Below are 57,671 nucleotides of genomic sequence, written 5' to 3'. Positions count from 1 at the left end.
AAATTTGACACAAATGGAGCAGGAAAGTTCCTTGCAAGTGATATGAAAAAGTACAGAGATCATCCAAGAGTTCTAGGCCTTGGGGAAGTCATGTGTTTTCGTGATGTAATAGAGAATAAGGTAGAGATAATGGATAAAATTGATCTGTTTGAAGACAAAATTATAGATGGACATGCACCTGGAATACTGGGAAAAGAAATACAGGCGTATCGTATGTCAGGAGTTGATAATGATCATGAATGTACCAACTTCAGTGAAGTAGTGGAGAAAATGAGAGCGGGATTTTACATTTTGATTAGAGAGGGCAGTGGAGCTAAAAATTTAGGGACCATTGTACAGGGGCTTATCCGTAATAATCTCCCTCTTGAACAATGCATGTTTTGTACCGATGACAAGCATCTGGATGATATTGCAAGAGAAGGGCATATCAGTTTTAATGTGAAAAAGGCCATAAGCCTTGGAGTTCCCCCTGTTAAAGCAGTTAAAATGGCAACTTATTATCCAGCAGGATTTTATGGGCTCAAAAATCATGGAGCTATTGCCGCAGGATATATGGCGGACATAGCAGTTTTAAAAGATCTGAATCAGGTAAACATTGATTTTGTTCTAAAATCCGGCAATATTGTAGATAATGATTATCTGTCTCTTTTCAAGTATAAAATAAAGGACAGGGAAATGCTGAACACTGTTGTTTTCAACCCTTTAAATGAAGACAGACTGATACTTAAAAAGAAAAAGAAAAACCACGTAATGGAAATTGTAAGAGAGCAATTGACAACGGAGCATCTTTTTGAAGAAATTCCAGGCAGTGGAGATGTTTTCGTACCCAATAGGGAATACAATAAACTCTGTGTGATAGAGAGATATGGAAAAACCGGCAATATTGGAGTAGCTCCATTAAAAGGATTTGGAATGGAAAATGGTGCACTTGCAACTACGGTATCCCATGATTCACACAACATAATAGCTGCCGGTGACAATGACATAGATATTATAACTGCTATGAATTATTTGAAAGAACTGCAGGGAGGATATGTAATTGCATCAGAAGGAAAAGTAATTGAAAGTCTTCCTCTTCCAATTGGGGGCCTTATCAGCAATTTATCAGCAGGTGAGGTACAGAAAAAAACTAAAATAATGATTGATATTGCCAAAAATATGGGGGTAGATGAAGGGATTGATCCATTTATAACACTTTCTTTTATGGCACTTCCCGTTATTCCAGAGATTCGTCTTACGGATAAGGGACTAGTTAATGTGAAAAAATTCAAGTTTATAGATTAAGGTAAATTTATTTATTTTTTGCCCATTGATGGCAGAACAATCAATAATACACCCCTTGTATAGTATATAAAAATGAGTCAAGCTATAGGCAATCTCCCGCAAGAACCTTACCAGTCTTGTTCATGTTTTGTTCTTACGGATCTGCCTTTTATCAGTTTTATAGATGCTTTCGGCTTGCAGAGCATTCCTATTTTAATATGTATTTTTCAATTCCTTTTGCAACACCGTCTTTGGTATTTGAGTCTGTAATAAAGTGAGCTGTTTTTCTGATCTTTTTATCGGCATTTTCCATGGCAAAAGACCATTTTGCCCATTTGAGCATCTCTATATCATTATCCGCATCCCCAAAAACCATTACTTCCTCATTGGAAATATCAAGATCAAGGCAGAGCCTTTTAAGAGCATATGCCTTGTTTACACCTTTTAAAGTGATTTCTATATTCCCAGGAAGAGAAGAAGTAATGTGTATATCCTCACTGATTTTCAAAGTATCATAAACTTGTCCACAATTCTCCTCTGGAGTAAACAATACATTGATTTTCTCAATGGGCTTATTTACAAGATAATTTTCCAAATTATCCACTGCTGTTAAATGGCTTTTTAATTCATTGGTAAAGTCTTCTTTTATATATGGACTTTTATAGCTGGATAATAAGTTCTGTTCCAGATAGCTTTTTCCGTTGTAGTATATTTCAGGAATACAGTTGTTTTGTTTTAAATAGATGTAAATGGGATGCCAAAGTTTAAAAGGCATTTCTCTCAACGGAATCAGTTTCCTGGAATTTATGTCATATGCTGATGCACCATTGGACAGAACAGCATAATTGGTTACAGGTACTTGCCCTGCTATGTTTGACATAACCCCCCAGGTTCTCCCGGTAGCTATTGCAAATAGCACTCCTTTTTCAGATGCATGGGTTATGGCATCAATATTTTGTTTGGATACGGTTAAGTGATCACCTTGCAGTAAGGTTCCATCAAGATCTGTTGCTATTAATTTTATGGACATAAAAATTTCCTCCTTAAAATACCGGAATTTATTGCTAGTGGGCTGTTGTTTAAATATTTGGCGTTGTCTATATATAATATACTATTCTCAAAGGGAATTGCCAAATATGGTATTTCCTAAATTTTTGAAAAACATTTTCATACAGGATAGTTTGTTTTTTGAATCTTCATATAATATTGACTTGATTAGCCATTTACTTTACGATATTTAATATAAATTACTTGAAAAGATATAGTTTGCAATTATTAGGTATACGGGAGGATAGATTATGCCAAGGCCAGTTAAATATAGGAAAATAGAAAGACTACCCCGATATACATATTTTGTACCAGTGGGTAGAAGAAAATGTGAAATTGAGGATATAATAATAAAAGTCGAGGAGCTTGAGGCAGTAAGACTCAAGGACATTGAAAAATTGAATCAAGAAGAATGTGCTAAAAAGATGCAAGTATCAAGGCAAACCTTTCAAAATATAATTGATAGTGCAAGGAAAAAGATTGCAACTGCTATTGTAGCAGGAAAAGCAATAAATATAAATGGTGGAAATTATACTAGAAATGTTTGTAATTTTAAGTGTATGGACTGTGGGAATGTATATGAAATAAAATATGAAGAAGATAGAAATATTTGTCCAGTATGCGGTTCCAGGCAAGTTTTATGCAATAAGAAAAGTGTTTTTTGTAATAAGATGTGTAATAAATCATTTAAAAATGGACATAAATAAGGTTTTATTATTGGCATTTGACAATAATAGAATATCCATTATATAATGTAATTGGCATATGCTAATAAAAACTTAATAAGTATTTCTTATTAAGTGAAATCAAGGAGAATGAATAATATGAAAATAGCAATACCTAATAATGAAGATATGGTGAATCAACATTTTGGAAAAAGTAAGAGCTTTATTATTGCCACAATAGAAGATAAAAAAATTACACAAATTGAAAAAATATCTTCCGAAGATCTTGCACATCAGCATCAGGGGCTGGCAGATTTACTTGTAAAGCATGGAACTGATGTAGTTATAACTGGAGGTATAGGAGGAGGGGCCCTTTTAGGTTTACAGAATAATGGGCTTAAGGTAATAAAAGGAGCATCAGGGGAATATATAAAGGTTATTGAAGAATACATCAATGGAAATTTAAAAGATAAAAATGTAGTTTGTAATCATCATCAAGAATAAGGCAAATAGTTATACTCAAATACTTTCAGGCTGTTGACAAAATATGTTTATCAACAGCCTTGTAATTTTCTATTGGCTTTTTACGGCTGATTTATATAAATAGATTTACATTGGAATCTTCAGCTTCACCTAAATAGTAGCCAACACCCCCTATTTTGACGCCGTCCATAAGTTCTTCCTTTTTAAGGCCCATAACGTCCATTGACATTTGACAAGCTACTATCTGTATACCATTGTCCAAAGCTGATTTGATCAGTTCCTCAAGAGATGTTATGTTTTTATCTTTCATAACCCTTCTTATCATTTTAGTACCAATACCCATCATGTTCATTTTGGACAGCTTTAATTTTTTACTTCCCCTTGGCATAATAAATCCGAACAGGGAATCCATAAAGCTCTTTTTTACAGGCACTTTTTCATTTTTCCTTAAAATATTCAATCCCCAGAATGTAAAGAACATAGTGACTTTTTTACCCATTGATACAGCTCCGTTTGCTATGATGAAGGAAGCTATAGCCTTGTCTAAATCTCCGCTGAATACTACCAGGGTTTTATTGTCCCCCATAGATGAAATGTTTTTTACAGGATTTTTTATTACATCTTTATTATTTTGTCTTTTTTTAATAAGAGCAGTGATATTGCTTTTATCTTTGTTTAAATCAATAAGTTCATTGCATGTTCTTCTGCACCATGCATTTATATCTTCGTAGAAACCTGGGTCGGAGGCAGTCACTTTTAGGATCTGCCCCTCTGCCAAATCATCCATACTTGCTTTAACCTGCATAAGCGGCCCGGGACAGCAAAGCCCGCAGGCATCAAGAGTTTTGTCGTAATTTAATTTATCTAAAGCTATTTCGGATTTTAAGGTTTGTGTATCATGAATTTCAGGGGTAAAGTTTAAAAGGGATAAACTTTTGTATCCACCGGTTATGTTTTTGACTCTATATCCGTGCTGGGAAAGTATTCTTGCTGCAATATATCCTCTTAGCCCAACTTGACAGTATGCAATGATCTCCTTGTTTTTATCCAATTCTTCAAGTCTTTCTCTTAAATTGTCTACAGGTATATTTACAGCTCCTTCAAGATGACCATTGTTAAATTCTATCTCTGAACGTACATCCAGTAGAGTAGTATTTTCTCTATTATAATCCAAAAATTCCATTGGAGTGATAACATCCACTTTACCTGAAAGAACATTTTCAGCTGCAAAACCCGCCATGTTCACAGGATCTTTTGCTGAGGAAAATGGGGGTGCGTAGCATAATTCCAGTTCCGTCAAATCTGATACCGAGCCACCAAGCCTCATTGTTGCAGCGATAACGTCAATCCTTTTATCAACACCGTCATATCCTATAGCCTGAGCACCCAGGATTTTACCGGATTCATTGAATATAAGCTTTATGGACATGGGAAGGGCAGCTGGATAATATGATGCATGGGAAGCCGGATGAATGTATATAACTTTATACGGTATATTAAGTCCCTTTAAAGTTCGTTCATTATTTCCCGTGCTTGCGGCAGTTAGACCGAAAACTTTGATTATTGCAGTGCCCTGGGTACCCTTATATGTTGAATTTAACTCTGCTATGTTGTCTGCAGCTATCCTTCCCTGCTTATTTGCCGGTCCAGCCAGTGGTACTGCAGTATTTTGCCCGTTGACCAGATCAACTACTTCAACAGCATCTCCCACGGCATAGATATTTTCAATATTTGTTTTCATTTTACCGTCAACTAATATATGACCTTTTGTTCCAAGTTTTATTCCACTGTTTTTTATGAAACCAGTATTTGGGGTTACCCCAATGGATAGTATAGCTAGGTCGGCGGTGATTTTTGCATTGCTGTTTAAGGTGATTTCGATACTATCATCACTATCTTTAAAGGATTTTACTCCGTCATTTAATATTAAATTTATGCCATTTTCTACAAGCTCTTTTTCAGCCATAACTGCCATGTCTGAATCAAAAGGTGCCAAAATGTGTGGTGCGGCATCGACTAAAGTAACCTGCAATCCTCTTTCTTTCAGATTTTCAGCCATTTCAACGCCTACGTATCCTGCGCCAATTACCACGGCACTGCTTACTCCTTTTTTATCAATGGATGATTTTATATTATCCGTGTCTGGTATATTTCTTAAAGTAAAAATTTTATTGCTGTTTATACCCTTAATTTTTGGCCTGATGGCTTTTGCACCAGGGGACAATAATAGATAATCATAATTTTCTTCATATGCCTTTCCAGTTTTGTTTTTTACTTTTACTATTTTTTTGTTTACATCAACATCCGTAATTTCACTGTTTACCCTTACATCTATATTGAACCTGTCGTGCATGCTTTCAGGTGTCTGAACCAGGAGCCTTTGCCTTTCTTTGATTGTTTCGCCTATATAATAGGGCAGGCCGCAGTTTGCGAAAGATATATACTCATCTTTTTCAAATATTATTATTTGGGCATTTTCATCCAGCCTTCTCAGCCTTGCAGCTGCAGATGCTCCTCCTGCAACTCCGCCTACCACCAATATTTTTTTACTCATAAGAACTCCTCCTATTTAAATAATTTTAAATTGAATTTCACAAAAGATTAAAATAAAACTTGGATCAGTCTGACTACCATGGGGTTGCAAACTTTATAATTGATTTCAAGCCCATTTCGGGTGCCTTTTATGATTCCAGCTGTCCTCAATTTCTGAATATGCTGTGACAGGGTGGATTGTGGTATCTCAAGACAATCCTGCATATAGCTTACATTACATTGCCCCTTTTCCAGCAGCCCCCTGACTATGCAGAGCCTGACAGGATGTGCCAGTACTTTTAGGATTTCAGCTTTTTCAGTATAGCCTTTAAAATTTTTATTCATAATTGTACCTCTTTCGAAAGATATTTTTATATCGATATATTTATATATTACGATATAAGGATATATTAGTCAATAATTTATTAAAAACTCTCCAAGTCGATATGTTATAATTAGTGAAACTGGTTGGAAAAACAATCATGTTGAAATTAGGAGGACATCATTATGGAAGAAAGAGCTATAATCAAAAAGCACTGAAAAAAGGAATTCTTCAAATATTCAGTGCCACTTTTTTTAATAAAATAATACAATTCGGCATAATGATGTTTTTAACGAGAGTACTGGAAAAAAGCCTGTATGGAAAACTTTCATATGCCCAGACTATATTGAACATATTTTTGGTCTTGGATGGACTTGGAATGGCATCAAGTTCCCTGCAATACGGCAGTATGCAAAAAATGGAGGACAAAAAACTTTCCTATTTCAAATATGCAGTTAAAATAGGAAGTATATTTAATGCCTTAATTGCCCTGGCTATAATAATATACACTAGATTTTTCGTGCTTCCAGTTAAAGGCAGTACGGAAATACTCTTTTATTTCGCCCTCATACCAATTATGACAATATTCTTCAATGAAATTCAAATGCTTTTAAGAGCCGAATTCAAGAATACGCAGTATTCAATTCTAACAGTTGTAAATACAGCCCTGTACTTTATAGGAAATGTGACACTGGGGAAATATTTCAGTATAAAGGGGATAGTTGCAGGGAGGTACATAGCCTACATTGTATCCATTGTCGTTGGTATATATATGATAAGAAACCAATTGAAGAAGTTTAGAATAATAAAATATCCTGAAATTGGTGAAAAAAAGGATTTTCTCAAGTATTCAATAGTAACCTGTTTTACAAATGCAACTTCCCAGCTGTTGATTATGCTGGACAGCTTTTTTGTAGGCCTGCTTATTCCAAACAGTTCCGTGGTAGCTTCTTACACTGTTTCAGCTGTGATCCCAACTAATTTGACATTTATTCCTATAGCCATAATGACTTTTGTGTACCCTTATTTCGCCAGGCATTGGAATGATAAAAAGTGGATTAAGAACCAATATAGTATTTTTATAAAATATTTATTTATCTTGAATATGGCAATAACACTTGTCCTTGTAATATTTGCTCCCTATATTGTAGAGACAGTATTCACTAAACAGTATTCGGACGCGGTTACAAATTTTAGAATACTTTCAATAGGTTATTTTATAGCAGGTACATTCAAAATACCTGCAGGCAATACACTGGCAAGCATGAAATTTGTAAAAGCCAATTTTTACAATTCAGCAATAACGGGAGTAATTTATATAATACTCAATGTTGTTTTGATAAGTAAATTCGGTTCCATAGGAGCCTCAATTTCTACAGTGTTGATTTATGGGTTGTCTTCTATAATGTTCAGTGTATATATTAGGAAGGTTTTAAAATAGTTTTTCAATTAAAACATGACATACAGTTGTCATGCTGTATAAAGTATAATAGAAACTGTAGATGAATAATTATTTATTAAAAATTATAAGGGGGATTTTTCATGGATGCCTGTTTATGGCCTGGAAAAAGTTTAATCATGCAGCAGTATCATGACAATGAGTGGTGCGTGCCAAGTCATGATGATTCATACATATTTGAAATGCTTACACTTGAAGGTGCTCAAGCTGGATTGTCCTGGAATATCGTACTTTCCAAAAGAGAAGAATACAAAAAAGCTTTCCATAATTTTGATATAACATATTGTTCAAAGTTAAGCGATGGTGAAATAGAAAATATCAGAGAAGAGTTCAATGTTATTAAAAATTTGTTGAAACTTAAATCTGTAAGAAACAATGCCATGGAGATTATTAAAATACGATTGGAATTTGGCAGCTTTTCCAATTTCTTATGGAATTACGTTGACTTCAAACCTGTGATAAACAACTGGAAATTGGATAGCTAAGCACCTGCAAAGACTGATTTGTCTGAAAAAATCAGCAGGGATTTAAAAAAGAAAAACTTTAAATTTGTGGGACCGGTTATTATCTATTCATTTATGCAGGCAATCGGAATGGTAGACGACCACATAATTACATGCCCTTGCCATTCAAAAAATATAAATGTGAGGTAATTTATGAAAATCCATATGTTGAATTCCATCCTTCATTAAGAATAAAGAGAATACAAGGAACTAATAATATTTTTGAGATGACAATTACAATGAGTATTAGGGTAACATGGCAGTATATAGATGACGGAATATTACTCAGAAATATAGGTAAACATGATAAAACATAATTAATTATCTAAGGTTTTGTTTCATTCTTTGTATTCTAATATATCACCAGGTTGACATTCCAATTCACGACAAATTGCTTCAAGCGTAGAAAATCGTATAGCCTTTGCCTTGTTATTTTTTAGTATAGATAAGTTTGCATTGGTAATTCCAACCCTTCTGGCCAATTCTGAAAGGGACATTTTCCTTTTCGCCATCATCACATCTAAATTTACTATAATTGCCATAGTATCCTCCGTCATATAGTTAAGTCATTCTCATTTTTAATTTTAACTGCTGTTTTAAATATGTTTGCAAGAATTAGAACAAATAATCCCAGTAAAATAAAGATCAAACATTCTGAATCTGTGATTAAGCCATCCTTATTAAAATTATAAGTAAAAATATGTGACTTGAACTTCAACCAATCTTTAGTAAAAACGTAAGCTGAAATTATAAACAGATATGCAGATATTTTCTGCATTCTTTTTATATTTTCTGTTGTAAAGGGGGTTTTGCAAATTAAAGTACTATTAATCTTAATTAGTTCATGGCATATTGCAAGGGCGCAGCAATAGGCAACAATAGAGAAGATTAATATTGGTATCAATGGTTTATCGGAGAAAATATTAGGAAATGTAAAATAACCGATTATTGATCCTATAAGCCCCGATATACCCATGTAATATATGATTTTTAAGAAAACATTTAATTTAGTATTCATGGTTTTACCTCCAATCTTTATTATAATTTTATATTTATATTACTATACTATATATTCTTTGTCAATATTTTTTTATCGTTTTTCGATAAAAATGTTATATTTTTACTGATAATTATGACTTCTGGAATTAGGCAATGAAAAAAAGCACTATTTATTATATAATTTAAATATAAATAAAATTGGATGTATGTGTTAAAACATAAACTAAGGGGTTGGGTGTATGTCGAATTTTTCATTCCTAAATAAAAAATGGCCCATATTGGCTAAGCTTGGGCAACAGTCGGAAAATTATCTAAATATAGACAGCAATGCTACAATGCTGAAAATGCGTATGTTTGGCGAAAATATAATTGATTACATATTGGCAATGTATAATGTACAATCAGATAGGTTTGATACACAAAATGATAAAATCAAACTTTTGAGAACTACGTGTATAAATAAGGCTATTCCAGATTTATTTGATATGGTAAGAAGATTTGGAAATAAAGCAAATCATGATGGATATGAAAATAAAAATGATGCATTGGAATGTCTGGTTTCTATGTATAAAATATCAGCATGGCTTTATATTAGAATTACAAAGGATACTTCAATTAAACCACTAACCTACAAAATACCAAAATATAAGTTAAGTGGTAATGAAGCATATGATATAGAAGCCTATACTAAAGAAAAAGAAAAAATTAAAGAAGAACATACTGAAGATATAAAAAGTATAAAGGAACAGACAGCTAAATTAGTTCAAACTGAAGAAGATAAAAGAGTACAAAAAGAGGTCGAAAGTACTTTAGAATTTAATGAAGCACAAACGAGGAAAAAACTTATAGACATAATGTTAAAAGATGCTGGTTGGGATGTAAATAATGAGGAATTAGTGAAACTTGAGCTCCCTTTAAATAATCACAGGGGAAAAGGTAAAACAGGCTATGCTGATTATGTACTTTTCAATAAGAAAAGCAATCCTGTGGCAGTGATTGAAGCTAAAAAGACATCAGTAGATCCTATAATTGGCAGGCAGCAGGTTGTAGAATATGCAAATAGTATTGAAAAAATATACAATATGCGTCCTGTAGTTTTCTATACCAATGGTTATGAAATATATGTGTGGGATGACAAGTATAGTGAACCCAGACAGATTTGGGGTTTTTATACTCTGGATGATTTGGAAAAGCTGTTTTTTAAACATAGATATAAAAGGGATTTAAACAAAATTCAACTAGACAGAAACATAGCTGGAAGACCATATCAAATAGAGGGGATTAAGAGAGTTTATGAAAGGTATCAGTATGGAAAAAGGAAAGCTTTATTGGTAATGGCAACAGGTACGGGAAAAACTAGAACGGTAATTGCCATGACTAAAGGATTGATGGAAGCAAACTTGGTTAAGAGAGTTTTATTCCTGGCAGATAGAGATGAACTTGTTAGACAGGCCAAGGAGGACAAGAATAGCTTTAAGATTTTTATGCCGGAGGAAATATCCTGCAGATTTACCGGCAAAAATTCTGACAATAGGGAAGCTACACTGTATTTTTCAACTTATCAAACTATGATAAATTATTATAGGGAATTCAGTGTTGGATTCTTTGACCTGATAATATGCGATGAATCTCATAGAAGTGTTTACAAGGTATATAGGGATATTCTTGAATACTTTGACTCATATATAATAGGATTGACAGCTACACCGATAGATTTTATTGAAAGAAATACTTTTAGTTTGTTTAGTTGTGATAATGGTGATCCAACATTTAATTTTCCCATTGAAGATGCGTGGAATCATGTACCTCCATATTTAATTGAACCCAGGGTTATAGATTCTACTACAGATTTTTTGAGAAAAGGTATTAAGTATAGTGAAATGACAGAAGAACAAAGACAGCAGTTGGATGAAGAAGGATATGATGGTGATGAAATAAATTATGACAAAAAAGAGCTGGAAAAGAAAGTTACAAACAAGGATACTAATAGATATATACTTAGGACCTTAATGGAAAATGGTATAAAAGTAGGAGATTATATTGGCAAAACTATAATATTTGCTAAAAACAAGAAACATGCCAATATTTTGGACTCACTATTTAATGAACTTTATCCTCAATACAAAGGAAAACTTACAGCAGTAATTTATTCTGATATAAAGGATAAATCCTCTTTAATAGACAAATTTAAAGATGAAGATTTTCCTAAAATAGCTATTTCGGTAGATCTTCTTGATACTGGTATAGATGTTCCTGAGATTGTCAACCTGGTTTTTGCAAAACCTGTTTATTCAAAGGTTAAGTTTTGGCAGATGATAGGCAGAGGAACTAGGACATGCGAAAATCTGTTTGGTGAAGGACAGGATAAAAGGGAATTTGCTATTTTTGACTGTTATAAAAACTTTGATTTCTTTGAAATGCATGTCAAGGGGTATGAACTCAATCCTCAGAAAACTTCCATTCAGATAAGATTTGAAATTGTATGCAGGCTTTTGGAAAAATTTAAAAATGAGAAAGAAATGGACATATGCAGGACCTTCGCAGACAAATTAAGGAAAGATATAGATGAATTGCCTGAGGAAAGTATAGAGATTAAAAAGAGTAGAAAAAAAATAGAACAGGCAAAGAAGAAAGAATACTGGAATAATTTAAGTAGTGATTTTGTTAAAAAGTTAAAACTGGAAATTGCACCATTGACACAGTGGATAGAGAATAATGATGATTCAGATGCAGTAAAATTTGACAATTCAATCTATAAGATTATGTTCAATAATATTTCTAATGATAAGAATAATTTGATAATGGAAATAAATGACGTGATAGAAAAACTTTCAAGATTAAAACTTAATTTGAATCAATTTGACAGCAGCAGGGAACTTGTAAAGTCATTATTGCAGCCTTCAGGCTGGCAGAATTTAAGTTATGAAAGACTGGAGAAAATCAGGTTAAATCTTAGAGAACTTATGAAATATAAAGGTCAAAAAGCTAATTCATTTGTAGTCCTTGATGTAAAAGATACGGGACAGGTGACTAAAGAAATTAGTGCCGGTTCAGTACTTTATGGAGATAATATGGAACCTTATGAAAGAAGAGTGAAACTTGCTATAGAGGACAAATTAAATGATCAAATTGTAGTCTATAAGATTAGAAAGGGTGAAAAATTGTCACAAGATGAGATGAAGAGCATATATTCCATATTTGGTGAAGACTTTGTATACAGCATTGATGAGCTTTCAGGCAAAACAGACATAGATAAAGAAGATATAGTTGGCATAATAAGAAAATTTGTTGGTGTAGATGAAGCAGAACTCAATAAAAGATTTGAAGAATTTATTCAGAAGCACCACAGTAAAATGAATTCAACGCAGATAAAAACTCTGGAAATAATAAAAAATGATATTGCCAAGAATCGTGGAATATCTTTTGCAGCATTATTTTCAGAACCATATACAAAATTTAATCAAAATGGCGTAGATGGCATATTTGGTAAAATGGCTGATGATGTATTTGAATTGATTAAGCCGTTTAGAGCATCTTATATTTCTTAATAAGGAAGGGAACAGGACAAAATGTTAAACAGCAAGATAAAAAGTAAGATTGATAAACTATGGAATAATTTCTGGTCGGGAGGAATATCAAATCCCTTGACTGTAATAGAGCAAATATCTTATCTTTTGTTTATCAAGAGATTAGATGATATTGACAATGCAAAGGAAAAAATGGCCAACAGGATTGGAAAACCATATACTTCAGTATTCCCAGAGGAACTAATGAAGTGGAGTGAATTTAAGCATTTGGATGTAAATAAAATGTTTGATATGGTATCGCAAAAGGTCTTTCCTTTTATAAAAAATATGGGCGGCAAGGACTCCAGTTTTACAGCGGAAATGAAGGATGCAGTATTTATGGTACCCAAACCATCGTTGCTTCAAGAATCAGTAAGGATTATTGATGGGATAAATATGGAGGATGCAGATACAAAGGGAGATCTTTATGAATATCTGCTATCCAAGCTTTCAGTATCGGGAGTAAATGGTCAGTTCAGGACACCAAGACATATTATAAGAATGATGGTAGAACTGGTGGACCCTACAGCAGAGGATAGAATATGTGATCCAGCTTGTGGAACAGCAGGATTTCTAATAAATTCACTGGAATACATATTGGAGAAGTATACGAAACCAGAAAGTGTATTTAAAGATGAAGGTGGTATTGTACACAGAAGAATTGGTGATATGATGAGCAGTGAAGAATGGGAACATTTCAGAACCTCTATGTTTTATGGATTTGATTTTGATCCTTCAATGGTTAGAATAGCTTCTATGAATCTTATGCTTCATAGTATAGATAATCCTAATATAGTACAAAGTGATAGTCTGTCTAAAGGATATGGGGAAGAAAACAAATATACACTGGTTTTGGCGAATCCTCCTTTTAAAGGAAGCATAGATAAGGAAGATATCAGTAAATCATTAGTTAAAGGTGCAAGTACTAAAAAAACAGAGCTTTTGTTTATAAGACTTATAAATAGAATACTGGATTTGGGAGGCAGATGTGCAGTAATAGTACCGGATGGTGTTCTATTTGGTTCAACCAAAGCACATAAAGAAATCAGAAAAAACCTGGTAGAAAATAATTCACTTGAGGCTGTTATATCAATGCCTTCAGGAGTATTCAAGCCTTATGCTGGAGTTTCAACAGCCGTACTTATGTTTACTAAGGGTGGAGAAACAAATAGGGTATGGTTCTATGATATGACAGCAGATGGATTTTCACTGGATGACAAGAGAAATCCAGTAGATGACAGTGATATACCAGATATAATAGAAAATTGGAAGAAAGTAAAATCAGATCGTACACTAGAACCCGGCAAAGAAGACAAATGGTTCTGGGTGGAGAAAAAAGAAATTGCAGACAACGATTATGACCTGTCCATAAATAAATACAAGGAAATAGAATATGAAGAAGTGGAATACGAAAAGCCAGAGGTAATATTAAATAAAATTGAAACCCTGGAAAAAGAAATATTAAGTGACATAGATGTGTTAAAGGGAATGGTGAAGTAGTATGAAGGAGATGAAATTGCCTGAGGGATGGAAAGTTGAGAAGTTAGAGAACGTGTTTATTCTAATTAGAAATGGGGCAAGTATAAAACAAGGAGAACAACACGGGGGATATCCTATTACCAGAATAGAAACTATAGCAAATTCATATGTGGATATAAATAAAGTTGGATATGCAGGAATATATGAATTAGGAAAATATAGTGATTATTTATTAAAATATGGGGATATATTGATGTCTCATATAAATAGTGAAAAACATTTAGGGAAAACAGCAATTTATGAAAATTGTCACCTAAAGATAATACATGGAATGAATTTATTATGTCTTAGAAGTAATAAAGATCTTCTTTTAGCGAAGTATGCATATTATTATTTAAATTCTATAGAATTTAAATTGCAGCTGCCTAAAATAATGAAAAAATCTGTTAATCAAGCAAGTTTTTCCATAAATGATTTAAAGTGTCTTAAGATAATAGTACCATCGCTAGAAATTCAAAAGAAAATAGTTAAGGCTTTGGAAAAGGCTGAAGAGATTTTAAAAAAGAGAAAAGAAGTTATTAATTTATTAGATGAATTAGTCAAATCGAGATTTATCGAGGTGTTTGGTGATCCTGTTACTAATCCTAGAGATTGGGAAGTTAAATTATTAGGTGAAGTTTGCGACATGAAGGCGGGAAAAAATATTAAAGCATGTGATATATCAGAAATAAATACAGGAACATTATATCCCTGCTATGGTGGTAATGGATTAAGAGGATATGTTGAGAAATATTCGCATGAAGGTAATATTCCACTTATTGGTCGTCAAGGTGCATTATGTGGAAATGTAAATTATGCACGAGGAAGATTTTATGCAACAGAGCATGCTGTAGTAACACAGCCTAAGGTAAAAATAAATAATTATTGGTTATATTATATATTAAATGAGTTAGATTTAAATAGATTTTCTATAGGGGCAGCTCAGCCAGGACTTACAATAGGTAAACTAAATCGTGTAAAGATACCGATAGCTCCACTTGATATGCAAAATCAGTTTGCAGACTTCGTAAAGCAGGTCGACAAATTGAAATTTGAAATGCAAAAGAGCCTAAAAAAAATGGAAAATAACTTCAATTCATTAATACAGAGAGCATTTAAAGGAGAATTATTTAAGTGATTTTAAATAGGTAGATTATGGGATATAATATAATAGAAATTAATAATGTACCTTATAGGTAATAAGGAGTGATACAATTGTGAGTATAGAAAGTATTGAATTGAGAAATTTTACTGTTTTTAAAGATTTAAAAGTTAATTTTTCAAAAGGCATAAATATAATAATTGGGGAAAATGGAACGGGAAAAACCCAATTACTCAAAGCAATTTACGCAGATATTCAAATTTCTAAAAGTAAGAATATAGATGATATTTCAAAATATTTTAAATCTGCTAATACTAATAGCGTTTTTTTTGTTAAGCAGCTTAAACCATTATTTTTAGAAGTAAAAGCTTCAAAGATTAGTAATAAGTCTGATAAACAATATTTAATGGGAAAATTAAATCTTAATATTAATGGAAATAATTCATTATTTGGAAGTGATGATGAGTGCTCATATGAAATATCATACCCATCACAAGAAATCAAATGTACATTTATTCCAGTAAAAGATATGCTTACACATTCCAAAGGACTTGTATCTATGGCTGATAAATTCAAGGATTTTCCATTTGATAAAACATTAATTGATATTATAAAAATAGCTGGACAGTGGCAATTAAAAGAACCACCCAAGATTGCATTAAAGATACTGCCAATTCTTGAAAATATGATGGATGGTAAAGTTGTAATTGAAAATGAAGAATTTTATATAAAGAAAAATAATGGTGAAATGGTTGATTTTGCGGTGGAAGCAGAAGGGTTAAAGAAAATAGGCTTGTTATGGCAGCTTTTAATGAATGAAAGTATAACAGAGGGTAGTGTTCTTTTGTGGGATGAGCCAGAAGCAAATATTAACCCTAAGTTTATTCCAAATTTAGTGGAAATATTGATTGAATTGCAGAAAAATGGTGTTCAAATTTTACTTACTACACATGACTATATTTTTGCAAAATATTTTGAAGTTAAACGTTCTGAAAGTGATGAAATTATGTATTACTCATTATATAAAAGCAATGATGGCATAAAATGTGAGAATAATGTTAGTTTTGGAGATTTAAAAAATAATACGATTATGGATACCTTTATTCAACTGTATAAAGACGAAGTTGAAAGGGCGATGAAATAATGGTAGAGATAAGAGAATCCAATATGATTTTTGGGGATTTTGAGGAAAACAAAATATTTAGAATTGAAAAATCCAAATTGCATAATAAAATAGGAGCTGGTATAAAAGTTGTAGAATTTGTTCTTTTAAGAAATGTGAATGAATTAAATTTTATTGAAGCAAAATCAAGCTCACCAAGACCTACAAAACAGAATGTCATACGTTTTAATGAGTTTATAGATGAGATTTTAGATAAATTTGTACACTCCTTCAATTTGTTTTATTCAGCTATTTTAAAAAGAAATAAGGATTATGGAGAAATAAATAGTAATTTTTTTGAATTGGATAATAGCAGAACAAAGTTAAAATTTATCCTTGTAATTAGAGGACATGAGATAGAATGGTTACTACCTATATCAGATGCGTTAAAAAAGAAATTATCATATCACAATACTATATGGAAAAGTGAAGTTATAGTAATGAATGATAAAATCGCCAATAAATATGATTTAGTTAAAGAAAATGTAGAATAGTATCCTCAAGTAAATTATTTCACAAAGAGTATAATAATACAATTAATGGCAATATATCATAATATACTAAGAATTAGGAGTGAAAAATTATGGTAGAAAAACTTATTGTTGAAATTGAGCAGGAAATGATAACTTTACTTAATAATATGCAAATGGAAGAGCTGCATAAGGTTTTATTAAAAAAGTTTCAAGGATTGATTTTTACAGATAAGGTTAATAACAAAAATTCAGACAATGAGGAAGTGGATTATTGTAATATATTTATTTGTGCAAAGCGGGTAGAAGGCTGTTCGGAAAAGTCTATTAAATATTATAAATCAACTATAGAAAATATGTTAAAAACGTTAAATAAGCCAGTTAAGCATATTACAACAGAAGATTTAAGAGAGTATTTATCGGAATATCACAATAGAAGTAATTGCAGTAAGGTTACTATTGATAATATCAGGAGAATCTTATCCACGTTTTTTTCGTGGCTCGAGGATGAAAATTATATTTTAAAGAGTCCGGTTAGGCGTATTCATAAAATAAAGACTGGAAAAATTGTAAAGGAAGTATACACAGATGAAAATTTAGAAATAATGCGGGATAATTGTAGGGAAGTTCGTGACCTTGCAATTATAGATTTATTAAACTCTACTGGAATACGTGTTGGAGAGTTAGTAAAACTAAATATTGAAGATATAGATTTTAATGAGAGAGAATGTATTGTTGAGGGTAAGGGTGACAAGCAAAGAAGAGTTTATTTTGATGCTAGGACTAAAATACATTTACAAAATTATATTAATAGTAGAGTTGATGATAATAAAGCATTATTTGTATCACTAATAGAACCTTATAACAGGTTAAATATTAGTGGAGTTGAAATTAGAATGAGAACTTTGGGAAAAAAGCTCAATATTAATAGGGTGCATCCCCATAAATTTAGAAGGACACTAGCAACAAGAGCTATTGATAAAGGAATGCCTATAGAACAGGTTCAGCATCTTTTAGGACATCAAAAGATAGATACAACCCTTCAGTATGCAATGGTAAGTCAAAATAATGTTAAGATTTCACATAGAAAATATATTGGATAATAATACAAAGCTTAAATAATATTGGAAACTAAATCGAGATTTATCGAGATGTTTGAAGAGCCAAAAAAAAACGATAGAGGTTGGGAAGTTGCTGAATTAGGTAAGTATTTAAATGTACTTACCGACTACCACTCAAATGGTAGTTATGAGACATTAAGAGATAATGTAACTCTTTTAGATACTCCAGATTATGCTTTGATGGTTAGAACAACTGATTTAGAGAATCATAACTTTGAAAAAGATGTTAAGTATATTGACGAACATGCATACAATCATCTTAAAAAATCAAAGGTATTTGGAGGAGAGATTATAATAAATAAGATAGGTAGCGCAGGCAAGATTTATTTAATGCCATTTCTAAATAGACCTGTTTCTTTAGCTATGAATCAATTTCTATTAAGATTTGATGAAAATAAGGTTAACCATGTTTTTATATATAATTTATTATTAACTCCTTATATGAAAGTCAAAATAAAAGAAAAGGTAAGAGGAGCTGTAACAAAGACAATAACTAAAGATGCTATTAGAGAAATAAAAATTATGGTACCGCCGATACAACTCCAAAACCAATTTGCAGACTTCGTAAAGCAGGTCGACAAATTGAAATTTAACTAACTAGTCTTATAATAATTTAAACTTATAGGACAGGTAATTATCTAAAGGGCTATATAATATTACCAATACATTCACTGCTATAATGAGGAATTGTAATTAGGATAGTGTAATCACATTTCAAAAATATGAAACATATTATAATTTTGTAGGAATATAAAAGAAAGGAACAATATGTATAGAAAATATCCGTATTATTATAATTTTTATCCATATCCATGTTTGCCTGTCATTCCAGTATATTATCCAAATTATTTAGGGCGCTCCAGTAATCAGCATACATCGTACAATAATGAAGCTGATTATGATTCAAAATTTGATTTTTCAAGATTATCAGATGATGATGCTCCAATACAGTTGATTGATTACGGACCGCAGCCTTTTGTAGTTGATATTGATAAAGCTACTAAGCAAAATAATAATTTTCGTACTGCTTTATGGACAGGCAGTCATTTGCAGCTTACTTTGATGAGCATAAATCCCGGCGATGACATTGGTTTGGAAATGCATCCAAATGTTGATCAGTTTATACGTGTTGAAGAGGGCAACGGAATTGTAAGGATGGGAAATTCAAGGAATAATCTTGATTTTGAAGAAAAGGTAGAAGATGATTTTGCAATAATTATACCTGCTGGTAAATGGCATAATGTTATCAATACAGGGAATAAACCACTTAAAGTATACTCTATTTATGCACCACCAAATCATCCACATAGTACAGTTCATGTGACTAAAGAGGATGCTGAGGCTGCTGAAGATGGGCATTAGTGATTAAAAATAAACTAATGGTGTTATAATGTATGTCAGCAAGAATACTAATGGCTCAGTTAATTGCAGGATGTTTACAGCATCCTGTTTTTATTTTCTGTATTCTTTATTTACATCATGACACAATTATAATTCAAAATAATATTTTTATAGATATAAATTTTTTTGAAAGATATATTAAGTATGGTATACTTTAAAAGTAAAAATTCCTTTTAATTTGCAATTAAAGCAATCATTAGACAATCCTTAAAAAATCATCCATAGATCCAGTCTGCACACCATTTTCCATCTATCTTTTTAAAACTCCAGGTTTCAGTTGACACCTCAGGTATTACTTTGGAACCTATAGTAACATGATTTGTTGTTTCATTTATCTCATAGTCAATCATCTTTGCAGTTATTTTAGCTAAAAAATAGGGAGGATCAGCATCGAGATTTACACTGTGGGCTTCTATAGAAATTACCTTCACATTTTTTACAATGTTTCTAAGATGTTTTTTCTTCAATAATTCATCTATAAAAATAGATCATGAAAAAGAAGATATATATAATAAGATTGAATCAATAATAGCTGTTGCTGAAGAAGTATCTGCATCTTCCCAGGAAATTGCAGCATCATCTGAAGAAATGGACAGATCTTCAAAGAGTGTTGAAGAAACTGCCAATACATTGGAGAATATGACAAATGATATGATAGCTCATATCAATAAATTTAAGTTGCAATAATAATCTAAATAAAGCAAAAAGGTCTGTCTAAATAGATTTTAAGGCAGACTTTTTTACTTTATTTCCAATCCTTATTTTGTTCATCTAGAATATAATTTCTATACTTTTGAATCAGTTCTCTTGTTTATTCCAAAAGCAAAATAACCGACGGTAATTATTACGCAGAACACAGCTCCAATCAATAATGGCATCTGAGTTTGTCTGTTGATACACATGCCTATTAAGACCATACAGAGATATCCCACTACAATATAGTTGGCATAGGGGAAAAGCTTGGATTTAAAAGGATGGTCTGCCATTTCCCCTGCATGTTCTTTTCGAAATTTTATTTGACTTATGCACAAAACAACCCAGGGAATCATACCTGGCAGAACACTGGCACTGTAGATATAAACAAATAATTTGGAATTTGGATAGATATAGTTTAGACCCACAGCAATTAGCAAACAAGCCAAAGTTATTTTAATACCGTTGGCAGGTACTCCTTCTTTGTTTAATCTGCCAAAAAATTTAGGTGCCTGACCATTTTCTGACAAGGTATAGAGCATACGGCCACAGCTGTAAATCCCGCTGTTACACCCGGACATTGCGGCTGTAAGCACTACAAAATTGATGATTCCAGCAGCAGCTGTAATACCAATCTTTGCAAATGTCAGCACAAAGGGACTGCCAAGAGCACTTATTTGATTCCATGGATAAATTGTTACTATTACAAATATGGCACCAATGTAGAAAATCAATATACGCCAAATAATATTTTCAGTTGCTTTTCTCAATGTGTTCTTGGGATCCTGTGCTTCACCGGCAGTGATGCCGATAAGTTCCACACCCTGATAAGATGCTGTTACCATACACAAGGCGAACAGCCAGCCCTTCCATCCACCGGCAAAGAAACCGCCGTGTGCCGTAAGGTTTTTTAAACCAATAGGTATACCATGATTCCCAAATCCGAAGAAAATCAATCCAAATCCCACTATGAGCATAACTATAATGGTGACAATCTTAATCAATGAAAACCAAAATTCAAATTCACCATAGAACTTGACTGATGCCATATTGACAGCAGCTAGAATAGCTACCCCGATTAAAGCTGGAATCCATGAGGGAAGTGCTGGAAACCAATAATTCATATAAATTCCAATGGCGGTAACCTCCGACATATCTATGGCAAGCCACATGAACCAATAACACCAGGCTGTCATATAGCCAGCCCAGGGGGATATGTATTTCTTGGCATAGTTTGCAAAGGAGCCTGTCAATGGTTCTAGATAAAGCATTTCCCCCATGACTCTCATAACTATGTACATGGCAATTCCAGCTACTGCATAAGCGCCAGCATTACCGATGGCCCCGCCAACTTGATGGTGTTGGCAGATCCCATGAACAGGCCTACGCCAATTGTACCGCCTAAAGCAATCAGTTCAATATGACGTGCTTTTAGGCCTCGTGTTAAACTTTTTTCTTCCACTTAAAAAAGCCCCTTTCAAAAATGTATATTAATGGATTAGTTTTTACTGTACAGACATTTGTCTGTTATTGTACAAACAATATGTTACCATAATTTTATGGATTTGTGATTTTTATCACAATTTTTTAATTTTTGAATTTTAATATATGCAGCTATATCATAAGTTTTGATCTGGCTGCTAATATACGTTGCAATATATACTTGCTATTGATATACTTTAATAAAAGTAAGAATTTACTGTAAATTACAATATTAACAATTATACTGCATAATTGTGTGAAGGGATTGAAAATTGAAAATGAAAGAAATAACTAAAGTTGCACCGCAATATCCTGTTTATAAAGTCATATTGGAGATTATTAGCGGAGTGGCAATAGTAGTAAGTATTGGTCTGTTATTGAAATATTATAGTATCCTTCCTGATATCATACCAATACATTTCAATGATTTAGGAACAGCTGATGGATATGGAAGCAAAAATTTTATATTTATACTTCCTGGTATGTCTTTGATAATATACTTTTTTCCGGATATTTTAATTAAATCTAATAATGTATACAAATATTTTAGGAATACAACCAAAGAAAATCCAAAATATAATCACAAATATGTAAATCAGTTGATAACTTTACTCAAGACGGAATTCATAATATGTATTGCGTATATTGAATGGATAAGTATAGGGATTGCTTTAAATAAGTCTGAGGGAATGGTACGATGGTTTCTTCCAGTATTTTTAGCAGTTGTATTCGGTACACTTGCAGTGTATATTAGAAAATTACTGAAAATAAATTAGAACGTGAAGGAAATGGCTGTTATTAATAGTGGTTTCGGTTGGACTATTGAAGTTAAAAAAGTAAACTCAATTACATTACGAATATTAAAAAATATAGAAGGGAAATATTCTTCGGTATATTCAATAGAAAAATCAATAAATTTAAAGTTGAAAATATTTGACAATTCATTTATAATTAAACTACTCTAGGAGGTCGGAAAAATGTTAGATAAAAATGATATTGAAGTTATAAATGAGTTATTGAAAGGTGCTTTGCAAACTGAATTACAGCCGATAAAAGACGATATAAAGGCACTTAAAGCCGGGCAAAATAGACATTCCTTACTACTTGAAAACATGGATAAAAAGCTTAATACAGTAATAGAGGGTCAACAATCACAAGCCGAACAAATTGACCGCCATTTTACAAGATTAGATGGCAATATAAAAGATGATAACAGTTTAATCAAATCAGTATTAAAGAATGTCTCCAGTGATGTAAAGGACATAAAAGAAACTACCGGCCGACTTGATGAAGAAAACAAGAAATTAGGTGTTGTTACTGGTCAAAACTGTGTTGAAATTGAGTACTTAAAGAAACTGAAATAAAGAGCTGTAAAAGGGTTCTTATTTTTTTGCTTAGTAGCTTGTTGAATAATTAAATATATAGTTTATGACTTAAAATTTTATGCGGTAGCATCAACGGCACAAATCCTTACGGATGGATCAATGAGTTCAATAAATATGGAATAGATAGCATAGTATATATGTTTCTCGAGGGATGCGCCCTTAAAGAAAAGGTGGAATAATTTAATGATATAATCATAATCAAGTCATCCTTTATTGATATTTTTTGGCTTTTTAGCGAGAACATTATATCATAAAGTGATGACTTATTTAAGTTTACAATTATTGTTATTCAACAAGCTAATAATATTAAAAACAAATAAATTACTCATAATGTGCTTCAAAATAATTTTGTAATGAATATAGAAAGTTTATATTGACAAAGCATTTTAAAAGTTATATTATATATGTAATTTAATATTATAATTCTTATCGAGAGAGATGGAGGGACTGGCCCTATGATGTCCGGCAACCTGAATTATTTATATTCAATGGTGCTAATTCCAGCAGAGGTAATCTGAAAGATGAGAAACACAAAGATATATCTTCCTTTGGTTTCTCTATAGGAAGTTTTTTATTGCACAAATTTAATATTTTAGTTGGCTAACTAGAAAAACTAGAGGTCAAGTTTCAATTGAGCTAGAAAATATTTTTGATGAATTTTCTGGATATATTGAAACTTGGCTTTTTTACTGCTTATTACCAAATTGGAAAAAAGTGATAAATTTATATAAAAAGGAGAAAATGCATATGCAGATTAATGCGGATAAAAACGATGCGGAAGTAACAAAACACAAAGGGAATAGATATATTAAATTTACAAAACAACTCATTAACTATCTATTATTTCCTATTTTAATTTTAGTTATATGGGAACTAATTAGTAGGTTACAGGTAGTTCCATCCATATTACTTCCGTCTATTGAAGATGTAGTAAAATCCTTTATTTTGCAGATAAAAAGTGGGCAATTAATAAATGATCTGGCTCAAAGTTTGATTAGAGTATTTAAAGGATATTTTATTGCAGTTATATTGGGTATAAGTACTGGGATAATTATGGGGATTTCCGAGAAAACAAATAAATTTTTTACTATAGTTTTCAATGGAATAAGGCAAATACCACCATTGGCATGGATACCACTATTCATACTTTGGTTTGGAATAGGAGAAACTTCAAAGGTCATTATGATAGCAATGGGAGCTTTCTTCTCTATATTATTAAACACTATAAATGGTATTAAAAACACTCCAAAACAGTATCTTGAAGTAGCAAAATTATATAAGATAAAAAAGATAGATTTATTTAAAAAGGTATATCTTCCATCTGCTGTTCCATCTATATTTGTTGGATTGCGGCTTGGGGCTGGGGCTTCATGGATGTCTGTAGTGGCAGCTGAGATGATAGCTTCAAGTTCAGGCATAGGCTATAGAATAAACGATGCAAGAAGCTTAATGCAGTCTGATGTCGTGATAGTTGGAATTATAGTAATAGGTGCAGTTGGAGTTTTAATGGATACTGTTCTTAGAAAAATAGCACATTTGGCATCCAGATGGGAAAGATTTTAAATTATAGGAGGTGTACACTTTGAAAGAAAATAACGAAGAACTTATTATAAAGGATTTAGGCAAGAGCTATACAGTGAACTATAAAGAAATAGAAATTCTTAAAAATATCAATATAAATATTAAAAGAGGAGAATTTATAAGTATTGTTGGACACAGCGGATGTGGAAAAAGTACATTACTGAAAATTATAGCAGGACTTGTGGAGCATAAAACTGGCTCTGTAACTTTAAACGGTAGGGAAATAAATGAACCCGGCACGAAAGTTGGAATGGTATTTCAGGATCACAGACTTTTGCCCTGGCTTACCATTAAACAGAATATATCTTTTGGATTATATGATATTTCTAATACTGAAAAAGAAAGGCTTATATCAGATCACATTAAACTAGTTGGATTGAAGGGATTTGAAAATGCATATCCTCATCAATTGTCAGGGGGAATGGCACAGAGAGCTGCTATTGCAAGGGCACTGGTCCATAAACCTGAAGTTTTACTTTTAGATGAACCATTTGGTGCATTGGATGCACTTACAAGGATACAAATGCAAAAGGAAATCTTAAAAATCTGGGAAAAAGAAAAAACAACAATGATATTGGTTACTCATGATATAGATGAATCCATATACCTAGGTGACAAGATTGTAATAATGTCTTCGAGACCTGGGACAATAAAGAAAGTTTTACCCGTTGAAATAGCCAGACCCAGGGATAGAAACAGTCCAGATTTTTCTTTACTTAGAAGACAAGTATTTGATGAATTTTTTGTAGAAAATAGTGTTGTATCGGATTATGTAATTTAGCATGGTTAAAATTTATATAAATTGGAGGACAAACAAATGAAAAAGAAGTTGTTAACAGTAGTTTTTTTGGGAATATTCGTGTTTGCACTTACAGCATGTTCAAGAGGGGGATCCAGTTCAAACAATTCAACAAATGGTAGTGAAAATAAGGTTGTTAGAATAGGGTATCCTGGAAGCCAGTATTCTTTGGGTGGGGCTGCTGCCATAGCCCAGCAAAAAAAATTTTTTGAAGGACAATTGAAAAAGATAGGTTATACAGTGGAATACAATCCATTTTCAGGACAAGGTCCTGCAGTAAATGAGGCACTTACCAGCAACAAAATAGATGTTGCAATATATGCAGATTTCCCTGGAGTTGTTTTAAAGTCAAAGGGAGTAAAGACAGATTTAATTGGAATAAGTCAAAATAAAATTTATTCTACTATAGTTGTGAAGAATGACTCCAAAATAAAGACATTAAAGGATCTTAAAGGCAAAAAAATAGGATTTGCAAAGGGAACATATGCCCAAAAGTTTTTATTGGAAATACTAAGCAAGAATGGAATTTCAGATAAAGACGTCCAGCTTGTAAATGTTACTACAGATGCAGAATCCTCACTTATTTCAGGAAATTTGGATGCACTTGTATTGACAGACGATTCAGCACTTCAGTTAACCGCTGTTAAAAAGGTTGCAAGGAATATTGTAAGTTCAAGACAGTATCTGGAGATGAGTGCTCAAAGTATTGTAGTTGTAAGAAGCGATTATGCCAAACAAAATTCTAAAGTACCTGTTGCTATAGATAAAGCGCTGATTGAAGCTGGAAATTATTTTAAATCAAATCCAGAGGACAGTTATAAATTGTTAACTAAGGCTGGTTTGAGTTTAGAGGCTGTAAAACAGCAATACAGTGGTGAAGCACCTGACTTCAATGTATTAAAAACAGAAATAAATCAGGATACGATAAAAAGGTTGGATAAGACACAAAAGTTCTTGTTAGACAACAATTTAATAACCAATAAGTTTGATACTGCTAGTTGGGCAGATAAATCATATTACCAAAAAGCTGTAAAATAATCATAAATTTGAATGGAGATGAAGAGCATGGGATATCCAAGTGTTTATCCAACAGGAGTCACAATATACAATCCTGAAAGATGTTGGAATGGTTATACTATTTTCCAAGCGAAGGATATAGGAGCATTATTGATAGGTATGAATGGTCAGGAAGTTCAGCTTTGGAAAAACCTTCACGGGTTTCCTAATAAAATATTGCCTGGAGGATATGTTATAGGAAGTACGGGGGAAAGAGATTCAAGGTATGGATTTCAGGATATGGCCGACCTTGTTCAAGTGGATTGGGATGGAAATATCGTTTGGAAATTTAATAAACATGAATATATAGAAGATCCAGGACAAAGACCAAAATGGATGGCAAGACAGCATCATGATTATCAAAGAGAGGGTAATCCAGTAGGATATTATGCACCTGGTATGGAGCCAAAAATTGAGGGAGGAAATACTCTCGTTTTGTGTCATCAAAATATAAAAAATGATAGAATATCCGACAAAATATTGTTGGATGACAAAATTATTGAAGTTAACTGGAAAGGAGATATAATATGGACTTGGAATGCCAGTGACCATTTTGATGAATTTGGTTTTGATGAAGCTGCCAAAAATGTATTATACCGCAATCCAAATTTAAGGAAAGCAAGTGGAGGTGTAGGGGATTGGCTTCACATAAACTCCATATCATTGATAGGGCCCAACAAATGGTTTGATGGTGGGGATAAAAGATTTAATCCCGATAATATTATTTTAGACAGCAGGGAAGCTAATATTTTGGCTGTCATAGACAAGAAAACGGGAAAAATTGTCTGGAAGATAGGCCCTCGTTACGATACAAGTAAAGAACTTATCAATTTAGGATGGATAATAGGACAGCATAATGTACATATGATACCTAAAGGACTTCCGGGGGAGGGAAATATACTTGTATTCGATAATGGTGGATGGGGAGGTTATGGAATTCCTAACCCAGGGTCCATAAGTGGAAATAGAAATGCTTTAAGAGATTATTCCAGAGTTATTGAATTTGATCCCGTAACTTTGAAAATAATATGGCAGTATACTCCTGAAGAAGCTGGTTTCATAATTCCACTGGATGCTGCAAGGTTCTATAGTCCTTTTATAAGTAATGCACAGCGTCTGCCCAATGGCAATACTCTTATAACAGAAGGTTCTGATGGACGTATCATAGAAGTTACCAAGGATCATGAAATAGTATGGGAATATATAAGTCCATATGATGGGAAAAGTTCTACTAAGATGAATATGGTTTATAGGTCATATAAAGTTCCGTATAATTGGATACCTCAACTTGAAAAACCTGAAGAAAAGGCTATAGGAAAACTTGACAAAAATCAATTCAGGGTACCTGGAGCTGCTGGTCCAGGGCGGCAGAAAGAAACAATTGTATCTGGAACTGAAGAATATGAAGAAAGTGATTCAAATTTTTGTGTTATAACCTATGATGAATTAAAAAAAGAAAATAAACTGGATTAGAATATAAGATGCTTATTGAGAAAACAGCCTTTCATGTCAAAATCATGGAAGGCTGTTTTTCACATTAATGAATCGGTTGTCACTTGACCAACACTATAAAAAAAGCTAGTATTTAAGCTGTAGAGATAAAAACACAGTCCCGGTTGGTAGTCCGGGCCTGCCAAAGTTAAGGCAGAAGTAACCTTCCCTCCTGGGGTCGTCCATTCTTTGATATTTGATTTTATTTTACAGGAGGAAGTTTGAAATGGAAGTAAGTATTAAATTTACAGTATTTTTTGAAGACATGTTCTGGGTAGGGATTTTTGAAAAAGTTAATGAAGGAAAATATTCAGTTTCAAAGGTTGTATTTGGTTCTGAGCCGAAAGACTATGAGTTGTATGATTTTATATTGAACAATTTTTATAGTTTGAACTTTAGCTGTAACCTGTCAATTGAGGAGCCTGAAGAAAAAAGGATAAATCCCAAAAGGCTTCAGAGAAAGATAAAAAAACAGACACAAAGCAGAGGTATAGGTACTAAAGCTCAAGAAGCCATGAAACTGCAGTATGAAGAAAACAAATTTGAGAGAAGAAAGAATTCAAGGGAAAGAAAAGATCGGGAAAAAAATATAAAATTTCAATTGCACAGACTTAGGAAAAAAGAAAAGCACAGGGGGCATTGAGTTATTGCTAAAAACAGGATTCCAATTTTATGTACGGGGGTCAGCCCCCTTAAACAAAACCAGCTGAATTCAGCTGGTTTTGTTTATTGCAAATTTGAGCTATTTGTTATATTATATATATAACAAATAACACAGGAGGTGATTCCCATGTTGATAGAAATTGATTTTGAATCTGACATTCCAATATATGAACAACTTAAGAGGCAATTAATAGAGGGAATAGCATCAGGGGACCTGAAAAGCGGGGATAATCTTCCTTCTGTAAGACATATGGCAGAAGACATAGGAATAAATCTCCATACGGTAAATAAAGCATATAACGAACTGAAATCAGAAGGATATCTGAATATAGACAGGAGGAAAGGTGCAGTAATAAACTCGGATATTCCTAAGAACAGTAAAGAATTAAATGAAAGACTTGAAGATGAATTAAAATATTTAATAGCGAGAGCTCATTTAAATGGAGCAGATGAGAGGGATTTTCGCAGATTATGCAGCGACATATTTAAAAAATACAATAAAAGTTTATAGAAAGGGGAGAGTTAACTATGAAGGAAAATTTGTTCCTGTCTTTGTATCTATTTTTCATATTTATAGTAGTTACTATTGTAAGCGTGCTTATGCCAAAACTTTCAAGAAAAGAAATTGTATTTGGAGTCAGGGTGCCGGAAAGTAAAATAAATATGCAGGAAATCAGGGATATAAAGAAAAGGTATGTAGTGAATAATCTACTGATAGAGATCCCTGCTGCAGTTTTGTTTACTTTCCTAAATTATATATTCTTTAGTGTAGGCATGATTCTTTTTACTGTCTTTGCATTTATATTTATAAATTATTTTGTGTATTTGATATCCAATAGACAGATGAAAGCTTTGAAGAACCAGCAAAACTGGTTCAACGGCAAGAAGCAGTCAGTAGTCGTAGATACTGATTTTTCAAGAGAGAGAATAAATACACTTGTATCCCCCTGGTTTTTTATAATTCCAGTAATTATAGTTGTTATAAATATAGCTTTAGGATATTCAAATTATAGTGGACTTCCATCCAGAGTTGCCACTCACTGGGACTTTTCAGGGAATATAACAGGTTATCAGAATAAATCACTTTTTCTGATATGGGAGATGCCAATAACTCAGATTTTTATTACAGCTGTATTTTTTATATGCTACAAGTCCATAGGCTGGTCGAAACAGCAGCTAAGTCCTCCAAATCCAAAATCTTCTGCACGAAAAAACAGAGTATTTAGAAGAGTATGGTCCATATACATGACAGTTTTTTGCATATTTATGAATAGTATATTTACTATGGCTAACTTTATGATATTTAGCATATTCAACATAAATCCTAAAATTTTTGGATTTATAATAATTGCTTTTATAGTTATAGTATTTTCAAGTATAATAGTTATATCATTGAAATTAGGCCAGGGAGGGGCCAATATAAAACTTCCCGGGGAAAAAATAGCAGATAGTACTTTACAAACAGACAAGGATGATGATTCCAACTGGAGATTTGGAAACACAATATACTATAATCCTGATGACCCGTCACTTTTCATAGAGAAAAGGTTCGGGATAGGATGGACCATAAATGCCGGAAGGCCTGCAGGAATGGCAATATATATAGGGCTTGTAGTTTTTGTTGTAGTAGTAATATTTATTTGCATAATAAGGGACTGACTCCTTACCATTTTATGTAACGGGGTCAGTCACCGGTGACTAGTGAGGTAATAAAACATGCTAAAAGTTCAACCTAGAGTAATTCAGCCGAGGATAAAGGGAATAATGCTTGTAGTTATAGGGGCCGGGTTGTGGGGAATATCAGGTACCGCAGCCCAGTACCTGTTTCAGAAGAAGGATTTTAGTCCGGATTGGCTTGCGGTAATCCGCATGCTGGTATCCGGAGTTATTTTATTGTTATACGCTTCTTTAAAATCCAGGCAGAATATATGGAGAGTATGGAGTACCAAGCGTAATGTTATGGGAATCATACTCTTTGGAATCATAGGAATGCTTGGAGTTCAATATTCCTATTTTGCCGCCATCAAATATGGAAATGCTGCAACGGCTACAATACTGCAATATTTATCTCCGGTAATAATTACATGCTGTATGTCTGCAAGTACAAAAAAAGCTCCAAAATCTCAGGAGCTTATAGGAGTTCTTCTGGCAATGCTTGGCACGTTTTTCATCATTACCAGGGGAGATGTTCATAACATATCAATCTCTACTCCGGCACTGTTTTGGGGAATAAGTTCTGCATTTGCAGCGGCCTTCAATACACTTCAGCCTCGCCGTCTTCTTTCAGAATACGGCTCCATGATTGTAGTGGGATGGGGGATGCTTATAGGTGGGGTATCTTTCAGTTTTATACATAAGCCATGGCAGTGCACAGGCCAGTGGTCCGCCGGGCCAATATTTGCAGTTATGTTTGTAATACTGTTTGGAACCCTCATTGCTTTCTGCTGCTATCTGGAAAGTTTAAAATATATAAAGGCAACAGAGGCAAGTATACTGTCTTCTGTGGAACCCCTGTCAGCAGCAGTTATATCCGTACTGTGGCTGCATGTAACTCTTGGTATATATCAATGTATCGGGACAGTATGCATTATAGCTGCAATTGGAGTATTATCAAGGGCAAAGGACAAAAATAAAAAATGTATGGATTAACCTAATTACTTTCTTTAACTTTATTTATAAGTTCTTTTATATTTTCATCTATGTCCGGATATTTTAAATTTAGATTATTAAGTACATCCACCGTAGTTTTTAACACAACATAGTCTCTAAACCATCTTTTATTGGAGGGAACAATATTCCATGGGGCTTCATCAGTGCTGCAATTACATAGCAGGTCTTCGTAATATTGCTGATACTTATCCCAAGATTTTCTTTCAGTAAGATCTGATGCTGAAAATTTCCAGTGCTTTTCTGGAATCTCTAGCCTATCTTCTAATTTTTTCTTCTGAAAGTCTTTTGATATGTGCAGAAAGAATTTTATTATTATAGTATTATTATTTACAAGAAATTTTTCAAACATATTTATTTCATTGAATCTATTAAAGGCTGTATTATCATCTATAAGTTCATGCACACGTGTAACTAGTACATCTTCATAATAGGATCTGTTAAAAACAGTTATGAATCCCTTTTGTGGAACTGATTTGTGTATTCTCCAAAGATAATCGTGTCCTAATTCTTCCTGAGTTGGTTCTTTGAAGCTTTCTACTCTGAAACCGTTGGGATTTATGTCATTAAGTAGCTTCCTGGTAGTCCCGTCCTTGCCACTGCAGTCTATTCCCTGCAGTACTATGAGCAGTGCAAATTTTTTGGAAGCATAGAAAATATCCTGAAGGTGTGCGAATTCCTTTTGTAAATTAGAGTATTCTTCTTTAATGGAATCTTTTGATAATCCGTTAGTATCATTTGGATCAAAAGTTTTCAAATCAATTTGCTTTTGTGAACCAATCATAAATTTATCCATAATTTAATCTCCTCTATTATCTTACTTAAAATAGTTTTACAATTACTTTAAAAATTATGCATGTCTTGTATTGTAATACTTTGTAGTATTATAATCATCAGCGAAATTCAAGTAAAAAACTATGCATTTATATGTCTTATCAATTTTGGATTACCTATTATTTTAGCAATATTATTGATAATTTTGGAAGAGAGCAACATTACAATGAGCAGCGAAAGCATTACTATCAATATTTTACTTAAGAGAGAATTTATGTGATCAAAAAAGTTGTATTTGATCAATAATTTTATAATAAAGCTGTGAAACACATATACAGTCATGGTCCTTGAACCTAATTTTGTGAAAAACAATTTTTTACCTGGAATTAAAGCTAGTACAAAGATGGACATACCTATTGCCAGAATATATGTGAACAGTCTTATCATGTATTGAGGACAAATTGCATTACTGCTCAGTTGTGAATAGGAATAACTTCCGTAAAACCATCTATAGTCAATTTTGGCATTCAACAAGTATAATATCATAGAAATAATTGACAACCCCTAAATTGCATATTTTTTAATAACATCTATATGGGATTTTTCACAAAAATAACCCATTAAAAAGTAGGGGAAAAAAGTTATAGTTCTCGACAGGCTCAAGTAGTATCCTATACTGTCATCGAATCCACACAGTATTGAAACAAAAATTGCTATTAAAATACAATATCTTACTTTAGAGAAATAGGGAATTATGAGATTCCATATAAAAAGTGAAAGAAGATACCAGGTGATCCAATATGGATACACCAAAGTAGTTTTAAAGTTTTCTGCTTTGAGTACATATATGTTGAATATACAATACAATAATTGAAAAACAATATATGGTATAAGAATATTGTTGATCTTGGAAAAGCTTTTTTTATCATTGGTAATATCTTTTGAAAAATAACCTGAAATAAAAACAAAAAGAGGCATGTGGAAAGAATATGTGAAGTTATATATTAATTTGACATTTGGGTATAAATTGATCAATGGTTCAATTGTGTGACCGATTACTACCAAAGTAATTAATAGAAATTTTAGATTGTCAAAATAATAATTTCTGTGTTTTTCAACATTTATATCTATTTCCATTTATAATTCAACTCCGTTTACATTTTTTGTATGGGGGTCAGACCCCTATCATTCACATTATATAGCGGAATTGTTACAGCATGGTGGTATATTCATTAACTAAATTTATATTTTTTAAAAAATTTAATGAATATTACCAAAACTGTAGTAAAATATGATTATAATATTATAGATAATGTTATTTTATTTGTTTAAGGATAAAGCAAGATATAATTTTTAAAACTGGAGGATATTATGCAAGACATAACTATAATTAAAAAGGCATTAAGAAAGGGTTTCATTCAAATATTCAGTTCGAGTTTTATAAATAAAGTAATACAATTCGGTATACTTATGTTTCTAACTCGAATAATAGGTAAAAATTTGTACGGCAAGTTGTCATATGCTCAAACCATATTGAATATATTTTTACTTCTGGAAGGACTGGGCATGGTATCAAGTTCACTGCAGTACTGTAGCATGCAAAAAATGGAAGAAAAGAAATTATCCTATTTCAAATATGCAGTAAAAATAGGAAGTTTGTTTAATGTGCTTATTGCTGTAGCCATAATAGTATATACAAGTTTTTTTACACTTCCGGTTAAAGGAAGTACAGAAATACTTTTTTATTTTTCTCTGATACCACTTATGACTATATTTTTCAATGAAATTCAAACACTGCTTAGGGTTGACTTTAGAAATACTGCATACTCTTCTCTTGCAATTATAAATACTTCCCTGTACTTTGCAGGAAACATTTTTCTTGGAAAGTATTTAAGTATAAAAGGTATAGTTATAGGAAGATATTTATCCTATATCATATCAATTGCCATTGGTGTATATTTGGTAAGAAACCAATTGAGAAAAATGAGAAAGATACAGTATCCTGAGAGAGGCGAAAGAAGAGAATTTTTAAAATATTCCATAGTAACTTGTCTTACTAATGCTACATCACTATTTTTGTTGATGATGGATACATTCTTCGTAGGACTTATAATAAAAGATAGTTCTGTAGTAGCTTCCTATACTGTTGCATCTTTGATACCTCTAAATCTCACTTTTATTCCAATGTCCGTAATCACCTTTATTTATCCTTATTTTGCAAAACACTGGAATGATAGAAAATGGATAAAGGACAAGTATACTATATTTGTTAAGTACATGTTTATTATAAATATAATTATAACTATCATACTTCTGGTATTTGCACCTTATATTTTAAAATTATTTCCTAAACAGTATGGGGATTCAATTACAAACTTCAGAATATTGTCTGTTGGTTACCTTATAGCAGGTACGTTTAGAATACCATCAGGTAATATAATGGCCAGTATGAAACTTGTAAAAGTAAATTTTTATAATTCTATAATAACAGGTCTGGCAAATATTGTTCTCAATATTGTTCTTATAATGAATTTTGGATCTGTAGGTGCATCGATTTCCACAGTGATGGCATATATTTTATCTGGGATAATATCAAATATATACATTATAAGATATTTAAGACAGCCTAATTTAGGGGAGGCATAGAGTAACACTTTCCATCTTGTATTCATAATATATAACTGGTAATTATTTAATCAGGAACAAGAATACAAGGAGGTTCCTTAATGTATAATGATGCATTTTTCGATTTTTCATATTATCCAGACCAGCCTGCCTGGCCGGATATGTATAGTCAGATGAGATATTATGGAGCATTTGCTCCAAGACAGATGATAATTCCACAGCTTCCAGCCTTGGGATGGAGCAGGTGGGAAGATCTCGGCGGGACTATAACTTCCGCACCGGCAGTTTCATCCTGGGCGCCAAACAGGCTGGACACATTTGCAAGGGGAACGGACAATGCCCTTTGGCACAAATGGTGGAATGGGTCAAGGTGGAGCAACTGGGAAAGCCTTGGAGGGACTATAACAACCGCACCTGCGGCAGTTTCATGGGGGCCGAACAGAATTGACGTATTTGCAAGAGGTACGGACAATGCAATGTGGCACATATGGTGGAACGGATCCAGGTGGAGCAACTGGGAGAGTCTTGGAGGGACTATAACCTCAGCACCGGCAGTTTCATCCTGGGCACCAAATAGGTTGGACACTTTTGCGAGGGGAACGGACAATGCCCTCTGGCACAAATGGTGGAACGGGTCAAGGTGGAGTGACTGGCAAAGCCTTGGTGGAAATTTGACCTCGGCACCTGCGGCAGTTTCCTGGGGACCGAACAGAATCGATGTATTTGCACGTGGACAGCGTAATAGGTTGAGCCATTTATGGTGGAACGGCTCAAGGTGGAGCAGCTGGCAGGATCTTGGAGGAAGGTTGACTTCAGGACCTGCAGTATCTTCAAGAAGGTCCAACAGGCTTGAAGTATTTGCGAGAGGTTCAAACAATCAATTGATTACAATGTCATGGAATGGATCCAGATGGAGCAACTGGTTCAATATAGCTGGAAATATAACAACTGCACCAGCAGCAGTTTCCTGGGGACCAAACAGGACAGATGTATTTGCAAGAAGAGGGAACAATTCACTCTGGCATATCTATAGAAACTAGATTCAAAAATATTTTAACAGGCCTTGATTACCTTTTAGGTAATCGGGGCCTTTGTAATTTTGTATAATAATAAGTAGGGGGGATTGATAATAATGAAGACTATTTTTTTCCTGATTGGAGTACTCAACATAATTGCTTCAGTGTATGACCTGATTGAAGGCAGGTATGGTTCAGGAGCGGCCATGTTGATTATAGGAATATTCTTGATTGTTATTGTAATGAGATATAGGGAATAATATAAAAGAGAGATACTAAAAAGCATCTCCCCAATTTCCAATCTTTTCATGGAGGTCAGACCCCACATAAACGGGGGTCTGACCCCCATGATTTCATTTAAAATTCTATTTTGATATTGTACTCTTTAAGCCATGTGTTTACCTGAATCAAATATGCAAGAAGCTGTGGCCCCCTCATAAGCTGTCCAAACCATGGAGCCTTGAAAGAAGAACCTCCGGTTTTTATAAGTGTATTTACAGCCTTTTTATCTATCAGGTCGAGAATAGGTGAAGTTTTATCATCCATTATGGCCTTCATTTTCTTTTGGACTGCCCTTGTGTATTCGGGGTTGTGGGTCTTTGGATAAGGGCTCTTTTTTCTTTCCACAACATCCTGAGGGAGTATTCCTTCCACTGCCTTTCTCAATAGCCCTTTTTCTCTTCCTTTATAGAATTTGATATTGGAAGGTATATTAAAAGCGTACTCAACAAGCCTGTAATCTGCAAAAGGAACTCTGGCTTCAAGGCTGTTTGCCATACTCATACGGTCTTTCCTTGTCAGAAGTGTAACCATGAACCACTTGATGTTCAGATAGAAAAGCTCTCTCATCCTTGCCTCTTCCCTTGACTCTCCATCAAGGTGTGGAACCTGTTTTAATGTATCTTCATACTGCTGATTCAAATATCCCTCAAGGTCAAGTGCTTTAAGTTCGTCGGAAAGTATTTCCTTCCTTGAATTTATGGATTTCGACCATGGGAAGGTGTTGGCGTTTATATCTTCAGGCCTTCTGTACCATGGATATCCTCCAAAAATTTCATCTGCACATTCACCAGAGAGAACTACTGTGTTTTTCTTCCTTATTTCCTTGAAGAAAAGATAGAAGGAAGAATCTATATCAGCCATTCCAGGAAGGTCTCCTGCCTTTACAGCATCGTATAGTGCATCTGCAAGTTCACTGTTGTCATTTATTATGCTGTGGTGATTGCTTCCTATATAGTCGGACATCTTTGCCGCCCATATTCTGTCTGGAGTAGGTTCAAAGGAATTTGCCTTGAAGAATTTATCATTTCCCTTGTAGTCAATGGAATAGGTGTTCAGTGTTTTACCCTGTTTTTTAAATTCCGATGCTGCTACAGCAGATATGGTACTTGAGTCCAGCCCCCCAGAGAGAAGTGTGCATACTGGAACATCTGCTACAAGCTGTCTCTTTATGGCATCCACGAGAAGGAATCTTACATGCTGGGCCGTAGTTTCAGTATCTTCAGTGTGAAGCTTGCACTCAGGTTTCCAGTATTCTTTCAATTTCAATCCATCTTTGTTGAATATGAGAAAATTTGCAGGTGGAACTTCCTTTATGCCTTTAAATACTCCGCTTCCAAGTGCTCTTGCAGGTCCAAGGGCAAATACTTCTGTCAATCCCTGCCTGTCTATTACAGGTTCAACATAAGGATGAGCAAGCAGTGTCTTGATTTCCGAACCGAATATGAGAGAATTGTTTTTTACAGTATAGAAAAGTGGCTTTACACCAAGAGGATCTCTTACCATGAAAAGTTCATCCTTGGCCTCGTCCCATACTGCAAATGCATATATTCCATTTATATGTTTTACACAATCTGCGCCCCACTGTATATAACTTGTCAGGAGTACTTCAGTATCGGAGTATGATTCAAAGGAGTATCCTTCCTTAAGTAGGGATTTCCTTACATCTTCAGTATTATAGAGTTCACCATTGTATACAATAATATATTTGCTGCCGTTTATACTTTTTGACATAGGCTGTGCACCGCCAGAAGGATCTACAACTACAAGTCTTCTGTGGCCTAAAAGAGCATTTTTGGAAAGATAATAACCCTCGTCATCAGGGCCTCTGTCCTTAAGTGTATTTGTCATTTTAATCAGTACGTCTCTATATTTAGAAACATCTTCTTTTAAATTAACCCATCCTGCAATTCCGCACATAGATGCTAACCTCCGTTTAAATATTAATGTGAGCTTAATTATATTTTATGAACAATCAGCATATCTGTGCATGAATTATATAATCACAAGCATTAATAAAGTATTGAAACCATTGAAGAACAAAGACTGGAAAACCTTCAAAAAACAACTGTAATATAGATAAATTCAAGATTAACAGCTATAAGGACAAGTGTTATATTATAAGCTATGTGATTTGAATGAAAAATACAAAAAGGATGGAAGATATTATATGAAGTTAGTTAGAAAGGATGTATACAAGCTGGCAATGCCAATACTTGCAGAACAGCTGTTTGTGGCAACCCTTGGAATGGTAAACACCATGATGGCAGGCCACATAAGCAAGGAAGCAGTTTCAGCCATTGGCATGATAGATTCCTTTAATTATATATTGATAGCTTTTTTTTCAGCCCTTGCAGTAGGTGGTACTGTAGTTGTAGCACAGTATATAGGAAGAAAAGACATAAAGATGGCTAACAATGCCATGAAACAGTCCCTGTACTCTGGTGTATTTATAGGACTTGTTATAACTGTGCTGATATTTATATTCAGGGAACAACTTGTACAGGTACTTTACGGACAGGCCGAGGCCAAGGTAATAAAATATGCCAATATGTATTTTAGAATAACTATAATAAGCTATCCCTTTATAGCACTTGACCTTATAGCAAACGGAGTATTAAGGGGCAGTGGAGATTCAAAGACGCCAATGAAGATAACAATGCTCATGAACGTCTTAAATATAATTCTTGGATATACATTTATATATGGAATAAATATAAATGTATTAAGTTTTCACATACATACTTCCGGTATGGGAGTGGAAGGTGCGGCTTTTGCCATTGCCATTGCCAGAACTGCAGGGGGATTCATAGCACTTGGAGTTCTGCTCAGGGGCACAAGACTTTTGAAACTCAAAAATCTATTTAAATTCAAGCCTGACAAGGACATACTGCACCCCATATTTGCAGTAGGAATTCCTGCCAGCATGGAATCACTCATATTCAACGGCGGAAAACTCATAACCCAGGTGTTTATTGTAGGAATGGGAACTGTATCCATAGCATCAAACACCATAGCAAACTCAATAGCCACCATGCTCAATATACCGGGAACTTCCATAAGTATTGTAGCTACAGCACTGGTAGGGCAGTATATGGGAAGAAGGGACAGCGATGAGGCACAAAGATGCCTTTCATATTTATTTAAAATGTCTACAATATGCCTTGTTGTGCTATGTGCAATTTCAATCCCTACAGCAGGATTGTGGACATCCCTCTACACCAAAGATCCGGCCATTATAAAACTGACAACAAATCTGCTTAGAACAAATGCAATGTGTATTCCTTTCTGGTCAATATCCTTTGTTCTTCCTGCAGGACTTCGGGGTGCGGGGGATGCCAAATATACACTTGTTACAACAGTTATAGGAATGTGGCTTTTCAGGATTTTTTCAGGATATGTACTTGGAGTAAGTCTTGGATTCGGGCTCATAGGTGTATGGGTTGGAATGTATATAGACTGGATTGTGCGTGGAATTTTATATTTTATAAGATTCAAAAAAGGAAAATGGAAAAATATTATATTAATAAAATGAATAATTAAGTTGATTACTAAACAAAATAAGAACAGCACGTTAAAAATTCTTAAATTGAGAAGGTGATCAACTTGAACTTGAAGAAGAACAGAGTCAGAATAGGAATATTTCTATTATTTTTTATTTTTCTATTGGGAGCGTCAAATGTAAATGTACTGGCACTTCAGAAAAATACAACTGACAATAAACTGGAGCTCACTGTAGATTCCCACAAGAAGGCTGAAATGCCAAAAAGGTTCAGGAAAACTTCAGACAAGATAAAAACTGAAGGCAAAATGCCTAATCTAACGGGGCTTGCAGAGCTTAACGCTTCAGGAAGCCAGCAGTTTACTCCTGGAAATATAAATCTTGTAAAAGATGCAATAGGCAAGGACAAAAAGATATCCGTAGTGGATCTCAGGCAGGAATCCCACGGTTTTATAAATCATCTTGCAGTAAGCTGGAAACTTCCAGACAGTAACAAGGCAAACAAGGGGCTTACAAGAGATCAGGTTATAAAAGAGGAAAAGAAACTTTTAAAGTCCATTAAATTAAACGAACCTGTCAAGATAAAGAAAAAGACTGTAATTCCAGTAAAGGTACAGAGTGAAAAGGAACTTGTAAAAGATGCAGGCATGGACTACATAAGGGTGACAGTAACGGACACTGAAAGACCTGAAGATGACATGGTAGATTATTTCGTAAAAAAGGTCAGAAAACTTCCAGAAGATACATGGCTTCACTTCCACTGTAAAGCTGGAATGGGAAGGACTACCACATTTATGGCAATGTACGACATGATGAAAAATTCCAAAAAGGTAAGTCTTGAAGATATTATGGAGAGACAGGAACTGCTTGGAGGAGTAAAACTTCTAAGACCTGTAGGTGAAAAGGAAAGTGAATCCCAGAAGAGATCCGACTTTCTAAGACAGTTCTATCAGTACACAAAGGAAAACAATGACAATTTCAAAACCAGCTGGAGCCAGTGGCTTAAGAGCAAATAAACAATAAGGAGGGACACTTAGTCCTTCCTTATTGTCTTTCCAGAAAGAACTCCTTTTATTATCTTTCCATTTGATACTGCAATGCTTCCATTTACAATTACATGGTCAATTCCTACAGGATCTGCATCTGGATGGTGGAAATTTGCCCTGTCGCTTATAGTCTCAGGATCAAATATTACAAGGTCTGCATCTGCACCTTCGGATACTCTTCCCTTGTTTTTAAAACCAAGTATTTCTGCAGGTATCAGAGTAGCTTTTTCTATGGCATCCATCAATGATAAATACTGTTTTTCAAATACCATCTTCCTGAAAAAGCGGGGAAAAGTCCCTGAATTCTGAGGATGTCCCTCGGATATATTACCGGAAGGACTTGGACCTGTATCAGAAGAAGGAATCACATATTTATTCAAAAGAGCGTCGTATATTTCATGTTCCACTCCTGTAAAGCATATTATAACCACATCTTCACTGCTTTTTCTCATCTTCCTGTACAGTGATTCCGTAAGATATTCGCCTTTGTGTTTTCCAGAAGCTACAAGCATGTTGCTGTATTTCCATCCGAATTTTCTAATGTGTTCTGTATCGTAGACACTTGTATTCATTCCTGTTGCAAAATTTGTGTACATTCCACTGTCCGCCCAGACATTTAGTCCATTCCGTCTTGCATCATCTATCATTTCAAGGGCGGCTTTCATTATTCCCGTACCATATTGATATACAAGGTGGGATATCTGTACCTGTGCACCTGTTATTCTTGAGATGTCTATTGCCTCTTTAAGGGAGTCAAGTTCATTGGGACCGCTGAGCCTTGTATGAATGGATACAAGCCTTCCATGCCTGGCAGCTATTTTGCTAAGTGCTATGACTTCCTCAAAGGAAGAACCGGGAGCGTATTCAAGTCCAAAGGACAGTCCTATTGCACCTTCGTCAAAACACTTTTCAAGAAGTTTTTCCATTTGGGCAATTTCATGAGAATTTGCAGGAGTATAGGGATCAGTTCGTCCAACTGCATCCCTCAGGACAAATGAATGCCCTATAAACTGTGCCTGATTTATGAAAAATCCCTTTCTGTCCTGAGATTGGAGGAAATCACCTATATCAAGCATTCCACCACCGCAGTTTCCACCTATAGTTGTAGTGACTCCCTGAATCAGGGATAGTCTGCCGCAGCCGGGATCTCCGTCTATGTGGGCGTGAATATCTATAAATCCCGGGCTTAATATCTTCTTGTTTGCATCGATTTCATGCTTGCCTGATATATCCTTTTTCGTAACTATACATATTTTATTGCGGCATATTCCTATATTTCCCCAAGTTATGGTCTTTTTCTCCGGATCTGCAATATACGCATTTTTTATTGTCAAATCATAGATATTCACTTTAACCCCTCCTTAAATACAGATAATATTCTTTGATTAATAATAATATAGCACATAGAACGGGTTTATGTAACTATATTTTTCTTTACAAGTTTCATAAAGTCATCAGGTGTTACTACCTTTACTTTGGAGTTCCTGCTTAGTTTATCTATTACCTTTTGAACATCTCCAAGATTCTTGCTCCATGCGTGTACATAGACTGTTGTATAGGCAGTTTCCCTGCTTGTATCTGTATAGCCTTTCTGTACATACCCATTTATAGTATCTACAAGAGAATTTTCATCTTCAATTCCAGACCAGAGCAGGTTTCTACATGAAACTATAGGCTTACCATTGCTCCAAATTATTTTTCCCTTGTAATTGTCCTGCCTTGAATAGTCAAGATAGAACAGGCCTTTTATATTTCTCTGTTTGGTGTATTTATCCCAAAGCTCTGTATTGTAAAAGGATTTATCATCTATTATTGCAGCATAATTCTGTCCAACTGACTGCATGTATTCATTTAATTTCTTTACCTGCATCTTCAGGGCGGATTTTTCAAATTTACTTGGATATATATATCCCATTCCAGAAGGGGACACTAGAAAATCATCTATATGATTTCCACTGCTGGCATTTCTGTAATACTGCCTGAATACTGTAGGGGCCAGATAATACAAAGAGGGACTTATGGTCCATCCCATGTTGAAACTGCCTCTTGAATTTGAGCCGTACCATTTTGGAGAGGAAAAATTGCTTCCAAGGTACCACTGCTGATTGTCGCCGTCAGACATTATAAAAGTAACATAGTGGGCAGGGAGGGAGGCATTCTTTTTTAACACATTGTTAAATTTTTTGCTTACGCCCTTTAGTATATCTTCACTGGATTTCTGAAGTATTGGATAGGATGGGAAAGCACTCAGTGTACTTAAATTGTATGACCAGTCTGCAGGTACTACATTTATTCCATATTTTGAAGCTGTGCTTATATTTCCGTATTCATCAGGTCCCCATCCAAGACATACTCCATTTTTTTTCATGGCTCCGAATACTTTTTTTCTGAGACTTGAATCATTTTTGTTATCTTCATAGAATATAAGGGATTTTGTCATAATGGCGTAGTCTCTTAGGGCACTGGATCTTGAAGGATTCAGTTGTATTACAGTAGAATGATTGAGTCCGGAATTCCAGAGATTATTATATGCCCAGTACTTGTCTGTATGCCTGCAGTCACCGAGAAGTTTGGTTATTCCATGTTCTTTTACTTTGTTTTCCACAGAGTTATCCACAACTAATGCACATTTTAAAGATGCCATGGAACAGGCATTGTTTATTGAGACATCCTTTGGATTTGAACTATCGTATAGGACATACCCTTTTGTATATTTTTTGAATTTGTCAATAAGGGTCCATGGGTTATCCACAATTTCATATTTAATACTATAATTGGATTTTAGGTCCTTTAACCATGTCATGTAGTCAGGGTGACTTTTATCCAAAGTATATATCTGTGACTTGGATTTGGAAGCAATAATCCCCTGAAGAGAAGCTATCATGGTATTTTCTGATTTTGTCATTTTTTGTTGATCTATTACATATAGAGAAACTGGCCTATTGCGATTTTTTATATAATAGTTATTGTTTTCACTGGCACTTACTTTTGGGAGAAAGCTCATAAATCCTACCAATAGTATTATAATAGTAAAAATTGTTAAAGTAGTGTTCCACCTATTCCATTTTTTGCCTTTATGCATTGAAATCACCTCTTTGCTTTAGTATGTGCATATTGGGGCTAATTATTATTGTTAAAAAATAAACATCGACAAATTTCGATAGAAATTACAAACAATGTATACAAAAATTGAATACTTAATAATTTCATTATATTAATATAGAATTTTTATATTTTTTTAATTGTTTATATAATCTAATATATATAACTAGTTAAAAAACTTTTGATATATAGTTAACGGATTATTTATTTTTAATATTATGGGTGATATAATTATAAAGGGCCATTGAAATGTTTTCCAATTGATTGTATGGTTTTTTATTCTTAAATATTAATTTTAATACAAATTAATATTACTTGTTATAAAATAGTCATGCAATTTATAAAAATATAACTATTATTTATATAAATTGGCATATTTTAGAAGCTAATAATACGTAACATGGGGGGTATATAAATGAATAATGTAATGGCAGTATCTAAGGGGAGAAAGGATATTCACAGTACTATTTTTATTGTAAAGGTTATTCTATTGTTTTTTTCGGTAGTTGGGTATTTTGAAAGTTATGCAATAAGGGGAAACACATTTATACAGAAATTTGGTATTATATTCTGCGGTCCATTGATACTTTACGGGCTGTGGAGAATTTTGCCTGCAGGATTTTCAAAATACAACAAGAACAATAATGCAAAAATGTTTCAGATGGTAGATAATATTATTTTTATGTATATTACTGCTTTCCTGATAATTACATCCAGCTATGAATTCAATGTCTATAAAGTACTTTTCCTTGTTATAATAGTAACATCTGTTATACAGTTTGGAATGAATTTTGGGATATCAATTGGCATAATAGCTTCAATTATAATATTGATAGTGGATATTTATAAAATACATTATAATCTGGAATTGTATATTGCAAACGATGTTATCCTGATTATTATATATTTTTTAATTTCATATATAATAGGATCTTACGTCAGAAATCAAACTGAAATAAGTTTGATTAACAAGAAAAAGCTGGAACAACTTCAAAATATAATTGAAAATGAGAATAAACACAAAGCCGAAATGCAGGACATGCTGGATAAATACAAGAAAAGTGTAGACAGTCATAAAAATGCTGAAGATAGAAATGTAGAATTTATATCAAATGTAATACATGATTTAAAGACGCCATTAAACGTTATTTTTTCTGCCCTTCAGGTTTTGAAGATGCCTGATCATTTAGGGGATAAGGAGCTTTTACATAAGAATAAAAAATACATTAAGGTTATGAAACAGAATTGCTACAGGCTTACGAAACTTATAAATAATCTGCTTGATGTTACAAAGCTCCAAACGGGGTATTTGAAATTGAACAACCATAACAGAAATATAGTCAGTGTAGTTGAGAATACAGTAACTTCAGTTGTGCCATATATAGAAAGCAAGGGAATAAGTATAACCTTTGATACCGATGTGGAAGAGAGAATAATGGCAATAGACTGTGATAAGATAGAGAGAATCATATTGAACATACTTTCAAATTCCATAAAGTTCACAAAGCAGAGTGGAAGTATATTTGTAAATATGAAAGACAAGAAGGATCACATTTGTATAACTATAGAGGACAATGGAATAGGAATTCCCGAGGACAAGTTGAATATGGTGTTTGGAAGGTTCAATCAGGTGGACTCCAAGTATAGAGGATGCTGCGAAGGAAGTGGAATAGGTCTATATCTTGTAAAATCCTTTGTAGAACTCCACAAGGGAAAAATATATGTTGAAAGTCAATATGGATTTGGAACCAAATTTACTATAGAACTTCCTGTTTTAAAACTTGATGAAAAAGTCTGTGAAGGCTCCGAAGATATCCACAACTGTGGATCAAATAAGGATAAGGTAAATATAGAATTTTCGGATATACCAATTGAAATGTGATATAATACTAAAATAAAGAACAAAGTTCAAAGAACAGAGAATAAATAATGAAGATTTTCGGCTGAGGCCGAAAATCCACCAACTTTAAACTAGGGGGTGATATTATGGGCGATATTGCAGGAAAAGGCTGTGATATACTTGTTCCATTTAATGAAAGAAAATCGCTGTCTGATATAGAGCACAGTATTACAAAGAGATATAGAAAGCGCATATGGTCAAAGTTTGTAAAGGCTGTAAGTGATTTTGAAATGATAAAAGAAGGTGACAGAATTGCTGTAGCTGTGTCCGGAGGAAAGGACAGTATGCTTATGGCAAAACTGTTTCAGGAACTCCAGCGCCACTGGAAAGTTAAGTTTGAACTGGAATTTATAGCTATGGACCCAGGATATCATCAGAGCATAAAGGATCTTTTAATAGACAACTGCAAATACTTGAATATTCCAATACACATTTTTGACTCTGGAATTTTTGAGGTGGTGAATAAAATAGCAAAGGACTATCCATGCTATATGTGTGCCAAGATGAGAAGGGGAGTGCTCTATAAAAAGGCTCAGGAACTGGGATGCAACAAACTTGCACTTGGACATCATTTTGACGATGTCATAGAGACCACACTTTTAAACATACTCTATTCTGGAAATTTCAAAACCATGATGCCGAAACTCAAATCAAGTAATTTCAAGGGCCTTGAACTTATAAGACCTCTTTATTTCGTGCATGAGGAAAATATACAGACTTTTATACAGAACAGCGGAATATGGCCTCTCAACTGTGCCTGTATGGTAGCCGCAGAAAAAATAGGAAACAAGCGATATGAGATAAAGGACATGATAAAGGAACTGAAGAAGTCCTTCAAAGATGTGGATAAGTCCATTTTCAATGCTGCCAGAAATGTAAACATGGATGCTATACTTGGATGGAGAAAAGACGGTGAAAAACACTCCTTTTTGGAAAACTATGATGAGGACTAAAGGAGAAATGTAATTTGAAAATATGGGGAAGAATTGTAGACAAGAACAAGATAATAAAGGACAAGGTTGTGGAAATTAAAGATCAGGAAGACTACCAGGACAGCCTGAAGAAATGCATATATGAAATATGCCGTGACTTTGACATGGAGAGACCTTACTGGCTGCCTTCAAATGTGGATGAATACAACACAAGAAGAAAAACAATCTTTACAAGTGACAATTTTATAGATGAGTTTGATTTTGACAAGTTTGTAATAGAGGAAATCAAGGAAGAGTAAATAAAAAGTGGGCAAGGAGTGGCCAGTTCCCGGATGGGAGTTGACCACTCCTTGTTTTACTGCCTTTATTTTAATTTTTAGCTGATTGTGAGTTCCAATTTGGTGCAGGTCCTCTCAAATATGATATGAAAGCTGCAATCAAACTGAATATGAAGGAAATAGTGAAAGCTACTCTAAGTCCACCTATAAACTGGGTTGAAGCAATGGAACCTGTTGATACATGTGAATGTACAAACAATGCCTGCATAGCCGCAGGGGATATGCTTGAAGATATTACAGCCATTGATATTGCAATACTGAGCACCATCCCGGCATTCATGAACATGGTCCTTACCCCTGCTGCAATTCCTCGCTTGTCTTCAGGTACGTTGGCCATTATGGAACTAGTATTTGGAGAGAAGAACATTCCAGAACCGACTCCTGTAAGAATCATACATATTACAAGTGAAAATGTAGAGGAATTAGTGCGTATCTCCATAAGTCCAAGAAGTCCTGCTGCGGATACTAAAAGTCCTACAGAACTTAGAACTCTTGCACCGTACTTGTCACAGAGAGATCCACTTATAGGTGATACCGCCATCATTGCAACTGCAAAAGGACAGAGGAGTATACCTGCTGTAACCGGATCAAATCCCCTTGCACCTTCAAAATAGAATATTAGAAGGAAAGTTACTGCTCCTCTTGCTATACCGTTTAAAAGTGTACTCAAATATGCAAAAGAGAGAATCCTTGTTTTTAAAAGAGTCATGTCCAGCATAGGATATTTTGCATGGGTTTCAGTATATACAAACAGACCCAGGAGAACAGCTGCTATTATGAATAATATTACAACCGGTCTTGAAGACCACTGTGTGAATCCTCCTATGGTAAGAGCTACAAGTAGTGCCAGCATTCCAATTGTAAAACTGAAAGTGCCTTTGAAGTCAAATGTTTCATTTCTTGCAGACTTATGTAATTCAACAAGGGATACACCTGCCCATATAGTTCCAAATACTCCTATTGGAATATTCATATAGAATATGGTTCTCCATCCGAAATTTATGAGAAAACCACCAAGAATAGGACCTATAACTGCCGCAACACTTACAATCATTGCATTTATTCCAAGTGCTTTTCCAAGCTCATTTTTTGGAAATGCATCTGTTATTATTGCAGTACTGTTTGCTATCATCAGTGATGCACCTACGGATTGAATTGTTCTGAATATTAGCAGTTCAACTCCAGTTTGTGACATTGCACAGAGCAGGGACGAGACGGTAAACAGGGCGAAACCTGAAACATACAGCTTTTTTCTTCCAAACATGTCGGCTATTCTCCCTATGGAGGGTACCAGAATAGTAAGGGCCAGCATATATCCCATGATTGTCCACATTATTACTCCCACTCCTGCATTTAGATCTTTCATTATTACAGGAAGTGCAATCATGAGGGTACTTCCACTTAGAACAGAAAAAAGAGCCCCTATGGTAGTACAGGAAAGGGCAGTCCATTTATAGTTATTTTCTTTCATTAATGTCATCTCCGTCTATTGATTTATTTCTTTTAAAGTCTTCTAATTCTTCGAGAACTTCACAGCACCGTTTCTTAACCCTTTCTAAAGATTTTTCCTTTTCATTTATAAAGTCTATCTGGACTTTTAGTCTGTCCATGTACATGTCTGCATTTGAAGCATTGTTGGTCTCAAACATGTCTATTATTGAAGTCCTTAAAAATAGAAATTCCTTTACCTGTTTCAGTGAAAATCCAAGGCTTTCTTTAAGATCTTTTATTTTTTTTAGATTTTCTATATCTGCAGCATTATATAATCTGTAGCTGCCGGATGTTCTTTTGGGTATAACAAGTCCTACATCCTCATAATATCTAAGGCATCTTTTCGTAAATCCTGTTTTTGTAGATACATCTTCAATTTTGTAGAAATTTTCTTCCATAGTAAAAGTTACCTCTTTTTATATTTAATCTTTTATACTTTATTCATTTGATTGGAACAAGTATAAATTTTACTACTCTATAACATTTACGTCAAGGTTAATGTTTGAAAAAACAGATGAAAAATAGGGGACAGTTAACAACTTTGATAAAGTTGTTAACTGTCCCTGAAATTTACTAAAAAATGTAAAAACAAGGATAGGGGAATTGTTCTCGTTTTCACAAGGTGATATTGGATGATATTTTGAAATAATCAAAGTTGAATAACATTAGCAGTATTTACAAAGTAACAACTTTGATATAAAATAAAGTTGTTACTTAAAATAAAATTATTATATATTATGAGATGAAAGTATATATAAATTGTATGGAGGAAGATATTATGGAAGATTACTCTCAAGAATATTTTCAAAATATTAAGAAAGAATCAAATTTAAAGAAAATATCCATTATATCCACCATGGGTGGGCTTCTATTTGGATATGATACTGGAGTAATCAATGGCGCACTGCCTTTTATGAGCAGGGCGGACCAATTGAATCTAACTCCGGCACTTGAAGGATTAGTTACAAGTTCAATACTGTTTGGATCAGCCTTTGGAGCTGTATTGGGAGGGCGATTATCCGACAAATACGGCAGAAAAAGTATAATAAAACTCATTGCACTTATCTTCTTTATTGCAACACTCGGGTGTACTTTTTCACCTAATGTAATGATCATGATTGTTTGCAGATTTATATTAGGACTGGCTGTAGGTGGAGCATCGGTTATAGTACCTACATTTTTAGCTGAAATGGCACCTACAAACAGGAGAGGAAGTGTTGTTTCTCAAAATGAGATGATGATTGTAACGGGACAGCTTATGGCATATACATTAAATGCTGCACTGGGAAATATATTCGTGAATAATTCACACATATGGAGATATATGATAGTAATTGCATCAGTTCCTGCAGTCTTTCTATGGTTTGGAATGCTTGTAGTTCCTGAGACACCTAGATGGTTGGCCGCCAATGGAAAAGCCGCCAAAGCCCTTGAAGTTTTAAGGGAAATCAGAAATGAAGCAGAGGCAAAAATAGAAATAAAGGAAATCTCAAAGAGCATTGAAGCTGAAAAGCATTTGGACAAGGCTACTTTTAAAGATTTGCGGGTTCCATGGATAAGGCATCTTGTGCTTATCGGCATAGGAATAGCCATTACCCAGCAAATCCCTGGAATTAATATAATTATGTATTATGGGACTACAATTCTTGAACAATCTGGATTTGGGACTCAAGTGGCCCTAATTGCAAATATAGCAAACGGAGTAGTAGCTGTTGCAGCTGCATTTATATTCATAAAATTCCTTGCAAACAGGTTTGATAGAAGACAGCTGCTTCTAACGGGGCTTACAGGGACTACACTTTCAATGTTAACAATGTCTGTTGTAACTTCAAAATTACAGGGCTCAGGCCTTCTGCCATTTGCCGTACTTGGCTTGACCGTAGTATTCCTGGCTTTCTTTCAGGGGTGTGTTGGCCCGGTATGCTGGCTTCTTTTATCAGAAATATTCCCACTTAGGCTTAGGGGAATCGGAATGGGTATTTCAGTATTCTTCCTATGGATGGCAAATTTCTTTATAGGGCTTATATTCCCTGTGATGCTTAAGTCGGTTGGATTGTCCTACTCATTTATTTCATTTGCAGTACTTGGGGTTCTGGGGATAGTTTTCATATATAAATATGCACCGGAAACACGAAATGTATCACTTGAAAAAATAGAGAAGCATTTTAAAAACTACAGGATAAAAACTGTAAAATAAAAACGCGGAAAACAGGGGACAGTTAACAACTTTTGAAAAGTTGTTAACTGTCCCCTTAACTTACCTAACTTATTGGTCTTAATCAAATATGGACACAAATTTTATGGAATATATATCTGCAAGTTCACGGGTGTTTGTCTCCTCATTTCTGATTATGATATAACTTATTCCTACATCTGTAAGTATTCCTGTACGGTCCTGAAGGGTTCCCGTACCAAGGAGAAAAGTTACTCTAACCCTTTTGCCTATCTGGGTTCTCAAATATCCCTGGGTGTAGTTTATATCCTGTTCTACAGGAGATCCTGGAGCCATCTCGAAAGGTGGGGGACCGGTAGGCCCGGTTGCAGCAGGTCCAGTTGCACCTGTTTGCTGTCTTGTAAGTCCTTTATCTATATTTATATCCATATTATCCTTGCTTTCTGAAATATCCTCCGGATTTTCATCTTGTTGTGTGTTGTCTGAATTTTTGCTTTCATTAATATTATTCTCTTCAGTATCTTCATTTTCAAAGTTGTCGCTTTTATAATCCGCCTGGTCCGAATCTTCATCCATACGGGTCAAGGGACTTTCTATATTGCCTATGGGATATCCCGGAATTGTAGGGATGCCTCTTGGCATCATAGGCATTGGTGCAAAATAATCAGGGTAACTTGAAATCATAAATTGATTACCTCCATTTAATTGTTGTTAAGTTTGTGCATATAGTTCTGTAGGATTGTAAAAGCAGTGCTGCGGTATAGTTACTTGAAACCTGCCAACTCCACTGGAAGGAAAAAAACTTGGACAAGGAGCATATGGATTGAAATACCACAGTGAATAACCTATGGTAAACAGCCTGTTCCCTGCAAGGGCCCAATCCGCAATATCATAATGTATCTGTTCAGGTCGGGCATTCCATATATTCTGTTGATTTGGAACTCCTCTTATCTCAGTACGCATGCAGTCGAACTGTCCCTGCTGATAGAGTACATTTCGTATACTTCCCTGGCCTATTCTCTGGTATTCTCCATAGGGTACCCTGACCCTATTCATAATAACAGTAGCAACGGCTTTCATTCCATTTTCACCTTCACCGCCGGCCTCGCACTGTATAATTCTCGCCAGCAGTTCTCTATCGGAAAAAGCCATACAATTTTCACCTCGTGAAATCTTTCTACACTAACCAGTTTATTTATAAGTTAGTAAAAAGTTACAACAAAAATTATGTAAATTTAGATAGGAAAATAAATTTTGTTGTTATATAATAGTAATTAAGAAATTTAAAGGAGGATTATATAAAGTAATGGTTAACATCAAAAAAATATTAGCTTTTTCATCTTTGGCACTTGTAATGACTCTAAGTCTTGGAGGAATAACTGCCAAAGCCAGTGATACAAATTTCAATGTTTCAAGAGTAGCTGGGGCAACCAGAATAGCTACAGCAGACAATCTTGCCGAGAAACAGTTTGCAAGCAGCAAAACAGACAATGTAGTGCTTGTAAATGGATATGGCTATGCAGATGCGGTAAGTGCCACACCACTTGCAAAGCTTCTAAAGGCACCTATACTTTTGACATCAGGAGGCAGCAGTCTTGAAAGTGAAGTATCAAAGACTATTTCTGATATTGGAGCAAAAAAAGTATACATAGTAGGTGGAACAGGAGTTGTATCCAGCAGTATTGAGACAAGCCTTGATTCAAATTATATTGTAGAGCGTATACAGGGTATTGAAGATACTACCAGAATGGGAACAAATGCAGCTGTCGCAGAGAAGGTTATCTCAATGGGAGGCCAGAAGACAGCAATGCTTGTAAATGGAAAAGACGGCTATGCGGATGCACTTTCAGTAGCAGCCATTGCAGCACAGAAGGGATATCCAGTATTACTTGCAAGCAGTACAGATGTAAGTGATGTAGTTAAAGATGTAATCAGTGAAAATTCCTTGACAGTAAAGGCAGTTGGAGGAGACGCAGTTCTTCCACAGTCAGTTGTAAGTTCTGTAAATGGAACCAAGGTAACGGGAAATACAGCAAATCGTTATGCTACCAACCTTGCAGTACTTGATTATTTCAACAATAACGGCGGAATTGATTTTAGTACAATATACATGGCAATGGGTGGAGTTACAAATACTCAATTTGCAGATGCACTTGTAGCATCAGCAGCTGCTGCAAACAACGGATCACCTCTTGTACTTACATCACAGGCAGCAGATTCTTACTCTACAAATGCAAGGAACTATATAATAGGTAAGAATGATGGAGCAAATATTATAATAGTCGGAGGGACAGGTGTAGTTACTCCTTCGGTAGAAAGTTTATACGACCCATTTTCAATAATAGATATAGAATAAAATAAAAAATATTTAAAAAGAAGGATTACCCAGTTTATTATAGAATAATATAAACTGGGTAAAATTTTATAATAATCCTAAATTGGTAGACATATCCTCTAGAAATGATATACACACTATGATATAATAGGAAAAGAATTTAGATTAATTATACAATTAGTATAAATTATATGAAAAACATACAACATTATATAAAATTACACTAAAATAGTAGAATGTGAAGGATATGTGTGATATAATATTATGTGCTTTTAGAATCACAGTATTATATTTAAGTACATTTTACTTTAACAATCAGTATATATTTAAAAATATATATATATTTATCTTTAAATTTAAAGAATTTCAATTAAAATTCACTTAATCGAGGAGGTTTTTTACAACATGAATAAAAAAGGAACAAAAGCACTTGCAAGTGCAACACTTATGTCATTAGTTTTGACTACAGCATTGGCAACTGGTAACGTTAAAGCTGCAGCTGGACAAGTTACAAGAGTAGGTGGAACTGACAGATATGAAACAGCATCAAAAGTTGCTACATCAAACTTTACAACTAGTGATAATGTTGTATTGGTTTCAGGAGAAGGTTATGCAGATTCAGTAAGTGCATCTGTATTAGCTAAGAAATTAGATGCTCCAATCGTACTTACAGGTTCACAAACACTTGATGCAAATGCAAAGTCAGCAATTGAGACTTTGAAAGCAAAGAACATATACATCATCGGTGGAACTGGATCAATATCAGCTTCAATTGAGGACGGATTAAAATCAGATTACACTGTAACCAGACTTGGTGGACAAGACAGATATGCTACTAACTTGGCTATAGCCAACAAATTAGTTGATTTGGGAGTAAGCAAATCAAACATAATTGCAGTAGCAGGAACTGGATTCGCAGATGCATTATCTGTAGCACCAGTAGCAGCAGCTGATAATGAAATATTATTACTTACAAACAACAATGCTGATACAATGAAGAATACAGCTGATTTTGCCAAGGATTCAAATGTTACAGTAGTAGGAACTACTAATGTAGTAAGTGATGCAACATACAATCAGTTGAATGCTGACAAGAGAATAGATGGTGGAACAGATAGATTTGATACTAACTTAAAAGTATTAAAAGAATTTGACAGTGACTTAAAAGCAGACAAGCTTTATGTAGCAAATGCTACTGGAAATGGTTATGCAGATGCATTGGTTGCTTCAGCAATAGCTGGAAAATATGCAGCACCATTAGTATTGACTGATACTGAAGGATCAGCTTCAACTACTAAGGCTATAGATTACATTGGAACTAAGGCTACAAAGACTACTGATTTACAGGTAGTTGGTGGAACTGGAGTAGTTTCAGATGCTACTATCCAAAAGATAAATGATGCTGTTAATACTGACCTGCAGGTTAAATCAGTAACTCCTACTAGTGCAACACAAGTTGAAGTAAAATTCAACAAAGCTGTTGATCCAGCTTCATTATTTGCAGATGGAGAAAGTGGAACATTTAAGTCTACTAGTGTTGTAGAATTCACTTCTATTGATTCAGTACCTGCAGGAAGTTTAAGTGGAGAGCTTAGTAAAGATGGACAAACTCTTACAGTAACTTCAGCTAATGCTCTTTCAAAACGTTATAATGTTGTTGTTGACGGTTTATCAGGAAAAGATGGAAGTGACTTTGATAAATACGATGAAATAGTTAATATCCCTGCAGATACAACAGCTCCAACAATTGTATCAACAACAAAGACATCAGCTTCTACTTTTAAAGTTGTTTTCTCAGAACCAATAAAAACATTACCAACTCCAAGTTATAAATTAGATGATGGTACAGATGTTACTGGCGTTACAAATGATTTTGCAGTAGGTAGTAAAGAAGTAACATTTACACTTCCTTCAACTATCGATGCTGGTAAAGCAGTTACTGCAACAATTATAGGTGCTCAAGATCAAGCTGGCAATTTATTGACTCCAAATCCAGCAACAATTACATTAGTTAAAGGTGACAAAGATGGAACTGCTCCTACAGTAAGTTCTGTTACTCAAACTGGTGCTAAAACTTTTGCTGTTAAATTTTCAGAACAGTTGATTTCAAATCCAGCTATCAGCTATGCAGGTACACCAGTAGCACCTACCAGTATTGTTCAGGATACTACTGATCCAACAGTTTATAATGTTACAGCTCCTTCTGTACTTGATGGTGCTACAGATGTAACAGTATCCAGTTTTACAGATTTAAGTGGTGAAGTTGGAACAACTACAAACAAGGTAGTTAATTTTGTAAAAGATACAGCAGCTCCAAAAGTAGTTTCTAGTGCTGTTTCTGTAGATAGTACTGATAGAAATGAATATCTTGAGATTACATTTGATAAAGATGTGGATTTAGCAGCTAGTCCTACTGTTGATGCTTCGGGTTCTTATATAAACAATTATGTAACTACACCTTTTACAGCTACAGGAGTACCAGTTAATTATAAATCTGTATCAGATAAAAAGGTAGTTCGTGTAGCTTTAAATACTTTATTAGCTAGTGATGATGTACAAAATGCAGCATATACTTTAAATCTTACCTTTGCAGGAATAACTAATGGAGCTGGTATTGCAGCTGATGATGCTACAGCAAGTTTCACTAGAGGAAAAGATGGAGTGGCTGCTAATACTGATGTTGCTAATGTGACAGATGTAGCTCAGGGCGCTGACAATAATAAGGTAAATGTTACATTTGATAGAGCAGTTGACGGTGCATCAGCAACTGATCCATCAAACTATAAGGTTGATGGCGCTACTATTGATTCAGTAACATTAAATCCAGTATCAGGTGGAACTCAAGTTGCAGTTCTTAATTTGAAGGCCGGATCAAACCAATTTACTGGAGTTCGTAATATTAATATTTCTAATGTTAAGGCTCTAGGATCTACTAAGGTAATGAATCCTTACTTTACTAATGCAGTTGAACTTAAGGAGAATGTAGCTCCAACTGTAGTTTCAGCTAAGTTGACTGCAACTGATAAGATTGAATTAACATTCTCTGAAGATGTATCAGATTCAACTGCTGATGATTTTGAAGTATTAGTTGGTGGAGCTTCATTGTCTACACCTGAAACTGTAGATACTGGAATAGTAACATCTAAAACTACAGTTTTAGTTACAATTCCAGCAGTTACAACTGATCAACTATCAAAAGGTATATCATTAAAGGCTTTGAATACTTTGGATATAAAGGATGCTGATGGAAATAAATTATCTGTACCATCTAACATTACAGTAACTCAGTAATAATTCCTACAGGTATAAATATATAAGAACGGAATAAGAGAGAATCGTCATTTCTGACGGTTCTCTCTTTTACTATATCCTTATTGTGGAAATTCATCACACCATATAGAATAAAATTACTCGTTATAGTATAATAATCTAGATAACATATTTATAAAATTATTATATTGTAGTAAAATCTGTATACTAATGATAGAAAATTCGGGGGTATAATATGGTTAAAAAGACAGAAGATAATCCAAAAAAAGATAATATAGAATATGTATCTACAAAGTTGTCACTTCTTGATAATGATAATGTTGTAATATCAGACGTACATAAGGAAATATTGGAAGATGAGATAAAGGAACTGCCTCCAATAAAAGAGGGACAGCTTAATGTATCAGGTGTATATATATATGATCAGGGAGATAAATATGAAGTTAAAATATATGTGCGAAACGGGATTTCCGATAATTTGAATTTGGAGGATATTCCTCTTGTAATAAAGAATTCAAAAGATGAAATACTGGCAAGCCAGCAATTTGACTTTAGAGGATTGGGACAACTTCCACCTCATTCAGTAAGACCTATAAAAGTGTATTTTGACAAGAAAAATGTAAAAGTGGACAGCATACCTGAAGATGACTGGGAAATAGCTTTAAATGGAACCTTTAAGGTAACTAAAAAGGTTAGACCAATTTATGAAGGATTGCCTGAAAATATAGAAGATAATGACAGAAAGGTTTTTGAAGATTTTTTATCAGGATTGCCTGAACTTGAGGAAGGTCAGTTTAGTATATCCACTTTCAGTATTGGCATAAATACAGATGGGAGTATACTTGCTACCTGTGTTATGAGAAATGCTGCTCAAAAGCCTATTGTAATCAAGAAAATTCCTATAACATTATTGAATGATAAAAATCAGGTGGTTATGTCCAATAAATTTGAACTTGCTGATTTTGAAATTAGTCCTTACAGGGCTAGATTATGTAATTTTTCATTTCAGACAGGAGTTAAGCCTGAAAAAGCTCAGGAGTTAAAGGGCTGGTCCATAGCATATAAATTGTATAAATAGAATTAGTAAGGCAGCTGTTACTTGGAATTGATTTCTAAGTAACAGCTGTTTATTTTAAGGGAGTTTTTTTATAACATGAATAAAAAAAGAAGAAAAAGTATTTGCAGGTGCTGTACTTATGTCATTGGTTTTAACTACAGCATTGGCAACTGGCAACGTTAGAGCCGCCACAAATGGACAAACTACGAGAGTAGGTGGAGCAAATAGATACGAGACAGCAGAAATGGTTGCCACATCAAACTTTACAACTAGTGATAATGTTGTATTGGTTTCAGGAGAGGGCTATGCAGATTCAGTGAGTAAGGGTCAGACCCTCAGGAAAATTTAGGAAATTGAGGGACCAAACCTCCTAAATTTTTGATATGGATTATTGCAGAATA

52 protein-coding genes, 2 pseudogenes and 1 riboswitch (1 of these 55 running past the window's edge) are annotated in these 57,671 nt (G+C 34.1%); of the genes and pseudogenes, 37 read left to right on the top strand and 17 right to left on the bottom strand.

Annotation, left to right across the window (positions count from 1 at the left end):
- On the top strand, positions 1-1,284 hold the 3' portion of the coding sequence (ade, locus tag KM800_RS10075; protein WP_217812948.1) for an adenine deaminase. The gene continues 417 nt to the left of window position 1, outside the view; 1,284 of the gene's 1,701 nt are visible here — the last part of the coding sequence; its start codon lies beyond the left edge, outside the window; the stop codon is at positions 1,282-1,284.
- A gap of 187 nt (positions 1,285-1,471) precedes the next feature.
- Here ade and KM800_RS10070 read toward each other — a convergent pair whose 3' ends face one another.
- Complete coding sequence (locus tag KM800_RS10070; RefSeq protein WP_017752074.1) at positions 1,472-2,293, bottom strand: HAD family hydrolase; 822 nt, start codon at positions 2,291-2,293, stop codon at positions 1,472-1,474.
- A 268-nt stretch (positions 2,294-2,561) separates the two neighbouring features.
- Between KM800_RS10070 and KM800_RS10065 the strand changes: the two genes are divergently transcribed.
- Together KM800_RS10065 and KM800_RS10060 are read left to right on the top strand one after the other, a co-directional pair.
- Entirely contained in the window at positions 2,562-3,017 is a 456-nt protein-coding gene (locus KM800_RS10065; RefSeq protein ID WP_217812947.1) for a DUF134 domain-containing protein, read from the top strand.
- A gap of 117 nt (positions 3,018-3,134) precedes the next feature.
- Entirely contained in the window at positions 3,135-3,479 is a 345-nt protein-coding gene (locus tag KM800_RS10060; RefSeq protein WP_017752072.1) for a NifB/NifX family molybdenum-iron cluster-binding protein, read from the top strand.
- A 91-nt stretch (positions 3,480-3,570) separates the two neighbouring features.
- Here KM800_RS10060 and KM800_RS10055 read toward each other — a convergent pair whose 3' ends face one another.
- Both KM800_RS10055 and KM800_RS10050 read right to left on the bottom strand, forming a co-directional pair.
- The gene (locus KM800_RS10055; RefSeq protein WP_196007971.1) at positions 3,571-6,012 is read right to left on the bottom strand and encodes a CoA-disulfide reductase; all 2,442 of its coding nucleotides are present in this window, start codon (positions 6,010-6,012) and stop codon (positions 3,571-3,573) included.
- Between the two features lie 47 nt (positions 6,013-6,059).
- Positions 6,060-6,335, bottom strand: a complete 276-nt coding sequence (locus tag KM800_RS10050) for an ArsR/SmtB family transcription factor (RefSeq protein WP_039653284.1) — start codon at positions 6,333-6,335, stop codon at positions 6,060-6,062.
- A 137-nt stretch (positions 6,336-6,472) separates the two neighbouring features.
- Here KM800_RS10050 and KM800_RS10045 point away from each other — a divergent pair, with 137 nt between their 5' ends.
- Both KM800_RS10045 and KM800_RS10040 read left to right on the top strand, forming a co-directional pair.
- Complete coding sequence (locus KM800_RS10045) at positions 6,473-7,753, top strand: oligosaccharide flippase family protein (RefSeq protein ID WP_217812946.1); 1,281 nt, start codon at positions 6,473-6,475, stop codon at positions 7,751-7,753.
- Between the two features lie 101 nt (positions 7,754-7,854).
- A pseudogene (locus tag KM800_RS10040) lies at positions 7,855-8,424 on the top strand (DNA-3-methyladenine glycosylase I).
- A gap of 188 nt (positions 8,425-8,612) precedes the next feature.
- Here the strand turns inward: KM800_RS10040 and KM800_RS10035 are convergent.
- Entirely contained in the window at positions 8,613-8,816 is a 204-nt protein-coding gene (locus tag KM800_RS10035; protein WP_017895036.1) for a helix-turn-helix domain-containing protein, read from the bottom strand.
- Between the two features lie 11 nt (positions 8,817-8,827).
- Positions 8,828-9,292: a DUF2975 domain-containing protein gene (locus KM800_RS10030; protein WP_147565736.1), complete on the bottom strand. Its 465-nt coding sequence runs from the start codon at positions 9,290-9,292 to the stop codon at positions 8,828-8,830.
- A gap of 220 nt (positions 9,293-9,512) precedes the next feature.
- Here KM800_RS10030 and KM800_RS10025 point away from each other — a divergent pair, with 220 nt between their 5' ends.
- From KM800_RS10025 to KM800_RS09990, 8 genes are all read left to right on the top strand, one after another.
- The gene (locus KM800_RS10025) at positions 9,513-12,821 is read left to right on the top strand and encodes a DEAD/DEAH box helicase family protein (protein WP_195510087.1); all 3,309 of its coding nucleotides are present in this window, start codon (positions 9,513-9,515) and stop codon (positions 12,819-12,821) included.
- A gap of 21 nt (positions 12,822-12,842) precedes the next feature.
- On the top strand, positions 12,843-14,339 hold the full coding sequence (locus tag KM800_RS10020; protein ID WP_217812945.1) for a type I restriction-modification system subunit M: 1,497 nt from the start codon (positions 12,843-12,845) through the stop codon (positions 14,337-14,339).
- Position 14,340: 1 nt separating this feature from the next.
- Positions 14,341-15,495 (top strand): restriction endonuclease subunit S, encoded by a 1,155-nt coding sequence (locus KM800_RS10015; protein ID WP_217812944.1) that lies wholly within the window; start codon positions 14,341-14,343, stop codon positions 15,493-15,495.
- 79 nt (positions 15,496-15,574) lie between these two features.
- Positions 15,575-16,603: an AAA family ATPase gene (locus tag KM800_RS10010; protein WP_058953322.1), complete on the top strand. Its 1,029-nt coding sequence runs from the start codon at positions 15,575-15,577 to the stop codon at positions 16,601-16,603.
- Positions 16,603-17,115, top strand: a complete 513-nt coding sequence (locus KM800_RS10005) for a hypothetical protein (RefSeq protein ID WP_187115156.1) — start codon at positions 16,603-16,605, stop codon at positions 17,113-17,115. Before KM800_RS10010 ends, KM800_RS10005 begins: the two co-directional genes overlap by 1 nt.
- Before the next feature lie 89 nt (positions 17,116-17,204).
- Positions 17,205-18,194, top strand: coding sequence for a site-specific tyrosine recombinase/integron integrase (xerA, locus tag KM800_RS10000; protein ID WP_195510083.1), 990 nt, complete (start codon positions 17,205-17,207; stop codon positions 18,192-18,194).
- 48 nt (positions 18,195-18,242) lie between these two features.
- Positions 18,243-18,809, top strand: coding sequence for a restriction endonuclease subunit S (locus tag KM800_RS09995; RefSeq protein WP_254906521.1), 567 nt, complete (start codon positions 18,243-18,245; stop codon positions 18,807-18,809).
- Positions 18,810-18,980: 171 nt separating this feature from the next.
- Positions 18,981-19,574 (top strand): cupin domain-containing protein, encoded by a 594-nt coding sequence (locus tag KM800_RS09990; protein ID WP_039656998.1) that lies wholly within the window; start codon positions 18,981-18,983, stop codon positions 19,572-19,574.
- A 254-nt stretch (positions 19,575-19,828) separates the two neighbouring features.
- On the opposite strand, the gene KM800_RS09985 is transcribed toward KM800_RS09990, so the two are convergent.
- Positions 19,829-20,080: a hypothetical protein gene (locus KM800_RS09985; protein WP_217812943.1), complete on the bottom strand. Its 252-nt coding sequence runs from the start codon at positions 20,078-20,080 to the stop codon at positions 19,829-19,831.
- Between KM800_RS09985 and KM800_RS09980 the strand changes: the two genes are divergently transcribed.
- Entirely contained in the window at positions 20,055-20,300 is a 246-nt protein-coding gene (locus KM800_RS09980; protein WP_217812942.1) for a methyl-accepting chemotaxis protein, read from the top strand. The two genes, KM800_RS09985 and KM800_RS09980, sit on opposite strands and share 26 nt — an antisense overlap.
- Positions 20,301-20,398: 98 nt before the next feature.
- On the opposite strand, the pseudogene KM800_RS09975 reads toward KM800_RS09980, so the two are convergent.
- Positions 20,399-21,768, bottom strand: a pseudogene (locus tag KM800_RS09975) (amino acid permease).
- A 298-nt stretch (positions 21,769-22,066) separates the two neighbouring features.
- On the opposite strand from KM800_RS09975, the gene KM800_RS09970 reads away from it, so the two are divergent.
- The 10 genes from KM800_RS09970 (at position 22,067) to KM800_RS09925 (ending at position 31,412) form a co-directional block, all read left to right on the top strand.
- Complete coding sequence (locus tag KM800_RS09970; RefSeq protein ID WP_039653388.1) at positions 22,067-22,564, top strand: DUF1648 domain-containing protein; 498 nt, start codon at positions 22,067-22,069, stop codon at positions 22,562-22,564.
- Positions 22,565-22,765: 201 nt separating this feature from the next.
- Complete coding sequence (locus KM800_RS09965; RefSeq protein WP_058953327.1) at positions 22,766-23,152, top strand: hypothetical protein; 387 nt, start codon at positions 22,766-22,768, stop codon at positions 23,150-23,152.
- Between the two features lie 444 nt (positions 23,153-23,596).
- A riboswitch (SAM riboswitch) is annotated at positions 23,597-23,701 on the top strand.
- 219 nt (positions 23,702-23,920) lie between these two features.
- On the top strand, positions 23,921-24,736 hold the full coding sequence (locus KM800_RS09960) for an ABC transporter permease (RefSeq protein ID WP_017752057.1): 816 nt from the start codon (positions 23,921-23,923) through the stop codon (positions 24,734-24,736).
- Positions 24,737-24,755: 19 nt separating this feature from the next.
- Complete coding sequence (locus KM800_RS09955; protein WP_217812941.1) at positions 24,756-25,535, top strand: ABC transporter ATP-binding protein; 780 nt, start codon at positions 24,756-24,758, stop codon at positions 25,533-25,535.
- Positions 25,536-25,571: 36 nt separating this feature from the next.
- Positions 25,572-26,591, top strand: a complete 1,020-nt coding sequence (locus tag KM800_RS09950) for an ABC transporter substrate-binding protein (protein WP_217812940.1) — start codon at positions 25,572-25,574, stop codon at positions 26,589-26,591.
- Positions 26,592-26,618: 27 nt separating this feature from the next.
- Positions 26,619-28,082 carry an aryl-sulfate sulfotransferase gene (locus KM800_RS09945; protein ID WP_217812939.1) on the top strand — a complete coding sequence of 488 codons (1,464 nt, stop codon included), beginning with the start codon at positions 26,619-26,621 and terminating at the stop codon, positions 28,080-28,082.
- A 244-nt stretch (positions 28,083-28,326) separates the two neighbouring features.
- Positions 28,327-28,743 (top strand): YjdF family protein, encoded by a 417-nt coding sequence (locus KM800_RS09940; RefSeq protein WP_017752053.1) that lies wholly within the window; start codon positions 28,327-28,329, stop codon positions 28,741-28,743.
- Positions 28,744-28,890: 147 nt separating this feature from the next.
- Entirely contained in the window at positions 28,891-29,274 is a 384-nt protein-coding gene (locus KM800_RS09935; RefSeq protein WP_039653275.1) for a GntR family transcriptional regulator, read from the top strand.
- A 17-nt stretch (positions 29,275-29,291) separates the two neighbouring features.
- Positions 29,292-30,422: a DUF1648 domain-containing protein gene (locus tag KM800_RS09930; RefSeq protein WP_058953331.1), complete on the top strand. Its 1,131-nt coding sequence runs from the start codon at positions 29,292-29,294 to the stop codon at positions 30,420-30,422.
- A gap of 57 nt (positions 30,423-30,479) precedes the next feature.
- Positions 30,480-31,412 carry a DMT family transporter gene (locus KM800_RS09925; RefSeq protein WP_017895046.1) on the top strand — a complete coding sequence of 311 codons (933 nt, stop codon included), beginning with the start codon at positions 30,480-30,482 and terminating at the stop codon, positions 31,410-31,412.
- Between the two features lies 1 nt (position 31,413).
- Here the strand turns inward: KM800_RS09925 and KM800_RS09920 are convergent, their stop codons facing one another.
- The 3 genes from KM800_RS09920 to KM800_RS15515 all read right to left on the bottom strand — a co-directional run bounded on the left by KM800_RS09920 (position 31,414) and on the right by KM800_RS15515 (position 33,341).
- On the bottom strand, positions 31,414-32,226 hold the full coding sequence (locus KM800_RS09920; RefSeq protein WP_136710586.1) for a PPK2 family polyphosphate kinase: 813 nt from the start codon (positions 32,224-32,226) through the stop codon (positions 31,414-31,416).
- Positions 32,227-32,345: 119 nt separating this feature from the next.
- Complete coding sequence (locus KM800_RS15520) at positions 32,346-32,750, bottom strand: hypothetical protein (protein WP_195604249.1); 405 nt, start codon at positions 32,748-32,750, stop codon at positions 32,346-32,348.
- A gap of 18 nt (positions 32,751-32,768) precedes the next feature.
- Complete coding sequence (locus tag KM800_RS15515; protein ID WP_254906520.1) at positions 32,769-33,341, bottom strand: acyltransferase family protein; 573 nt, start codon at positions 33,339-33,341, stop codon at positions 32,769-32,771.
- Positions 33,342-33,575: 234 nt separating this feature from the next.
- Here KM800_RS15515 and KM800_RS09910 point away from each other — a divergent pair, with 234 nt between their 5' ends.
- The 3 genes from KM800_RS09910 (at position 33,576) to KM800_RS09900 (ending at position 36,105) form a co-directional block, all read left to right on the top strand.
- Entirely contained in the window at positions 33,576-34,850 is a 1,275-nt protein-coding gene (locus KM800_RS09910) for an oligosaccharide flippase family protein (RefSeq protein ID WP_136710590.1), read from the top strand.
- A gap of 152 nt (positions 34,851-35,002) precedes the next feature.
- Complete coding sequence (locus KM800_RS15670; protein ID WP_410171511.1) at positions 35,003-35,869, top strand: carbohydrate-binding protein; 867 nt, start codon at positions 35,003-35,005, stop codon at positions 35,867-35,869.
- A 92-nt stretch (positions 35,870-35,961) separates the two neighbouring features.
- On the top strand, positions 35,962-36,105 hold the full coding sequence (locus KM800_RS09900; protein ID WP_017752046.1) for a hypothetical protein: 144 nt from the start codon (positions 35,962-35,964) through the stop codon (positions 36,103-36,105).
- A gap of 97 nt (positions 36,106-36,202) precedes the next feature.
- Here KM800_RS09900 and asnB read toward each other — a convergent pair whose 3' ends face one another.
- Positions 36,203-38,044, bottom strand: coding sequence for an asparagine synthase (glutamine-hydrolyzing) (asnB, locus tag KM800_RS09895; protein ID WP_217812938.1), 1,842 nt, complete (start codon positions 38,042-38,044; stop codon positions 36,203-36,205).
- A 250-nt stretch (positions 38,045-38,294) separates the two neighbouring features.
- On the opposite strand from asnB, the gene KM800_RS09890 reads away from it, so the two are divergent.
- A complete protein-coding gene (locus tag KM800_RS09890) occupies positions 38,295-39,659 on the top strand; it encodes an MATE family efflux transporter (RefSeq protein ID WP_217812937.1) in 1,365 nt (454 codons plus the stop codon).
- 77 nt (positions 39,660-39,736) lie between these two features.
- A complete protein-coding gene (locus KM800_RS09885; protein WP_217812949.1) occupies positions 39,737-40,642 on the top strand; it encodes a fused DSP-PTPase phosphatase/NAD kinase-like protein in 906 nt (301 codons plus the stop codon).
- A 17-nt stretch (positions 40,643-40,659) separates the two neighbouring features.
- On the opposite strand, the gene KM800_RS09880 is transcribed toward KM800_RS09885, so the two are convergent.
- Together KM800_RS09880 and KM800_RS09875 are read right to left on the bottom strand one after the other, a co-directional pair.
- A complete protein-coding gene (locus tag KM800_RS09880; RefSeq protein ID WP_217812936.1) occupies positions 40,660-42,021 on the bottom strand; it encodes an N-acyl-D-amino-acid deacylase family protein in 1,362 nt (453 codons plus the stop codon).
- A gap of 65 nt (positions 42,022-42,086) precedes the next feature.
- Positions 42,087-43,754, bottom strand: coding sequence for a GxGYxYP domain-containing protein (locus tag KM800_RS09875; protein WP_217812935.1), 1,668 nt, complete (start codon positions 43,752-43,754; stop codon positions 42,087-42,089).
- A gap of 435 nt (positions 43,755-44,189) precedes the next feature.
- Between KM800_RS09875 and KM800_RS09870 the strand changes: the two genes are divergently transcribed.
- From KM800_RS09870 to KM800_RS09860, 3 genes are all read left to right on the top strand, one after another.
- Positions 44,190-45,656: a sensor histidine kinase gene (locus tag KM800_RS09870; protein ID WP_217812934.1), complete on the top strand. Its 1,467-nt coding sequence runs from the start codon at positions 44,190-44,192 to the stop codon at positions 45,654-45,656.
- Positions 45,657-45,760: 104 nt separating this feature from the next.
- Positions 45,761-46,627: a tRNA 2-thiocytidine biosynthesis TtcA family protein gene (locus tag KM800_RS09865; protein WP_217812933.1), complete on the top strand. Its 867-nt coding sequence runs from the start codon at positions 45,761-45,763 to the stop codon at positions 46,625-46,627.
- A gap of 14 nt (positions 46,628-46,641) precedes the next feature.
- Positions 46,642-46,905 carry a hypothetical protein gene (locus tag KM800_RS09860; protein WP_217812932.1) on the top strand — a complete coding sequence of 88 codons (264 nt, stop codon included), beginning with the start codon at positions 46,642-46,644 and terminating at the stop codon, positions 46,903-46,905.
- Positions 46,906-46,975: 70 nt separating this feature from the next.
- Here KM800_RS09860 and KM800_RS09855 read toward each other — a convergent pair whose 3' ends face one another.
- Complete coding sequence (locus KM800_RS09855) at positions 46,976-48,415, bottom strand: MFS transporter (protein WP_217812931.1); 1,440 nt, start codon at positions 48,413-48,415, stop codon at positions 46,976-46,978.
- Positions 48,402-48,833, bottom strand: coding sequence for a MerR family transcriptional regulator (locus tag KM800_RS09850; RefSeq protein ID WP_217812930.1), 432 nt, complete (start codon positions 48,831-48,833; stop codon positions 48,402-48,404). The genes KM800_RS09855 and KM800_RS09850 overlap by 14 nt, the downstream gene beginning before the upstream one ends.
- 380 nt (positions 48,834-49,213) lie before the next feature.
- Here KM800_RS09850 and KM800_RS09845 point away from each other — a divergent pair, with 380 nt between their 5' ends.
- Entirely contained in the window at positions 49,214-50,632 is a 1,419-nt protein-coding gene (locus KM800_RS09845; RefSeq protein WP_217812929.1) for a sugar porter family MFS transporter, read from the top strand.
- Between the two features lie 78 nt (positions 50,633-50,710).
- On the opposite strand, the gene KM800_RS15685 is transcribed toward KM800_RS09845, so the two are convergent.
- Together KM800_RS15685 and KM800_RS09835 are read right to left on the bottom strand one after the other, a co-directional pair.
- Positions 50,711-51,037: a hypothetical protein gene (locus KM800_RS15685; RefSeq protein ID WP_419195466.1), complete on the bottom strand. Its 327-nt coding sequence runs from the start codon at positions 51,035-51,037 to the stop codon at positions 50,711-50,713.
- A 282-nt stretch (positions 51,038-51,319) separates the two neighbouring features.
- Positions 51,320-51,760 (bottom strand): cell wall hydrolase, encoded by a 441-nt coding sequence (locus KM800_RS09835; RefSeq protein WP_039657037.1) that lies wholly within the window; start codon positions 51,758-51,760, stop codon positions 51,320-51,322.
- Positions 51,761-51,914: 154 nt separating this feature from the next.
- Here KM800_RS09835 and KM800_RS09830 point away from each other — a divergent pair, with 154 nt between their 5' ends.
- The 4 genes from KM800_RS09830 to KM800_RS09815 all read left to right on the top strand — a co-directional run bounded on the left by KM800_RS09830 (position 51,915) and on the right by KM800_RS09815 (position 57,619).
- A complete protein-coding gene (locus KM800_RS09830; protein WP_217812927.1) occupies positions 51,915-52,964 on the top strand; it encodes a cell wall-binding repeat-containing protein in 1,050 nt (349 codons plus the stop codon).
- A gap of 384 nt (positions 52,965-53,348) precedes the next feature.
- A complete protein-coding gene (locus tag KM800_RS09825) occupies positions 53,349-56,234 on the top strand; it encodes a cell wall-binding repeat-containing protein (RefSeq protein WP_217812926.1) in 2,886 nt (961 codons plus the stop codon).
- Positions 56,235-56,448: 214 nt separating this feature from the next.
- Positions 56,449-57,291: an SLAP domain-containing protein gene (locus KM800_RS09820; RefSeq protein WP_217812925.1), complete on the top strand. Its 843-nt coding sequence runs from the start codon at positions 56,449-56,451 to the stop codon at positions 57,289-57,291.
- Between the two features lie 118 nt (positions 57,292-57,409).
- The gene (locus KM800_RS09815) at positions 57,410-57,619 is read left to right on the top strand and encodes a cell wall-binding repeat-containing protein (protein ID WP_217812924.1); all 210 of its coding nucleotides are present in this window, start codon (positions 57,410-57,412) and stop codon (positions 57,617-57,619) included.
- The last annotated feature ends 52 nt before the right edge of the window (positions 57,620-57,671 follow it).

The sequence above is a fragment of the Clostridium tyrobutyricum genome, from assembly GCF_019144085.1.
In the GTDB taxonomy this organism is placed as follows: domain Bacteria; phylum Bacillota; class Clostridia; order Clostridiales; family Clostridiaceae; genus Clostridium_B; species Clostridium_B tyrobutyricum_A.
The sequence above is the reverse complement of the archived record's forward strand: the minus strand, read 5'-3'. Positions and strand labels throughout refer to the sequence as shown.

Excerpts from the sequence above, each read along its gene's own strand:
- KM800_RS10060 (WP_017752072.1), top strand. The coding sequence starts at position 3,135 with ATGAAAATAGCAATACCTAATAATGAAGATATGGTGAATCAACATTTT.
- KM800_RS10005 (WP_187115156.1), top strand. The coding sequence starts at position 16,603 with ATGGTAGAGATAAGAGAATCCAATATGATTTTTGGGGATTTTGAGGAA.
- KM800_RS09830 (WP_217812927.1), top strand. The coding sequence starts at position 51,915 with ATGGTTAACATCAAAAAAATATTAGCTTTTTCATCTTTGGCACTTGTA.
- KM800_RS09870 (WP_217812934.1), top strand. The coding sequence starts at position 44,190 with ATGAATAATGTAATGGCAGTATCTAAGGGGAGAAAGGATATTCACAGT.
- KM800_RS09930 (WP_058953331.1), top strand. The coding sequence starts at position 29,292 with ATGAAGGAAAATTTGTTCCTGTCTTTGTATCTATTTTTCATATTTATA.
- KM800_RS09820 (WP_217812925.1), top strand. The coding sequence starts at position 56,449 with ATGGTTAAAAAGACAGAAGATAATCCAAAAAAAGATAATATAGAATAT.
- KM800_RS09950 (WP_217812940.1), top strand. The coding sequence starts at position 25,572 with ATGAAAAAGAAGTTGTTAACAGTAGTTTTTTTGGGAATATTCGTGTTT.
- KM800_RS09825 (WP_217812926.1), top strand. The coding sequence starts at position 53,349 with ATGAATAAAAAAGGAACAAAAGCACTTGCAAGTGCAACACTTATGTCA.
- KM800_RS15520 (WP_195604249.1), bottom strand. The coding sequence starts at position 32,750 with ATGATATTATACTTGTTGAATGCCAAAATTGACTATAGATGGTTTTAC.
- KM800_RS09910 (WP_136710590.1), top strand. The coding sequence starts at position 33,576 with ATGCAAGACATAACTATAATTAAAAAGGCATTAAGAAAGGGTTTCATT.
- KM800_RS09835 (WP_039657037.1), bottom strand. The coding sequence starts at position 51,760 with ATGGCTTTTTCCGATAGAGAACTGCTGGCGAGAATTATACAGTGCGAG.
- KM800_RS09995 (WP_254906521.1), top strand. The coding sequence starts at position 18,243 with ATGTTTGAAGAGCCAAAAAAAAACGATAGAGGTTGGGAAGTTGCTGAA.
- KM800_RS09865 (WP_217812933.1), top strand. The coding sequence starts at position 45,761 with ATGGGCGATATTGCAGGAAAAGGCTGTGATATACTTGTTCCATTTAAT.
- KM800_RS09855 (WP_217812931.1), bottom strand. The coding sequence starts at position 48,415 with ATGAAAGAAAATAACTATAAATGGACTGCCCTTTCCTGTACTACCATA.
- KM800_RS09970 (WP_039653388.1), top strand. The coding sequence starts at position 22,067 with ATGAAAGAAATAACTAAAGTTGCACCGCAATATCCTGTTTATAAAGTC.
- KM800_RS10045 (WP_217812946.1), top strand. The coding sequence starts at position 6,473 with ATGTTGAAATTAGGAGGACATCATTATGGAAGAAAGAGCTATAATCAA.
- KM800_RS10015 (WP_217812944.1), top strand. The coding sequence starts at position 14,341 with ATGAAGGAGATGAAATTGCCTGAGGGATGGAAAGTTGAGAAGTTAGAG.
- KM800_RS09960 (WP_017752057.1), top strand. The coding sequence starts at position 23,921 with ATGCAGATTAATGCGGATAAAAACGATGCGGAAGTAACAAAACACAAA.
- KM800_RS10065 (WP_217812947.1), top strand. The coding sequence starts at position 2,562 with ATGCCAAGGCCAGTTAAATATAGGAAAATAGAAAGACTACCCCGATAT.
- KM800_RS10030 (WP_147565736.1), bottom strand. The coding sequence starts at position 9,292 with ATGAATACTAAATTAAATGTTTTCTTAAAAATCATATATTACATGGGT.
- KM800_RS09935 (WP_039653275.1), top strand. The coding sequence starts at position 28,891 with ATGTTGATAGAAATTGATTTTGAATCTGACATTCCAATATATGAACAA.
- KM800_RS10070 (WP_017752074.1), bottom strand. The coding sequence starts at position 2,293 with ATGTCCATAAAATTAATAGCAACAGATCTTGATGGAACCTTACTGCAA.
- KM800_RS15685 (WP_419195466.1), bottom strand. The coding sequence starts at position 51,037 with ATGGATATAAATATAGATAAAGGACTTACAAGACAGCAAACAGGTGCA.
- KM800_RS10050 (WP_039653284.1), bottom strand. The coding sequence starts at position 6,335 with ATGAATAAAAATTTTAAAGGCTATACTGAAAAAGCTGAAATCCTAAAA.
- KM800_RS15515 (WP_254906520.1), bottom strand. The coding sequence starts at position 33,341 with ATGGAAATAGATATAAATGTTGAAAAACACAGAAATTATTATTTTGAC.
- KM800_RS09920 (WP_136710586.1), bottom strand. The coding sequence starts at position 32,226 with ATGGATAAATTTATGATTGGTTCACAAAAGCAAATTGATTTGAAAACT.
- xerA (WP_195510083.1), top strand. The coding sequence starts at position 17,205 with ATGGTAGAAAAACTTATTGTTGAAATTGAGCAGGAAATGATAACTTTA.
- KM800_RS10035 (WP_017895036.1), bottom strand. The coding sequence starts at position 8,816 with ATGGCAATTATAGTAAATTTAGATGTGATGATGGCGAAAAGGAAAATG.
- KM800_RS10055 (WP_196007971.1), bottom strand. The coding sequence starts at position 6,012 with ATGAGTAAAAAAATATTGGTGGTAGGCGGAGTTGCAGGAGGAGCATCT.
- asnB (WP_217812938.1), bottom strand. The coding sequence starts at position 38,044 with ATGTGCGGAATTGCAGGATGGGTTAATTTAAAAGAAGATGTTTCTAAA.
- KM800_RS09965 (WP_058953327.1), top strand. The coding sequence starts at position 22,766 with ATGTTAGATAAAAATGATATTGAAGTTATAAATGAGTTATTGAAAGGT.
- KM800_RS09845 (WP_217812929.1), top strand. The coding sequence starts at position 49,214 with ATGGAAGATTACTCTCAAGAATATTTTCAAAATATTAAGAAAGAATCA.
- KM800_RS10025 (WP_195510087.1), top strand. The coding sequence starts at position 9,513 with ATGTCGAATTTTTCATTCCTAAATAAAAAATGGCCCATATTGGCTAAG.
- KM800_RS09990 (WP_039656998.1), top strand. The coding sequence starts at position 18,981 with ATGTATAGAAAATATCCGTATTATTATAATTTTTATCCATATCCATGT.
- KM800_RS09945 (WP_217812939.1), top strand. The coding sequence starts at position 26,619 with ATGGGATATCCAAGTGTTTATCCAACAGGAGTCACAATATACAATCCT.
- KM800_RS09900 (WP_017752046.1), top strand. The coding sequence starts at position 35,962 with ATGAAGACTATTTTTTTCCTGATTGGAGTACTCAACATAATTGCTTCA.
- KM800_RS09815 (WP_217812924.1), top strand. The coding sequence starts at position 57,410 with ATGTCATTGGTTTTAACTACAGCATTGGCAACTGGCAACGTTAGAGCC.
- KM800_RS09890 (WP_217812937.1), top strand. The coding sequence starts at position 38,295 with ATGAAGTTAGTTAGAAAGGATGTATACAAGCTGGCAATGCCAATACTT.
- KM800_RS09875 (WP_217812935.1), bottom strand. The coding sequence starts at position 43,754 with ATGCATAAAGGCAAAAAATGGAATAGGTGGAACACTACTTTAACAATT.
- KM800_RS09925 (WP_017895046.1), top strand. The coding sequence starts at position 30,480 with ATGCTAAAAGTTCAACCTAGAGTAATTCAGCCGAGGATAAAGGGAATA.
- KM800_RS15670 (WP_410171511.1), top strand. The coding sequence starts at position 35,003 with ATGAGATATTATGGAGCATTTGCTCCAAGACAGATGATAATTCCACAG.
- KM800_RS10020 (WP_217812945.1), top strand. The coding sequence starts at position 12,843 with ATGTTAAACAGCAAGATAAAAAGTAAGATTGATAAACTATGGAATAAT.
- KM800_RS09850 (WP_217812930.1), bottom strand. The coding sequence starts at position 48,833 with ATGGAAGAAAATTTCTACAAAATTGAAGATGTATCTACAAAAACAGGA.
- KM800_RS09940 (WP_017752053.1), top strand. The coding sequence starts at position 28,327 with ATGGAAGTAAGTATTAAATTTACAGTATTTTTTGAAGACATGTTCTGG.
- KM800_RS09980 (WP_217812942.1), top strand. The coding sequence starts at position 20,055 with ATGTTTCTAAGATGTTTTTTCTTCAATAATTCATCTATAAAAATAGAT.